A 56,314-nucleotide genomic window follows, 5' to 3' on the forward strand; every position below is an offset into this window, starting at 1 on the left:
CCCGGAGAGCTACGCGGCCGGACTGCACCTGTGCGGTGCCATGCTCTGGCTCCGCAGCATCACACCGCACAGATGATCCGAACTTCAGACAGGACCTAGGACCCCCTGACGGCGGAGCCCCTTCGCGACAGGGAGATAATCCGCGGGCGAGGACGTCCGAGCCGAACGGGGAGGCCATGACCGACTGCACCACGCCCGAGGCGTTCCTCGACGGCTTCCAGCGGATGCTCGCGGACGCCGCCGGCACCGGCCGCCGTCTGACCCGCGAGGAGATCCGGTCCCGGCGTGCGCACGGCGCCCGGGCCGCCGAAGCCGGACACGACTGGCGCAGCCTCGTCAGGGCCCACCTCGCCGCCGGCCGGGAGGGCTGGCCGCGCGGGGCCGACCCGGCCGGCGTCCTCACCGTCGTCGAACAGGCCCTGGACGCCTTCGCCGACGGCTACGAGAGCGCGCAGCGCCTCGTGATCCGCAAGGAGGAGGCCGCACGCCGCGAGTTCATCGACGACCTGCTGCACGGGCGCGGGGACCCGGGTCAACTCGCCGAGCGCTCCGAGCGGTTCGGCCTGCGCCCCTCCCGCGCCCATGCGGTCGCGGTGGCCGAGGGACCCGTCGAGTACGACGAGTCGGACCCCGTCCCCCGCCGGGTGGCGGACGAGCTGTTCGGCCGCTTCGAGAACCGCCGCATCCTGTTCACCACCAAGCACGGCCGGATGGTGTGCATCGCCCCCGGCGACCAGGACGAGGTTCTCACCCACTTCGCCAAGCAGGCCCACGCCGCGGCCATGGGGCAGGTCCAGGTCGCCGTCGGCAGACCCAGGCCGGGCCTGGGCGGCATCGGCCACAGCTACGAAGAGGCGCTGAACGCCCTGGACGTGGCCCAGCGCATGGCCCTCGACGAGCCGCTGCTGCGCGCCGCCGACCTGCTCGTCTTCCCCGTCCTGGCCCGGGACCGGCAGGCCCTGGTCGATCTGGTCCACAGCGTCCTCGGGCCGCTCGAACGGGCCCGCGGCGGCGCCCAGCCGCTGCTCGCGACCCTGACGGCGTACTTCGACTCCGGGTGCGTGGCGGCGGCCGCCCCCCGGCAGCTCTCGCTGAGCGTGCGCGCCCTCACCTACCGGCTGGCACGCGTCCACCACTTGACCGGCGCCGACCCCGCCGACCCCGGCCACCGCTACACGCTGCAGACCGCGGTCATCGGCGCCCGTCTGCTCGACTGGCCCGCCAAACCCCTGCATCCGACCGGCGTGTCGTCCTGACGTCCCCGCGCGGGGCAGGCCGGCCGGCTCACTCGCGTTCGAGGATCGCGGCGGCCGCGTCCACGCCCTCCCGGGTGCCGATCACGATCAACGTGTCCCCGCCGGCCAGCCGGAACTGCGGCGTCGGCGACGGGATGGCCTCGGCGCGGCGCAGCACGGCCACGATCGAGACACCGGTCTCGGTCCGCATCCGGGTCTCCCCGAGCAGCCGCCCGTTCCAGTGCGACGTCGCCGTCAGCTCGACGCGTTCCGCCACCAGACCCAGCTCGGTGGTCGACAGCAGGCTGGGACTGTGGTGCGTCGGCGTCATCGCGTCGATGAGCGCCGCAGCCTCCCCGGAGGTCAGGCGCACCGACAGCGCGCAGGCGTCCGGATCGTCCTCCCGGTAGGCGTTCAGCGTTCGTGCTCCGTCGCGATGCGCGACCACCGAGACACGGCGCTGCTCCCGTGTGGTCAGGTCATAGCGGACGCCGATGCCCGGCAACGGCGTACTGCTCAGGCGCGGAGCCCCCACGACTGCCCCCAGTCTGGATCGAGCGTGCTGCGAACGTTGTCGGTCCAGCCTAGGCCGTGCCGGGCCGGACGGCGGAAGCCGGGCTCGGCGCCCCGGCGACCGGGTGGGAGAATCCGTTCAGGTCCACGCTGCCGTGGGGCCGGCGCTGCGCCGGCCGGGGTCCCTTCGGTACAGGGGCCGGAAGGACGCGTGGAACATGATCGAGTGGGTGTCCCTCAGGCAGGGCACCAGGCCCGTGCCCCAGCCCCTCGCGACACCCCTGGTGTGGGCGACCGCCTGCGTCGGCGCGCTGACGCTGGTGACGGTGCAGCACATGCTCGTGGGCTCCGACCGCCCCGGGCTCGCCCTGGCCGCGCTGTCCCTGCTGGCCGGTCTGCTCGGTCTGTGCGCCCGCTTCACCGCGGCCCCCGGTACGGCCCTGCTGTGCTGGCTGACCCTCAACGGCTTCGCCGTTCCGCCCGTCGGCACCCTCACCTGGACCGGCCACCGGGACACGTTCTGGCTCACCTGCCTGTGTGCCGCGACCCTCGCCGGCACGGCGGCCGCCCGGATCGGCCATGCCCGGGCCGCCTACCGCCGTATCGCGTCCGCTGCCACGACGGCCGCGGACCCGGAGGACGAGCGGGACGTCGTCTGATCCGCTCTCCCAGCCGTCCGCACCGGCGGCGCCGTGGTCCGCTCGCACGTCGAGACGCCGGCGTCCAGGGTCGAGGCCGGCGCACCCCCGAGTGAGCGGCGCGGATCCGCGACGTGCCGGGCGCGTCGATGCGCGGGCCGCCGACCTCCTCGGCGCGGCCGACCGGCTCCTGTCCACCGTCCTGCACGGCGTCGAGGGATCCCCTCGGGCCACCGCCGCGGCGGGCGGGCGCCGGACCGACCCGTCCTCTTCGTGCCCGTCGGGCCGCGTCACGCGGCCTTCCTCGCACGTGCCGCCGTCCGCAGACCGCCGTCGGGTTTCCCGGGGTTTCGCTGCTCACACCCGCCGTCGGACCGGCCGCGAGGGGCGCGAGGGGCGTGTGTGGAGCAGCGGCGAGTGGGCACTCAGTGGGGCGGAGCGACGCGCCCCGCACGTGGAGCGCCCTGCCGAACGGAGAACGCGATGACGGCGGAAGCATGGGCGCCGCAGGCGCCTGCCCGGGCCTTCACCCCGCCGGGTGTGTACACCCCTCAGGGGGACACCCGGCTGCTGACGCGCGCCCTGTCCCGTGAGGACATCGGCTCCGCCACGGAGGTGCTGGACCTGGGCACCGGCTCCGGGGCCCTCGCCGTTCAGGCCGCACGGCTGGGCGCCCGGGTGACGGCGGTCGACATCTCGCGGCTGGCCGTGCTGACCGCGCGGTTCAACGCGCTGCTGGCCGGCCAGCGGGTCCGCTGCCTCCGGGGCGACCTGTCCGCGGCCGTGCCGGGGCGCTCGTACGACCTGGTCGTGAGCAACCCGCCCTATGTTCCGTCGCCCGCCACGGCGCTGCCGCACCGGGGTCCGGCGAGGGCCTGGGACGCGGGTCGGGACGGGCGCGTGTTCATCGACCGGATCTGCGCGGAGGCGCCCGCCGTCCTGAATCCCGGCGGCGTGCTGCTGCTCGTGCACTCGAGCCTGTGCGGCACCGGGGCCACTTTGAGGCGGCTGGCGGACGTCGGACTGCGCGCCGCGGTCACCGACCGGGCCACCGTGCCGCACGGACCGGTACTGCGCTCCCGCCACCGGTGGCTCGTCCAGCAGGGCCTGCTGGAGGACGGCGAGAGCCGCGAGGAGCTGGTGGTGGTCCGCGCCGAACGCGCGTGACGCCTGTCCCGCGCGGTACGGCGCGGCCATCCGGTGCACGGTCCCGGTGCGGTCGGCTGCGGTCTGCTGCTCGGGCACGGCGCGTTCCCGTTTCGCGCGAGACGAAGTCGCTCTACCAGCCCGTCAGCAGCAGGTGGTTGACGAGCAGCGCGAGCACGACCTGCGCGGCGAGCCACGGGCGGGGCCGGGGCAGCAGAGCGCACGCGGCGAGCAGCCACTGGGCGAACGGCAGCCAGATGCGCTCGGTCTCCGCCTTGCTCATCCCGGACAGATCGGCGATCAGCAGCGCGGCGAGCGCGGCGGCGACGAGCAGGGCGAGACGGGAGTCGGGGGAGGCGCCCCGCACGTCCACGAGCTGCGCTCGGGACCGGGGGAACGCGCCGCCGGCGCGTCGCAGAGCGGCCACCGTGGCCGGACCCACGATCAGGACCGTGCAGGCGAGGTTGGCCCACACCCAGTAGCCGTAGGGCCGGACGCCGCCGGCGCCCTGGTAGTAGCGGTCGACCAGCAGCCGGTACGCCTCCCACCAGTCGAAACCCTCCAGAGTGAACGCGAGCGGGACGACGGCGGCTCCGGCGACGACGTACGGCAGCAGCCGCAGTCGCCCGGGCCCGCCGAGCAGCAGGACGGCGGCCCCGATCACGGCGAACAGGGTGAGGCCGTAGGAGAGGTAGCAGGTGAGCCCGAAGAGAAGTCCCGCGGCGAAGCCGGCCCGGCGCGGCCGGTGTCCGGTGACCGCGAGGGCGAGGAAGGCGATCGTCCAGGCGGCGACCGCCGCGAAGTAGCCGTCGGCGGAGGTGCCCGTCCATACCGCGGCCGGCGCCGTCACCAGGAACGGCGCCGCCCTGCGGGCGTGGCCCTCGCCCACGAGAGCCCGTACGGCGACGAGGACCGCCGCGCCCGCCGACGCGCCGACGGTGATGCACCAGAGTCCGGCCCAGCCTCCGCCGCCGAGACCCACCCGGTCGAGCAGGACGAAGGTGATCGGCGCCGCGGGCGGGTGACCCGCCACGTGCGCGGGCCAGTTGTCGGGGGACTGGAGCAGGATGTGGTGGGTGAAGTCCCGCAGGGTGGCCGGGATGTCCTGGAAGCGGTCGATGACCCGCAGGTACTCGTGCCGGGTCGTGAGCCGGCCGGCGATCCCGCGCTGCCAGCCGTCGACGAGCGCCAGGGACCCGATCCAGGCCGTCGCGGCGCCCCACACCGACCAGAGCAGCGTCCGCCAGCGCAGCCGGGCCGCGACGGCCGGTCCGTAGGCGACGACGGCGACCGCGACGACGATCGCCGCCGGGGTGCCCGGCCCGACGTGCGGCTGCCAGGTGGCCAGCAGCGGGGGCCAGTTCACCCGTAGGGTCCCGTGGTCCCGCTCGATCGCGGTACCGACGAGCACGGCGGCCGCGACGAGCAGCGCAGCTGCCACCGTCGCACCCAGGTCACGGAGATGATCACGATTCACAGGGGAACGCTAGGCCGCCGCGGGCCCGCCGGCGCCGCCGAGCCCGCGGACGTCAGCGTTTCGTCATGTGTCGAAGGGCCCGTTGCCCGGCCCCCTCGGCCTACGGTCGGCGCATGTCACGGTTGCCCACCCTGCCGTCCCTGTCCGCCTCCCCCCGCCTGCCGACCTCTCCCCGGTTCTGGCGCAGTCCGCTGCGCGGTCCCTGGTTCACCTCCGTCCTCGGCGTCGTGCTGCTCGGCGGGATCACCGTGCTCTTCGTGACGGGGCTGCTGTCGTACGCGGCGTACAACCCGGATCTCTCGCCGGTGAACGACAAGACCCCGGACAAGGGGCTGCTCGGCTTCTACCTCTTCGCGTGGCCGACGGATCCGCCCTGGCTCTACCGGCTCAGCCAGGGCGTCCACGTCACCCTCGGGATCACTCTGATCCCCGTCCTGCTCGCGAAACTGTGGTCGGTGATCCCCCGGCTGTTCGCGCTGCCGCCCGCGCGGTCGCTCACCCATGCGCTGGAACGCCTGTCGCTCCTCCTGCTGGTCGGCGGCGCGCTGTTCGAGTTCGTCACCGGTGTGCTCAACGTCCAGCTGGACTACGTCTTCCCGGGCTCCTTCTACCCGTTGCACTTCTACGGTGCGTGGGTGTTCTTCGCCGCCTTCGCCGTTCACGCGGTGCTGCGCACACCGGCCGCCGTACGCAACCTGCGCCGGCTGCGGGACGAGCCGGAGCCTCCTCGCGACGGGCCGGAGCCTGCTGCGGAGGAGGCCGCCCGCGGAGCGGAGGTCTCGCTGGCCGCGCCGCGTCCCGCGGAACCCACGGTGACGCGGCGGGGCGCGCTGTGGCTGGTCGGAGGCGGCTCCCTGCTGCTGTTCCTCACGACGGCGGGGCGGAGCTTCGACGGGCTCGCCCGGCGGACGGCTCTCCTCGCGCCGCACGGGGGCGCGGAGCCGGGCAGCGGCCCCGGCGGCTTCCAGATCAACAAGACGGCGGCGTCCCGGGGGATCGTCGCGGCCGAGACGAGCGCGGACGCATGGCGGCTGACCGTCACCGGGCCCGCCGGAACCGTCCGGCTGAGCCGGGCCGAGCTGCTGGACCTCCCCCTGCACAGTGCGGCGCTGCCCATCGCGTGCGTGGAGGGCTGGTCCACCTCCGACCAGTGGTGGCGGGGCGTGCGGCTGCGCGATCTCGCCGCGCTGGTCGGCCACGACGCGGACGCGGCGCCCGACGTCCTGGTCGAGTCGCTCCAGCGGAGCGGGGCCTTCCGTCGGGCGGCGCTGCGCGCCAACCAGGTGCGCGATCCGCGCTCCCTGCTCGCCCTGGACGTCAACGGCGAGCCGCTGACCCCCGACCACGGATTCCCGGCCCGGATCATCGTGCCCGCCGCGCCCGGCGTGCTGAACACCAAATGGGTCGCCCGGCTGACGTTCGGCGAGCTGTGACGACGCCGGTGGAGCGAGCTGTCCGGCGAGCTGTGAACACCCCGGTGAGGAGACACCAGTGAGGCGACCTGCGAGGCGACACGACGCGACGGCGGGCAGCCGTCCGCCCGGTGCGAAGGCGAGCGGCGCCCTGCCCGGGGCGCACGCCGCCGGCCCGTTCCCCCTGCTGCTTCTGGCCTGCTCGTTCGCGCTGGCCGGCTATGCGGGTGTGCGGCTGCTGGCGGACGACTGGTTCGCGGTGGCCCTGTGGTTCGTGGGCGCGGCGCTCCTCCACGACCTGGTGCTGCTGCCGCTGTACGCGATGGCCGACCGTGCGGCCGTGAGGTCGCTCGAGGCGGCCGGCCACCGCACGTGGGCCCTGTAGGTGCGGGTGCCGGCCGCTCTGTCCGGGCTGCTCCTGCTGGTGTGGTTCCCGCTGATCAGCGGGCGGGTGGAGCAGCGCTACCGGTCGGCGACCGGGATGTCCGCGGACGGGTTCCTCGCCCGCTGGCTGCTGATCACGGCCGTGCTCTTCGGCGGTTCGGCGCTGCTGCTCGCGCTGCGCCGGCGGTCGGGGCTGCGCAGGGCGACGAAACAACGGCCGCCCGCCGACCACTGATCGGCGGCCCGCCAGCCCGACGCGCCGGTGTGCCGGAGCAGTGCCCGGGTGCCGAGCCGGGCCCAGGGGAACGGGGCGCCCGCGCCGCCCCGGACGTCGACGAGGCGGACGCTGATGCGCTCGTCGACGTCCACGGGGGCCGTCTCGGCGATCAGCAGGCCGCCGGGGAGGAGGGCTCCGGCGAGCCTGGCGAGCAGGGCGCCCGCGTCGCCGCCGATGCCGAGGTTGCCGTCGACGAGCAGGGCGGTGCCCCAACGGCCCTCTCCGGGGAGCGGCTCGAAGACCGAGCGTCGCAGCGCGGGGCCGCCGAGCCGGACGGTGTGCCGGACGGCGGCCTCGCTGACGTCGATGCCCAGCGCGGTCCGGCCCCGCGACGCGAGCTCGGCGACCAGCCGTCCGGGGCCGCAGCCGACGTCGAGGACGGCGCCCTCGCAGCGGTCCAGGACCTGCCGGTCCACGGCGTCGGCGCGCCCGCACCAGCGCTCCACGTCCAAGGGAAGCAGCCAGCCGTCCCCGCGGCGCAGGAAGAGCGGCCCGCGGCCGGACCGGAGGGCCTCGGCGTACGGGTCGGCGCGGGACCAACCGTGCTCCGCGCCCTCGCGCGACGCTGTCCCGTGGGCCGGTGTCTCGCGCGTGGCCGGCGCGTTCGTGACCGTCTCGTTCGTCATCACGTGGTTCGTCGTCGCCTCGTGGGTCGTGGTCATCGGCTGCCGACCGTGCGGAGCCGGGTCAGGGCGGCGGCGAAGCGGCCGTTCGGGGCGTCGGCGACGACGGCCTCCGCGTCGGCGGACGTGTCCACGTCCCGCAGGCGCGGCAGATCGCGCACGCGCAGTCCGGCGGCGACGAGCCGGGCGCGCTGCACCGCGCCGGTGGCGGCCGTCGACATCGGGACCCCGCGCAGCAGATCCGGGTCGGGGCGGACCAGCCCGAGCGCCCAGAAGCCGCCGTCCTCGGCGGGGCCGAAGCAGGCGTCGTACCCGTCGAAGTCCACGGTGAGCAGCTCCGGTGTCACCTGGGGGGTGTCCATCCCGATCAGCAGGGCCGGGCCGTCGCATCCGGCGAAGGCCGCGGCGAGCCGCTCGTCGAGACCGCCCGCGCACTGCGGTACGACGTCGAAGCCGGGCGGCAGCCACGGTCCGCTCTCCCCGTCGAGCACGAGCACGCGACGCTCGGCGGGTGTCGCGGCGACCGTGCGCAGGGTGTCCTCGAGGGCCGCCTCGGCGAGCGCGGCGGCCTCGGCGGGCGTGAACGGAGGGGTCAGGCGGGTCTTCACCCGGCCCGGCCGCGGTTCCTTGGCGACGACGAGCAGGGTGGTCATCGGCGGAGGCCTTCCTGCGCGGGCACGGCAGCCGGAGCGGGATCCGGGCTCGCCACGGGCGCCGATGCCGGCGTCGGGGGCTCGGCCAGCACGCGGCTCATGTCGCGCACCGCCTGCCAGGTGCCGCGCCAGGTGCCCGTCACCTTGGACGCGCCGGACCGCGGCAGATACGGGACGTCGTGCTCGGCGACGCGCCAGCCGGCGTCGGCGGCCCGCACGACCATCTGCAGGGGGTAACCGCTGCGTCGGTCGGTCAGACCGAGCCCGAGCAGCGCCTCACGGCGGGCGGCGCGCAGCGGACCGAGGTCGTGCAGCCGCAGACCGGTGCGGCGGCGCAGCATCCGCGCGAGCGCGATGTTGCCGGCCCGGGCGTGCGCGGGCCAGGCGCCACGGCCCTGCGGGCGTCTGCGCCCGAGGACCAGGTCGGCCTCGCCGCGTCGCACCTCGCGCACGAACGGCACGAGCAGCGCCGGGTCGAGTGAGGCGTCGCAGTCGCAGAAGCACACGATGCCGGCGGTCGCGGCGCTCAGCCCGGCATGGCAGGCGGCGCCGAAGCCACGGCGCGGCTCCTCGACGACGACGGCGCCGAGGCGCCGGGCGATGTCCGCCGAGCCGTCGGTGGAACCGTTGTCCACGACGAGCGCACGCCAGCCGGAGGGAATGCGGGCGAGCACCCAGGGGAGCGCCTCGGCCTCGTTCAGACAGGGGAGGACGACATCGACGTCCTCGAGCGGGGGAGGGGTCATCACGTCTCTCACCCTACGAACGTGAATCAGGCATTTCGGACTTCGGCTCCTTACGAAACACGGACGTCGACGCGGGACCGGGGCCGCGGGACGACGCGGGGCGGCCGACGGTGCGAGGCTGGCCGTATGGAACAGCAGCCGTACGAGCAGGCCGCGGACGCCCCCGCGAGCCGAGGGGCCCAGGGCGCCCGGGCCCGGGTCCTCGTCGTCGACGACGACCCGACCGTCGCCGAGGTCGTCGCGGGGTACCTGGACCGCGCCGGATACCTGGTGGACCGGGCGGGTGACGGGCCCTCCGCCCTCGCCGGCGCCACCGCCCACTGGCCCGACCTGGTGGTCCTCGATCTGATGCTGCCCGGCATGGACGGCCTCGAGGTGTGCCGGAGGCTGCGCGGCCGTGGCCCCGTCCCGGTCATCATGCTCACCGCCCGCGGCGACGAGGACGACCGCATCCTCGGCCTGGAGGTCGGCGCGGACGACTACGTCACCAAGCCGTTCAGCCCCCGGGAACTGGTGCTCAGGGTGGAGTCCGTGCTGCGCCGCAGCCGGCCCGAGGCGGGCGTCCGGTCCCTCGGCGCGGCCGGACTCACCCTCGACCCGGCGGCCCGCCGCGCCACCCGAGGCGGCGCCGAACTGGCGCTCACCCTGCGCGAGTTCGACCTCCTCGCGTTCTTCCTGCAGCATCCCGGCCGGGCGTTCAGCCGCGAGGACCTGATGCGGGAGGTGTGGGGCTGGGACTTCGGCGACCTGTCGACCGTCACGGTGCACGTCCGGCGGCTGCGCAACAAGGTCGAGGACGATCCGGCCCGGCCCCGTCTGATCCAGACGGTGTGGGGCGTCGGCTACCGCTTCGACCCGGCGGCCTCCGCCGGACCCGGTGAGGAGTGACCGTGCGCGACACCCTTCTCATCGCCCTGTACGCCCTGCTCGGCGCCGGCGCGGCCGGGCTGCTCGGCGCGGGCGCCCTGTGGCTGCTGCGCCGCCGGTCGCTGACCAGTTCGCTCACCGTGGTCGCGGCCGTCGCCGTGACCGCCATGCTCGCGGGCACCCTGGCGGTGGCGCAGGCGATGTTCCTGTCCCCGCACGACCTGAGCGTGGTCACCACGGTGGCCGCGATGGCAGCCGTCGTCTCCCTGGGCACGGCGTCGGCGCTCGGCCGCTGGGTGGTCGCCCGCAGCCGCGAACTCGCCCTCGCGGCCCGCTCCTTCGGTGACGGCGGCGACTTCACCGCACCCGACGGACCGGCCACCGCCGAACTCGCCGCACTGAGCCGGGAGCTGGAGGCCACCAGCGCCAAACTCGCCGAGTCCCGGGAGCGTGAGCGGGCTCTGGAGTCGTCCCGGCGGGAACTCGTCGCCTGGATCTCGCACGATCTGCGCACCCCGCTCGCGGGCCTGCGCGCGATGTCCGAGGCGCTGGAGGACGGCGTCGCCGCCGACCCCGGCCGTTATCTGCGCCAGATCCGCACCGAGGTCGAACGTCTCAACGGCATGGTCGGCGACCTCTTCGAGCTCTCCCGCATCCACGCCGGCGCCCTCGCCCTGTCTCCGGCCCGGATGTCCGTCTACGACCTGGTCGGCGACGCACTCGCCGGGGCGTACCCGCTGGCGTACGAGCACGGCGTGCGGCTGGTGGGGGACCGGGTGGAACCCCTGCCGGTGGAGGTGGACGGCAAGGAGATGAGCCGGGTCCTCGGCAACCTGCTGGTCAACGCGATCCGCCGGACTCCCGCCGACGGCACCGTCATGGTGGCCGCCGAACGCTCGCCCGACGGCGTGGTGCTGTCCGTCTCGGACAGCTGCGGCGGCATCCCCGAGGAGGACCTCGCCCGCGTCTTCGACACCGGCTGGCGCGGCACTCACGCCCGGACACCCCCGGCGGGCGCCGGACTGGGTCTGGCGATCGTCCGCGGCATTGTGGAGGCGCACCGGGGCCGGGCCACCGTGCACAACATTCCCGGCGGGTGCCGTTTCGAGGTGGTGCTGCCCGCGGCAGCTTCATGACACAGGCAGCACCACCGGCCTTGTGCGGTCCTACGCGTCGCGCATACCCGCCGACGCGAACTCCCGCATGCCTTCCGTGAAGCCGACCTGCGGCTTCCAGCCCAGCTCAGCCCGCAGCCGGGACGAGTCCGCGGTGACGTGCCGGACGTCCCCCAGCCGGTACTCGCCGGTCACGACCGGCTCGGGTCCGCCGTGGGCCGCGGCCAACGCCGCCGCCATCTCGCCGACGGTGTGCGGCTCACCGCTGCCGGCGTTGTACGCGGTCAGCGTGCCGGCGGCCGGATCCGCCTCCAGAGCGGCCGCGTTGGCCGCCGCCACGTCCCGTACGTGCACGAAGTCCCGTCGCTGCAGCCCGTCCTCGAACACGCGCGGCGCCTCGCCGCGGGCGAGCGCCGAACGGAAGAAGGAGGCGACGCCGGCGTACGGGGTGTCCCGGGGCATCCTGGGCCCGTAGACGTTGTGGTAGCGCAGCGACACCGCCGACCCGTCCGTCGATCGCGCCCACGCGGCGGTCAGATGCTCCTGGGCGAGCTTGGTGGCGGCGTACACGTTGCGCGGGTCGGCCGCCGTGTCCTCGCCGACCAGCCCGGGGGACAGTTCCCGGCCGCACTGCGGACACCGCGGCTCGAAGCGCCCGGCCGCCAGGTCGGCGACGACCCGGGGGCCCGGCCGCACCACGCCGTGCCGTGCGCACGCGTACCGCCCTTCCCCGTAGACGACCATCGACCCGGCCAGCACGAGCCGCCGCACGCCCTGCGCGGCCATGGCCGTCAGCAGGACGGCGGTGCCCAGGTCGTTGCGGGAGACGTACTCCACGGCATCGGCGAACCCGGTGCCCAGCCCGACCATGGCAGCCTGGTGGCACACCGCGTCCACCCCCGCCAGGGCGCGGGTCACGGCCTGTTCGTCGCGCACGTCCGCAGCGGGGTCGGCCCGCACATCGAACACGACGGGTTCGTGCCCGCGCGCCCGGAGCGCCTCGACCACATGGGACCCGATGAACCCGGCACCGCCGGTGACCAGTACACGCATGGCTCCACGTTAGGGCGCGGACCTGCCGAGACCCTGCTCCGCGCCCGCAACGTCATGACTCCGTAAGAGTCAGTCGAGGGCCTGCCCGACCCGTGGCGGACACCCCGCCTCGGCGAGCAGACACGGGGTGAGTGCCGCGATGCGGTCCTGCGGCCGGTCGTGGCTGTGGGCCGGCAGGCGGGTTGCGGCCGGCGCAGCAGCTCGTCTGGCGGCAGGCCCCCGACAGCGCAGTCGCCGGTGCAGGGGGTGGAACGCGCCGCCGAAATCGCCCGTCTCGGTGAACGCCGTCCGTGTACAGCAGGAGTCGGTCACCGGGCCGGAAGGCGTAGTCCTCGACGTCGTACGGGTCGCTCACCAGCATGCCGAGGTCGAGCGGCGGGGCCGACCGACCCCGGTCGAGTTCGCGCACCCCGTCCGGCTCGATCAGCAGAAGGACGACGACGTACAGCAGCGGCGGCCTGCGCACTCACGCCGCAGGCGCGGGCGGTCGGTTCCGCGCCGCCACGTCGGTCACCGGCCCCCTGCCGGGGTACGCGTGTGTCACCCTCGCTCCTGCGCGCCACCCGGTGGGCGTGGCGTGCAGGCGGGCGGCGAGTCGCACCGTCGGGGTTGCGCGGCCTTCGCACAGCGGACTCCTGTCACACGGCCCGGGCAGGAGGTCCAGCCTGCTGTGCGCAGCCGCGGCACACCGGCGATTGCTCCACCTCGCGGCAGGTTCACCGCGCGGGCCCACTCCGCCGCCGCCCCCGTCGGCAGGCTGAGCGGAGGTGAGCCGGACGAGTCAGACGGTCGCCGGCTCCTTCTCGTCGGCGGCGTCGGCGGGGACGGACTCCGTCGAGTAGAAGACGGACTTGCCCTGCTTGCTGCGACGGACCTGCCCCTTGGCCACCAGGGCCTCCAGCGTGCTGCGCACCACCGTGATCTTGACGCCGCGTTCCGGGTGGGCGCCGGTCAACGCCTCGGTGACTTCGAGGGCCGAGCGCGGCGCACCCTCACGGGTCAGGTGACCGACGACGAGATCACGCAGCGTCGGACCGTCGCCGGCCTTGGACGCCTGCTTGGCGGCGGGCGCCTTCTTGACCGCCGAAGTCGAAGCCGAAGCCGACTTCGACGCTGCCGAGGCCTTGGACGACGGCGCGGCCTTCGAAGACGACGCCGGCTTCGCCGACGACACGGCCTTCGCCGACGACGCGGCCTTCGGCGAGGAGGCGGCCTTGGCGGACGACGCCGCCTTCCTGGCGCGCACCTTCTTCTTCGACTCACCGCCCTGCGCGGCGGAGGGCGCGGCCTGACGGGGCACGGAAGCCGTGGGCGTGCTCGGGGAAGCCGCCTCGCCCGCCTCCTCGGCGCCGCCGAGCGCCTGCTGCATGTTGACCAGCAGAGCGTGGTCGTGCCGCAGTGACTCCAACTTCTCCTGCAGCGCGGTCACTTCGCTGCTGAGCCGGTCCTGCTCCTCGGTGTTGTGCTTCAGGTCGTCGGCCAACCGGGCGGCGTACAGCGGCCTGAGGCTGGTCTTCTCGTCATGGTTGTCGGCCACGAGGGCCTCCTTGGAGTGATGTGCTGTGGTTTTGCCGAATAGTACTCACCGCACTCATCACCGCGTCGCACATGCGCACAATCTCCCGCGACCCGACAACCCACGACCCCGCAACCCACATCCCGCGACCGCACTGCCCGCAGCCGCGGAAGCCGAGTGAACCCTCACCGCCGCACGGGCAGTTGCTGCTCGGTCCAGATGACTTTGCCCTCGGGTGTGTAGCGCGTGCCCCAGCGGTCGGCGAACTGGGCCACGAGGAAGAGTCCGCGGCCGCCCTCGTCCATGCCGGCGGCGCGGCGCAGATGCGGGGAGACGCTGCTCCCGTCGGACACTTCGCAGATCAGGCTGCGGTCACGGATCACGCGCACGGTGATGGGCCCGGTCGCGTACCGGATGGCGTTGGTGACCAGTTCGCTGAGAATCAGTTCCAGGGTGAACGCCTCCTCGTCGAGTCCCCAGCCGCGCAGCAGACCGCCGGCGCAGGCCCGCACCCCGGAGACGGCCGCGGGATCGGACTCCACCTGCCAGACCGCGGTCCGGTCGCCGTCGAGCAGTCGGGTGCGGGCGACGAGCAGCGCGACGTCGTCGCGCGGGGCGGTGGGCAGCAGGGCGTCCATCACGGCCTGGCACATCTGTTCAGGTGTGCGTCCGGCGTGTGCGACGACGCCGCGCAGCCGTTCGATCCCCTCGTCGATGTCCCGCTGCCGTTCCTCGAGCAGGCCGTCGGTGTACAGCACGATGCTGCTGCTCGGCGGCAGTTGGATCTCCGCCTTCTCGTAGGGCAGTCCGCCCAGTCCCAGCGGCGGTCCGGCAGGCACCCCGGCCAGCCGGGCCCGGCCGTCCGGGTGGACGACAAGGGGCTCCAGGTGACCGGCCCGGGCCATGGAGCACCGACCGGACACCGGGTCGTAGACCGCGTACAGGCAGGTGGCGCCGGTCAGTGTCGGGGTGTCGCCGTTCTCGTCGTCCCGGTCCTGGTCGATGCGGGTGACGAGCTCGTCCAGATGCCAGAGCAGTTCGTCGGGAGGCAGATCGAGCGTCGAGAAGTTGTGGACGGCGGTGCGCAGTTGCCCCATGGTGGCGGCGGCGTGCAGCCCGTGCCCCACGACGTCGCCCACCACGATGGCCACCCGCGCCCCCGGCAGGGGGATGACGTCGAACCAGTCACCGCCGACGCCGCCGCCGATGCCCGCCTCGGCCGGCATATAGCGGTGCGCCACCTCGACGGCGCTCTGCTCGGGGAGCGCGTGCGGGAGCAGGCTCCGCTGCAGGGCGACGGCCGTGGCGTGTTCGCGGGTGAAACGACGGGCGTTGTCGATGCTCACCGCCGCACGGGCCACGAGCTCCTCCGCGACCGAGAGGTCCTCCTGGTCGAACGGCGTGGGTTCCCGCGACCGCCAGAAGGTCGCCACCCCGAGGATCACTCCTCGCGCCCGCAGCGGAGCCGCGATCATCGAGTGGATGCCGGAGGCGACCAGCGCGCGAGCGCGGTCGGGGGCCTGCACCTGCCAGCCGGAGAACGCCGCCATGTCGGCCTCCAGCACCATCCGCCCCGAACCGAACCCGGCGGCCTGCGGCGTCGAAGGGTCGAAGTGGATGAGCTCACCGGTCGGGTACAGCGGTGTGCCCGTGCGCACGCCGTGCAGCGCCACCCGACGCAGCTCCGCGATGTCCGCCAGGTCGGGTTCCTCTCCGCGCAGCACGGCGTCCGCCAGGTCGACGGTGACGTAGTCGGCGAACCTGGGCACGGCCAGTTCGGCCAGTTCCTCCGCCGTGCGCGTCACGTTCAGGGTGGTGCCGATGCGCAGGCCGGCCTCGTACAGCAGGCTCAGCCGCTCCTGGACGACCTCCACGCGCCCGACCAGGGCACTGAGTTCCGTCGTGTCCCGCAAGGTGGTGACCGAGCCGCCGGGCCCGGGCAGCTGCTCCATGGGGCGCTGGCTGACCGCCAGCAGCCGGGTGCCGACCTTGATCACCCGGTCGGTGGCCGTCGTGCCCGACAGCAGGAGCCGCTCGGCCCTCGGCTCCAGTCCGAGGCTGCCGACGGGCCGCCCCTCCACATCGGCGTCGAGTCCCAGCAGGCGCCGTGCCTCGTCGTTGGCCAGGAGCAGCCGGCCCTGCTGGTCGATGATGAGGACCCCCTCGCGCACCGCGTGCAGGACGGCGTCGTGGTGCTCGTACATGCGGGTCATCTGCGCCGGACCGAGGCCGTGGGTCTGACGGCGCAGCCGCCGGCTGATCAGCGCGCTCCCCGCGGTGGCCGCCGCGAGCACCAGCGCCGTCGCCCCCAGGACGAGCGGTACCTGCCGGTCGGCCGCCACACTCACCCGTTCGACGGTGATCCCCGCGGAGACCAGCCCGACGATCTTCCCGCTCGGGTCCTTGACGGCGACGACGGTCCGCACCGACCGGCCCAGCGTCCCGGTGGTCGTCTCGGTGACGACTCCGCCGTGCTGGGCCTTGGTGATGCTGCCGATGTAGTGCCGGCCGATCTGCGCGGGGTTGGGATGGGTGTAGCGGATGCCGTCGACGCTCATCACCACGACGAAGTCCACGCCGGAACGTGCGCGGGTCTGCTCGGCCTGCAGCTGCAGGGCGGCGGTGGGGTCGGGTCGGCTCAGGGCCTGGACGACCGAGGGGGAGGACGCGACGGCGGAGGCCACCGCGAGGGTGCGGTTGCGGGCCTCGCGCTCGGCGTCGGTCCGGGACTGCAGCAGCAGGGCGGCGACCGCGGCCGCCACCAGCACGAGGATGATGAAGACCTGCAGAACGAACACCTGGCCGGCGACGGTCCGTAGTCCCTGCCAGGACCGCAGACGACCGGGCCGTCGATCCATAGCCTCCATCTAACCGCGGCTGGTACCCGCCATCACCCCGGAACGCCGGGGTTCGGTGAACTCGTGACACACGGCGTCCTGCTGTGCACTCACGGCGCACCACCCGTTCCGTGGGGCGCGGCCGCGCCTCACGGGTCAGCCTCCGACGGGCCCCGAGCTCTCGCGGACGATCAGGTCGGTGCCGGCGAAGGTCGGCTCGGGGGGCCGGTGGCCGCTCTCCAACTGGCCGAGCAGCAGGCCGAAGGCGTCGCGGCCCAGCCCCTGGAAGTCCATCCGCACGGTGGTGAGGGAGGGCGTGAGGAACGCCGAGTGCGGGGCGTCGTCGAAGCCGATGACGCTGACGTCGTCCGGCACCTTCCGTCCGGCGTGGTGCAGGGCGCGCAGCACGCCCAGCGCCAGGTCGTCGTTGCCGCACAGGATCGCGGTGATCTCCGGGTCGTCCGCGAGTCCGCGCCCCTCGTCGTAGCCGACCTGTGCGTCCCAGCCCGCGCCGCCGTGCGGGTCGGGCGGGGTGACGCCGGCCGACTCCAGGGCGGCGCGCCAGCCCTGGGCGCGGGGGCCTTCGGGGCGCCGGGCGCCCACGGACGACGGGATGGCGAGGTAGTGGACGGTCCGGTGTCCGAGCTCCAACAGGTACGCGGTGGCGGCCCGGGCGGCCTCGCGGTCGTCGGCCCACACCGCGGGACGGGGAGGGGTCCGGCCGGGCGGCGGGGCTTCCACGACGGCGGCGCACGGCACGTCGGCCGGGGCCCGTTCCAGTGCCGCGGCGCCGAGCGGGTCGAAGCCGATGACCATCAGCCCGCCGCCCTCGGCCGCCGCCGAGGACATCGTGCGGTCGAGGTCGTCCTCGGGCGTCAGCACTTTCACCCCCAGCGCGTATCCCGCGGCGCGGGCCGCTTCCTCGAGGCCCTGGAGGGTGGCCGCGTAGCCGTGGAGGGTCGTGTTGGACGTCAGGACGGTGATGGACCGCGTCACGCCGCTGGCCAGGGCGAACGCGGTCGGGTTACGTCGGAATCCCAGGCTCTCGACGGCCGCCTCGACACGGCGGCGCGTCTCCTCGCGGACGTTCGGGTGATTGTTGATCACCCGGGAGACGGTCTGGTACGAGACGCCCGCGGCCCGTGCGACATCGCGAATGCTGGCGGCCTTCCGCGGCTCCCGTCCGGAGCCTGAGCGGTGGGCGGGGTTCGTGTGACCGGTCACATCCATCTCTTGAGTGTCAGCGGTCACAATGCCGCGCGTCAAGTGACGGGAAAGACCGGAGCCGACGTCCGTGCGAGGTATGTCGACGTCCGTGCGACAGGTATATCAGGGAAGAGGGCCGTGGGCCGCGCCTCGGCTCGGGCCGCCGGTCAGCCGGACGGCCGGCCGACCGGTGGGTCAGCCGGCCGGTCGACCGACGGGTCGTTCAGTCGTTCTCGGTCGGTGGGTGGGTCGGTGGGTCGGTCAGGAGGGCGTGGGCGCCGGGTTGCCGTAGTAGGCGTCGGGGCCGTGCTTGCGGGTGTAGTGGCGGTTGAGGAGGTGCTGGGGCGGCGGGGCCGTCGGGGACAGCGCGAAGGTGTGCAGGGCGATGTCGGCGACGGCTTCGCAGATGATGGCGTGCTCGAGTGACTTGCGCGCGGTCGGTCCCCAGGTGAACGGACCGTGGTTGGCCACCAGGGCCGCGGGCACCTCGACGGCCCGCTGGTCGTCCTCCTCGAGCAGGTCCACGATGACCCGCCCGGTGTTGTACTCGTAGTCCTTCGCGCACTGCTCGGCCGTGAGGTCCGGGGTGACCGGAATCGGCCCGTTGAAGGTGTCGGCGTGGGTGGTGCCGAGCACGGGGATGTCGCGGCGGGCCTGGGCGAAGGCGACGGCGCGGGTGGAGTGGGTGTGGGTGACGCCGCCGATGGAGGGGAAGGCGAGGTAGAGGCAGCGGTGGGTCTCGGTGTCGGTGGAGGGCCGCAGGTGCCCGTCGACGACCGCGCCGTCCGACAGGCGGACGGTCACCAGGTCGTCGAGACCGAGGTCCTCGTAGGGGACCCCGGAGGGCTTGATGACGAAGACGCCCGTCTCACGGTCGACGCCGCTGACGTTTCCCCAGGTCAGCGTCGCCAGGCCGACCTGAGGGATGGTCAGGTTGGCGTCCAGCACCTCTTGCCGCAGACCGTCGCGTACTCGTACGGTCATCGGCTGCCTCCTTGCATACGGATCAGAGCCATGACGTTCGCCCTCACAGCGCCTGGGCGAGACGGTGGTAGGCCGCGTTCCAGCGGACTTCCTTGGCGAACTGCCCGGTGTCGGTGTTCTCGTCGATGGTGAGGAGTTCGACGCCGGTCATGGCGGCGTAGTCGGTGAGCGTCTCCAGGCCCACGGCCGAGCTGAGCACGGTGTGGTGCGGGGCGCCGGCGAGCAGCCAGCTCTCCGCGGACTCGGCCAGCGAGGGGCGGGGCTCCCACACGGCGCGGGCCACCGGCAGGCGGCGCAGCGGCTCGCTCGGGGAGATGACGTCGACGACGTTGGCGGTCAGCCGGAACCGGTCGCCGAGGTCGGAGAGACCGACGACGACGGCAGGGCCCTCGGCGGCGTCGAAGACGAGGCGGACCGGGTCCTCGCGGCCGCCGATGGAGAGGGGGTGGATCTCGGCGCTGGGGCGGCCGGCGGCGATGGAGGGGCAGACCTCGAGCATGTGGGCGCCGAGGACGCACGGCTTGCCGGGGCCGAGGTGGTAGGTGTAGTCCTCCATGAAGCTGGTGCCGCCGGGGCTGCCGACGCCCATCACCTTCACCGTGCGCAGCAGGGCGGAGGTCTTCCAGTCGCCCTCGCCGCCGAAGCCGTAGCCGTCGGCCATCAGGCGCTGCACGGCGATGCCGGGGAGCTGGCGCAGGCCGCCGAGGTCCTCGAAGTTCGTGGTGAAGGCGGTGAATCCGCCCTCGGTGAGGAAGGTGCGCAGGCCGGCTTCGATGCGGGCCGCGTACAGCAGGGAGTCGTGCTGGTCGCCGCCGGGGCGCAGGGCCTCGGCGACGTCGTAGGAGTCGGTGTACTCGGCGGCGAGTTCGGCGACGTCCTTGTCCGCGACGGCGTCGACGACGGCGACGAGGTCGTTGACGCCGTAGGTGTTGACGGAGAACCCGAACCGCAGCTGGGCCTCGACCTTGTCGCCCTCGGTGACGGCGACGTCGCGCATGTTGTCGCCGAAGCGCGCCAGCCGCAGCGTGCGCGCGCTGTGGCGGCCGACGGCGGCGCGGGCCCAGGCGGCGACGCGGCGCACGACGCGGGGGTCGGTGGCGTGACCGGCGACGATCTTGCGGTCGACGCCGACGCGGGACTCGATGTGCCCGAACTCGCGGTCGCCGTGGGCGGCCTGGTTGAGGTTCATGAAGTCCATGTCGATGCTCGGCCAGGGCAGCGACAGGTTGTACTGGGTGTGCAGGTGCAGCAGCGGCCGGTCGAGGGCGCTGAGTCCGGCGATCCACATCTTGGCGGGGGAGAAGGTGTGCATCCACACGATCACGCCCACACAGGTGTCGGAGGCCGATGCCTCCTGGCACATCCGGCGGATCGCGTCGGCGTCGGTCAGCACCGGCTTCCACACGATCCGGACCGGGATCTCGCCCGGGTGACCCAGCGTCTCGGAGATGCTCCGGGACTGCTCGGCCACCTGCTGCAGCACGTCGTCGCCGTACAGGCCCTGGCTGCCGGTGAGAAACCAGACCTCGTGATCGGGGTAGGGCGTGGCGTTGGCTTCCATGTCGGACGTTTCCTTTCGGGAATGAAGACCACAGAGCAGAAGGCGGTGACGGCGGTCACCGCGCAGGGGGACTACGGAGTCAGGCGGAGGCTTCGGCGCGGATGGCACGCAGTCGGTGCATGACCTCGTTGGCGCCGCGGCCGAAGTAGTCGTGCAGCTCCCGGTACTCGGCGAACAGGCGGTCGTAGGCCGCCGCCCGCTCGGGGTCGGGCTGGTAGACCGCCGGACGGGCCTTGCCCATGGCGTGGGCGGCGGCCCTGATGTCCGGGTACGAACCGGCCGCGACCGCCGCGTGCATCGCCGCGCCGAGGGCCGGTCCCTGCGTGGAGTCGATGACGCCGAGGGGCAGGCGGGTGACGTCGGAGTAGATCTGCATCAGCAGCGCGTTCTTCGTCAGACCGCCCGCGATGATCAGCTCGCGCACCGGCACGCCGGAGTTCTCGAAGGCCTCGATGATGGTGCGGGTGCCGAAGGCGGTGGCCTCCAGCAGCGCCCGGTAGACGTCCTCGGGGCGGGTGGACAGCGTCAGGCCCACGATGATGCCGCTGAGGTCGTGGTCGACCAGGACGGAGCGGTTGCCGCTCTGCCAGTCCAGCGCGATCAGTCCGTGCTCGCCGATCTTCTGCTCGGCCGCGAGCGCGGTGAGGTGCTGGTGCGCGTCGCGTCCCAGCGCGGCTGCCTCCTCGGCGTACGACGCCGGGAAGCCGGTGCGCACGAACCAGCCGAAGATGTCGCCGACGCCGCTCTGCCCCGCCTCGTAGCCCCACAGGCCCGGCAGGATGCCGCCGTCGACGACGCCGCACATGCCCGGCACCTCGGCCCACTGGTCGGAGCTCATGACGTGGCAGGTGGAGGTGCCCATGATGGCCACCATCCGGCCCGGCTCGACCGCGGTCGCGGCGGGCGCCGTCACATGCGCGTCGACGTTGCCGACGCACACGGCGATGCCCTCGGGCAGGCCGGTCCAGGCCGCCGCCTCGGCGGTCAGCCGCCCCGCCAGGTCGCCGAGCTGCCCGATCGGGTGCTCCAGCTTGGTCGTCACGAAGTCGGCGAAGTCGGGGTTGAGCGCCGCGAGGTACTCCGGCGACGGGTAGACGCCGTCCTGGAGCTGGCCCTTGTAGCCGGCGGTGCAGGCGTTGCGGACGTAGGTGCCGGACAGCTGCCAGACGATCCAGTCCGCGGCCTCCACCCAGCGCTCGGTGCGGGCGTAGATCTCCGGGTCCTCCTCGAGGAGCTGCAGCGCCTTCGCGAACTCCCACTCCGAGGAGATCTTGCCGCCGTAGCGCTTGATCCACGGCTCCTTGCGCTCGGCGGCCAGCGCCGTGATGCGGTCGGCCTGGGCCTGGGCGGCGTGGTGACGCCACAGCTTGACGTAGGCGTGCGGACGGCCGGTGAGCTCGGGCAGCTCGCACAGGGGGGTGCCGTCTGCGAGCGTCGGCACCATCGTGCACGCGGTGAAGTCCGTGCCGATCCCCACCACCTGCTCGGGGCGGACTCCCGAGCGGGCCAGCGCCTCGGGCACCGCGATGCGCAGGACGTCGATGTAGTCGCTGGGCACCTGCAGCGCCCAGTCCGGCGGCAGAGCGGTCCCGTCGGGCAGCTGCCGGTCGAGCACGGCGTGCGTGTACGCGTGCTCGGCCGCGGCGAGCTCGGCGCCGTCGGAGACCCGGACGACCACGGCCCGCCCGGACAGCGTGCCGTAGTCGACTCCGATGACGTAGGTGTCGGGACGGGACTCTTCCCCGCGCTCGTCCTGGATCTCGGCGTTCACCACCGGACCGCCCTTCTGTTCGGTATGACAATCAACGTTCGGTATTGCGGATAGGGGAAAGGTAACTGGTGGTGTGGAGGATGGGGAAGGCCGGGGCCCGTGAAGACCCCGGCCGAGGTGACGTCAGCCGTTCGGCGGCGCGACGGTCACCCTGTCGATATCGGACGCATGCTTGGCGGAGTTTGCGAAGGCGACGGTGTTGACGCCGGCCTTGAGGGCGACCGGGACCGGCAGGTCCCAGAAGTTCGTCTGCACCGCCTTGTCGTTGAGGTTTCCGCGATGTTCCAGCAGGCCCGGTCGGCGTAGACCTTGTTCCGCTCGAGCATGGACGTCCACTGGATCATCTGTCCCGGCACGCACCGGTCGCGCCGGTTGCCGTACTCGTTGACGCTGGCCGGCGGCAGCTCGGGGATGCCCGCGGAGGCTTCCAGGGCCCGGTAGGCGGCCGGGGCGGACTCGAAGCTCGACAGCGAGCCGGGGTCGAGCTCGTGCCAGGTGGTGACGTCGGGCAGGACGCCGGCGGCCTTCGCCTCAGGGGAGAAGCCGCCCATGAGCCGGGCGTCGTAGTGCGTCTCGTCGGACCCGTCGATCCTGGCGTCCGGGATGATCGACCGGATTGACCGGTCACTGACATGCGAGGATTGTGAGCGGTCACAACGTGAGCGTCAAGAGACTGGAACCAGGGATTCACTCCTCGGTCACCCCGGCCGGCGCGGCGGACCCGTCACCCCCCGAGCGTGAACGGCCGGCTCGGCGTCCACGAGAACCACCGCAGGACCGAACCGTCCCGGAAGGGGAAACTGCCTTGACCACTGCCGTCGCGACAGACGAGAGGTCCCGTATCTGGTCCCGTCCGGAACTGGGACTGCACGCCGTGGTGGACGCCGAGGGATCGGTGCGACTGGGCAGACCCGGCCAGGACCGGGCCTGCCTGGTCCCCCTCGTCGAGGTGACCGCCACCGGCCACGGACGCCGGTGGTCGGGCGAACGCTTCATCGAGACGTCCGTCGGCGAACGCCTGGCCTACCGTGGCCATGAGACGGTCCACGAGGGCGGCCGGGAACGCACGACGATCCGGCTGGCGGACCCCGTGACCGGTCTCGCCGCCCACGTCACCCTCGAGGCGGGCGGGGGCGGGGCGGTTCCCGGCGCCGGTTTCCTGCGGGCCCGGGTGCGTCTGGTCAACGAGGGCGCCGCGCCGCTGCGGCTGGAGAGCGTGACCACGCTGACCCTCGGCGGCATCGCCGACGCGGACGGATCGCTCGACGGTCTCACCCTGCACTGGGCCGACAACGACTGGCTCGCCGAATGCCGCTGGCGGCAGGCCCCCTACCGCGAGCGGGTCGTCCCGCTGAGCCGGTCCGCCCACGGCCACGAGGGACGCGGCTGCTTCGAGCGGTACTCGCAGGGCAGCTGGTCCACCGGCCGCCACCTCCCCGTCGCGGGCCTCACCGACCGGGACGGACGGGCGTGGCTGTGGCAGATCGAGTCCAGCGCGGGCTGGCGCTTCGAGACCGGTGAGCGCGAAGGATCCGCCTACGTCGCCCTGTTCGGCCCCGACGAGGCCCACCACCAGTGGCACCACACCCTCGCGCCCGGCCAGGAGTTCCACACCGTGCCCGCCGTCCTCGTCAGAACGGAGAGCGGCGGGCTGGACGCAGCCTTCGGGATCCTCACGGACCACCGCCGCGGCATACGCCGAGACCACCCCGACCACCGCGCGCTCCCGGTGATCTACAACGACTACATGAACACCCTCATGGGCGACCCCACCACCGAGAGGCTGCTCCCGTTGATCGAGTCCGCGGCCGACGCCGGCGCGGAGGTCTTCGTCATCGACGCCGGCTGGTACGACGACGACGCCCAGGGCTGGTGGGACGCCGTCGGCGCCTGGGAAGCCGCCGCCGACCGCTTCCCCGGCGGCATCGGAGAGGTCCTGGACGCCATCCGGCAGCGCGGTATGACGCCGGGGCTGTGGCTGGAGCCCGAGGTCGTGGGCGTGCGCAGCCCGCTGGCCCGCACACTGCCGCCCGAGGCGTTCTTCCAACGGGGCGGGGTGCGCGTCACCGAACACGGACGGCACCACCTGGACCTGCGGCACCCCGCCGCCCGCGCCCATCTCGACCGGGTGGTCGACCGGATCGTCGGCGACTGGGGCGTCGGCTACCTGAAGCTCGACTACAACATCAACATCGGCCCCGGCACGGAGGGCGGCACCGGCGACGGCCCCGAGAGCGCGGGCGCGGGACTGCTCGGGCACCACCGCGCCCACCTCGACTGGATGGCCTCGCTGCTCGACCGGCACCCCCGTCTCGTCCTGGAGAACTGCGGATCGGGCGGCCTGCGCATGGACTACGCGCAGCTGACGGTGACGCAGCTGCAGTCCACCAGCGACCAGCAGGACTTCCTGCGCTACCCGCCGATCGCCGCCGCGGCCGCCACCGCCGTCACACCCGAGCAGGCGGCGGTCTGGGCCTACCCCCAGCCGGAGCACAGCCTCGACGAGATCGCCTTCACCCTCACCGGCGCGCTCCTCGGCCGGGTCCACCTCTCGGGATTCCTCGACCGCATGGACGACGACCGGTTCGCCCTCGTGCGCTCGGCGATCGGCGTGTACAAGGGCATCCGGGGGCAGATCGCCGGCGCCCACCCCTTCTGGCCGCTCGGGCTGCCCTCCTGGGAGGACGCCTGGCTCGCGCACGGGCTTCGGGGCCGGGAGTCCACCTTCCTGACGGTGTGGCGCCGGGGCCCCGGCGGGGAGCGGCGCGCACTGTCCCTGCCCCACCTGCGGGGCGTCCGCCTGGCGCCGGAGGCGCTGTACCCGGCCCCCTCCGACGCCACCGCCCGATGGGACGCCGACGCGGGCGTCCTCACCGTCCGCCTGCCCCGCCCCGACACCGCCGTGCTGCTGCGATGGGACGCCGCGCACTGAGGCGTCCCCCGGGGAAGGGGCGGGCCGGCGCCACGCACCTGCCCGCCCCCGCCGAACGGCCGCCGCTGCGCCGCCGCCCCGACCGTGGAGCGGTGACGGCGTCGTGCGGCGGGGGCGACCTCGTCACACGTCAGGACCTGGCGCGCGCCGCGCGGGCCTGACGGAAGTCGAGGTACGACAGCGCCGTCACCAGCAGCGGAACGACGACGCACAGCAGGACGACGCGGAGCCGGCCCTCCGTCAGCGCGGCGAGGGCGACGACGGCGAGGACGCTGCCGACGAAGCCGAAGAACTGACGGTAGGAGCGGAACCCGCCCGTCACCGCCGGCCGGGGATCGTCCTCGGCCCACGCGGCGCGCGCGGGGTGGCTGTCCCCGTCCCGCCGGGCCTGCCGCCAGGCGAAGCACCAGCGGGCGACCGCGTAGAGGACGAACGTGCCCAGGTAGATCCACCACCCGATCGGGTCGTCGGGCAGTGCACGCGCGAGAGTCACCTGTGTCATGGACCCCGCGTGCCCCGCCTGCCGGGGAGCAGACGGTTCCGGATTCCGGCCGGACGGGTCCCGGCCCGGCCCGGCGTCGGCGCCGGTGGGGTCGCACGGTCCAGGGTCGGTCGATGGGCTGCGGTCGCGGCTGCTACGTTGCGGACGCATGAGCGACAACGTGTACGTGGGCAACGCCGGCAAGGACGCGGCGCTGGACCACGGCTGGCTGCTGGGCCACTTCAAGGACGCCGACGACCCCCGGCACAGCGCGGACGTGGAGATCAAGTGGGGCGTGCACCCACAGGGCGACGAGCGGGTGCAGTGGGTGAGCGGTGAAGTGCGCACCGCCCTGCTGGTGCTCATCAGCGGCCGCTTCCGGGTCGAGCTGCCCGGGCGCAGCGTCGTGCTGGCGGAGCAGGGCGACTACATCGTGTGGGGCAAGGGGGTCGACCACTCCTGGTACGCGGAGGAGGAGTCGGTCGTCCTGACGGTTCGCTGGCCGTCGGTCGCGGGCTACAAGGCCACGGCCGACGCCGGCCCGCGGCGCCGGGACTGAACTCAGCCGCTCCCCGCCCCGCCGCCCGGGCCGTCCCCGTCCGCGAACGTCGCGAGGATGCGCTCGGCGGCCAGCGTCGCCGTCAGCTCGCCGTCCCTGACCCGCTGTTCGAGGAGCGGGGCGAGGGCGCGCACCGCCGGGTCGGCGTGCAGCCGGCCGAGGAGTTCGTCGCGGACCATGGTCCACGTCCAGTCGACCTGCTGGTCGCGCCGCTTGGCCGCCAGGCGCCCGGTGGAGTCCAGCACCGTGCGGTGCTGTTCCAGGCGTTCCCAGACGGTGTCCAGTCCCGACGACTCCCGGGCGCTGCAGCTCAGCACGGGCGGCGCCCACGCGGCGTCCTTGCCGTGCATCAGACGCAGCGCGCCCGCCAGCTCGCGGGCGGCGGCGCGGGCGTCGCGCTCGTGCGGGCCGTCGGCCTTGTTGACGGCGATGACGTCGGCCAGCTCCAGGACGCCCTTCTTGATGCCCTGCAGTTGATCGCCGGTGCGGGCGAGGGTGAGCAGCAGGAAGGAGTCGACCATGTTGGCGACCGCTGTCTCGGACTGGCCGACCCCGACCGTCTCGACGAGGACGACGTCGTAGCCGGCCGCCTCCATGACCACGATCGACTCCCGCGTGGCCTTCGCGACGCCGCCGAGGGTGCCCGCGGTGGGGGAGGGGCGGATGAACGCCGCCGGATCCACCGCGAGACGTTCCATACGGGTCTTGTCGCCCAGGATCGAGCCTCCGGTGCGGCTGGACGACGGGTCGACGGCGAGCACCGCCACCCGGTGGCCCAGCGAGGTCAGCAGCGTTCCGAACGCGTCGATGAACGTCGACTTGCCCACGCCGGGCACTCCGCTGACGCCGATCCTGCGCGCCCTGCCGCTGTGCGGGAGCAGCTCGGTCAGCAGCTCCTGCGCCAGCGCCCGGTGCTGGGGCCGGGTGGACTCGACCAGGGTGATGGCGCGCGCGACGATCGCGCGCTTCCCGTCGAGTACACCCTTCACATACGTGTCGAGGTCGATGGCCATGGGCGTCAGAGGCCGTGCCCGAGATCGTCCGACAGCCGCTTCACCAGGTCGTACGCGGCGTCGGGGATCACTGTGCCGGGCGGGAAGACGGCGGCCGCGCCCATCTCCAGGAGCGTGGGCACGTCCTGCGGCGGGATGACACCGCCGACGACGATCATGATGTCCTCGCGTCCTTCCTCGGCGAGCTGCTCGCGCAGCGCCGGCACCAGGGTGAGGTGTCCGGCGGCCAGCGACGACACCCCGACGATGTGCACGTCGGCCTCGACGGCCTGCCGTGCCACCTCGCCCGGGGTCTGGAACAGCGGGCCGACGTCGACGTCGAAGCCGAGGTCGGCGAAGGCGGTGGCGATCACCTTCTGGCCGCGGTCGTGGCCGTCCTGGCCCATCTTGGCGACCAGGATGCGCGGCCGCCGGCCCTCGGCCTCCTCGAACGCGGTGACGAGGCCGCGGGTGCGGTCCACGGACGGCGACTCCCCTGCTTCGTTGCGGTACACGCCGGAGATCGTACGGATCTGGCTCGCGTGCCGGCCGTACACCTTCTCCAGGGCGTCGGAGATCTCGCCGACGGTGGCCTTCGCGCGGGCCGCGTGCACGGCCAGCTCCAGGAGGTTGCCCTCGCCGCCGGCGGCCCGGGTCAGCGCGTCCAGGGCAGCCCGGCACGCGACGTCGTCCCGCTCCTCGCGCAGCCGGCGCAGCTTCTCGATCTGCTGGGCGCGCACGGAGGAGTTGTCGACCTTGAGGACGTCGATCTGCTCGTCGCTGTCGACGCGGTACTTGTTGACGCCGATCACCGGCTGGCGCCCGGAGTCGATGCGGGCCTGCGTGCGGGCGGCGGCCTCCTCGATGCGCAGCTTGGGGATTCCGGCGTCGATGGCCTTGGCCATGCCGCCCGCGGCCTCGACCTCCTCGATGTGCTGCCAGGCGCGGCGCGCGAGGTCGTACGTCAGCCGCTCCACGTAGGCGCTGCCGCCCCACGGGTCGATCACCCGCGTGGTGCCCGACTCCTGCTGGATCAGCAGCTGCGTGTTGCGGGCGATGCGCGCGGAGAAGTCGGTCGGCAGCGCGAGCGCCTCGTCGAGGGCGTTGGTGTGCAGCGACTGCGTGTGGCCCTGGGTCGCCGCCATCGCCTCGACGCAGGTGCGCGTGACGTTGTTGAAGACGTCCTGCGCGGTCAGAGACCAGCCCGAGGTCTGCGAATGGGTGCGCAGCGACAGCGACTTGCTGTTCTGCGGATCGAACTGCTTCACCAGTTTCGCCCACAGCAGGCGCGCCGCCCGCAGCTTGGCTACCTCCATGAAGAAGTTCATGCCGATCGCCCAGAAGAAGGACAGCCGCGGCGCGAACGCGTCGACGTCCAGGCCCGCTTCACGGCCCGCCCGGATGTACTCCACGCCGTCCGCGAGCGTGTACGCCAGCTCCAGGTCGGCCGTCGCGCCCGCTTCCTGGATGTGGTATCCGGAGATGGAGATGGAGTTGTAGCGGGGCATCCGCTGCGAGGTGTAGGCGAAGATGTCGGAGATGATCCGCATCGACGGCTTCGGCGGATAGATGTAGGTGTTGCGGACCATGAACTCCTTGAGGATGTCGTTCTGGATGGTCCCGGCCAGCTTCTCGGGCGGCACGCCCTGTTCCTCCGCCGCCACGATGTACAGCGCGAGCACGGGCAGCACCGCGCCGTTCATCGTCATCGACACGGTCATCTTGTCCAGCGGAATGCCGTCGAACAGCTGCCGCATGTCGTAGATCGAGTCGATCGCCACACCGGCCATGCCGACGTCACCCGTCACCCGCGGGTGATCGCTGTCGTACCCGCGGTGGGTCGGCAGGTCGAAGGCGACCGACAGGCCCTTCTGGCCGGCCGCGAGGTTGCGGCGGTAGAAGGCGTTGGACTCCTCCGCGGTGGAGAAGCCGGCGTACTGACGGATCGTCCACGGCTGGTTGACGTACATCGTCGGGTACGGGCCGCGCAGGTACGGCGCGACGCCCGGGTAGGTGCCCAGGAAGTCCAGGCCCTCCAGGTCCTGACCGGTGTAGAGCGGCTTGACGTTGATGCCCTCGGGGGTCTCCCACAGCAGGTCGTCCCCGCCCGCCGCCCTCTTCACGGCCGTGCGCCACTCGTCGGCGCCGGCGTCGGCGGCCGGGGTCCCCAGCTCGATCCCGGAGAAGTCGGGGATTGCCATCAGGACACAGCTCCCATGCGGTCAAGGGTGGCGGACAGCACGGCGACGGCGTCGCAGCCCGCGAAGACGTAGGCGTCGACCCCGGGGTACTGCCCGGGGCGTCCGGCGAGGAACACGTGCGAGGCGCCGGCGGTCCGCAGCCGGGCCGCCTCCGTCTCCGCCTGCTCTTCGTACAGGGCGTCACTCGAGCACAGGCAGACCTCCGTGGCGCCGCTGTCCTCGAACGAGCCCTCGGTGACCGGTTCGACGCCGCCGGCCTGGAACAGGTTCGCGGCGAAGGTCAGCCGGGCGGTGTGCGCGGCGGCCGGACCGAGCGCCGCCAGATAGATCCGCGGCCGGGAGCCGGTCGCCGCGAGGTGGGCGTCCGAGCGCGCCCGCAGCGCCTCGTACGCCTCGTCACGGCGCACCCGCGGCAGACCGCCGGAGCGGGGTTCGGGCGCGCTCTCGCGCACCACCGGCTTCTCCGCGAGGAACGGGAACTCGCTGACCCCGGTGATGGGTTCGCGGCGCTTGGCGAGCAGGCCGCTGCGCGCCTGCCAGGTGTCGGCGAGGTCCTTCGCGAGGCGTCCCGAGCGCAGGGCGGCCGCCTGGCCGCCGCTCCGCTCGATCCCCTGGAAGAACTCCCAGCCCGCGTGGGCCAGTTCGTCCGTCAGCCGTTCCACGTACCAGGATCCGCCCGCCGGGTCGATGACCCGGGACAGGTGCGACTCCTCGATGAGGATCGTGGACGTGTTGCGGGCGATGCGCCGTGCGAACGCGTCGGGCAGACCGAGCGCGTCGTCGAAGGACAGCACGGTGACGGAGTCCGCTCCGCCCGCCCCCGCGGCGAGCGTGGCGATGGTGGTGCGCAGCATGTTCACCCACGGGTCGCGGCGCGACATCATCACCGGCGAGGTCACCACGTGCTGGATCTGCGCGCCGGCGCCGGCCGCCCCGGACACCTCGGCGACCCGGGCCCACAGTCGGCGGGCGGCCCGCAGCTTGGCGATCGTCAGGAACTGGTCGGCGGTCGCCGCGTAGCGGAACTCCAGCTGCCCGCAGGCCTGTTCGACGCTCAGGCCGGCCTCGGTCAGCTCCCGCAGACAGGCGACGCCGGTGGCCAGCGAGGCGCCCAGTTCCTGAGCGGCCGAACCGCCGGCCTCGTGGTACGGCAGCGCGTCCACGGTCATCGCCCGCAGCTGCGGATACTCCCGCGCGCACAGCAGCGCGAGCTCGGCCACCGGTGCGAACGCGACCGGCCGGCCGGTGCGGGCCTCGTGACCGAGGGGATCCGCGCCCAGACCGCCGCGCGCGGCGTCCTTCGTGACACCCCGTTCCTCGAACAGCCGCAGCAACTCCCGTGCGGCGGGCTCGACCTGATCGCCCGCGTCGAGCACGACCGGTGCCAGGTCGAGGAGCACGCCGTCCAGGACCCGGCCGAGGGAGGACACCGGAATGCCGCCGTCGCCGGCCACCAGCCACAGGGAGGTGACGCCGTTCTCCAGGTCCGCGAGCACGGCGCGGTTGTCGTCGGCGGTGTGCCGCTGCCGCACGTCCCAGCCCCCGACGGCGTTCCCCTCGGGCCGGCTGCCGCGCACGAAGGGCGCGAAACCGGGGTGACCGTGCTCGGGCGCGGCGTCGCGCGCGGTGTAGAGGGGGCGGGTGCGCAACCCGTCCTCGAGAGCGGTGGACAGGGCTTCCTCGGCCTGAGCGCCCTCGACATCCTTACCCGACTTGCGCAGCACGCCTGCGATGAGGCGCTGCCACTGCTCGTGGGTGGCGTCAGGGAACTCGCCGGCCAGCTGGAGCCCGTCGTCAGGCAGGACCGTCATGCTCGGATGCTAGGCCCAAGATACGAAGGAGCAGCAGAGGGCGCCGCTGTGACCTTTCCCTCGCCGTGGCTGTGACCTGCTCCTCTCCACCGGGACTCGATGCCGCCGACAGGCTGAGAACTGGCTGGAAACAGGCCGTGACCAGGCGGGACGGCCGAAACCGGCCGGTGGCGCTGAGACGCTCCGCGGGCCGGGCGACGGGTCGGCGACGACGGCGTGCCACCGGGGCTTTAGCGGCGGCCCACCGCCGCACTGGCGGAGCCGCCCGTTCCGCCCCTCGGCGGCGTTCGGCCCGGCCGCGCGGCAGCAGGATTTCGTGCGCCCCGGCCGGTTCCGGTCGCTCAACTCCCGCTGAGGACAGGCGCTCCGGATCGGCCGGGGAACCCGTCACCGCACCCGGCGCGGCACCACCGGCACAGGTCGCCCGTTCCCCACGGAGAGCCCTGCCCCTCCGGGGGCGCCGGACACGCCCCGCACACTCGCCCAGGCACGCACGCCCGAACGCACGCACCCCCGAACGCAAGCACCCCCGAACGTACGTGTGCGCAGTCGATCGTCAGCAGCTCGCAACCCCCTTCGCGGGAAGAGAGGCGCTCCACGTGACAAAACGCAGGCCGACCCCGCCCCCAGCCCCCGAGCCCGGTTCCGGGCCCGCGTCCGGGGCCGGAGCCATGGCGCCGCATCCGTTGCTCGCGTACTTCCTCGACGCCGCCGACGGCAGGTTCCCGCCGGCCGACGGCGCCGTCACCGTGTTGCCCGCACTGCCCGCACTGCCCGTACCGTCCGGCCCGCTGGAGGCATCGGTCGCCTTCACCGGTCACGCCGTCGTCGCCACCGCGCTGGCCGCGCCTGCGGTTCACGCCCTGCGCCCCGACGGTTTCGGCGGCTCGATGGGTCCGGACTTCCTGCGCGCCCTCGCCGGACCCACGGGCTGGATCGGGTCGGTCGACGCCGTCCTCGTCCGCCGTGGCGCCGGCGGGACCGCCCTGCTCCAGCCGCTCTCCGGGGCGGACGGCCATCCGCGGGTGCGGTACGCCCGCCGACTGCGCGCCGGCGTCCGGGTCTTCGGCGACGACCGGGGGCTGGTCACCCTGGCGGCGGGGCTCGCCGGCCGGACGGAACTGAGCGTCGAACTCCACGCACCGGACGACGGCGGTCATGGTGGACGCGGCAGGTCACTGCTCGGCGACGCGCTCACGCTGGTCCAGGAAGGCGAACCGGTCTTCGCCGCCGTCGCCCCGGGCAACGCGCGCTCGCTGCGGGCGTTCCTCGCCGCCGGCTTCACCCCGGTGGGCTCCGAGGTGCTCGTCAGGCCGGACCGGGGCCCGGCACGGCAGCGCCGCGGCGGCCACGAGTCGCCGCTGCCCTGACCCCGTGTCACCGTCGTGATGAGCCGGTGAAGCCCCGACGGTGAGCCTGTGTGAATTCGGGTACCCGGTGGCGCAGCGCGTTCCGTCGCGTCGTGGCGCGAGGGTGCGGAAGGGGCGCTCGCGGGCCCGGAACCGGTCAGCCCATGGCGGCCTGTGGATTCCTCCTCCTGCGTCGCTATGCTCATCTGAGTATAATATGCACCAAATGTGCGCTGCTGGGCTTATGTGCCGGTCTGCGGGGAACTTGGTCTCCGCGATCAGCCGCCGGCAACCACCCGGAGGATCAGCCCTCCGCCTGGGCGTCCGGGCATACCCCGAGGAGTGAACGTGAGTATGCGTATCGGAGTGGAGGAAGAGTTCCACGTCCTGGAGGTGGAGAGCGGGCTCCTGGTGCCACGCGCCGAGGCCGTCCTGGAGCACCTGCCCAAACGGACCTTCACGACCGAGCTGCATCAGTCGACGGTCGAGTCGAACAGCGGTGTGCACACGTCGCTGGACGACCTCTACGCCGATCTCACCGAGACGAGACGGCGACTCGACAAGGCTGCCGCCTCGTCGGGGCTGGCGGTGATGGCCGCGGGCACCGCGCCTCTCGCGCCAGCCGTCTCCGCCCGCCCCACCGCCGACGCCCGCTATCTGCACATGGCGGACGAGTACCGCAAGATCGCCGACGAGCAGCTCATCTGCGGCGCCCAGGTCCACGTGGACGTGCCCGACCGTGACACGGCCGTACGCGCCATGTGCGTGGTGTCGCCCTGGCTGCCCGTGCTCCTGGCGCTCTCCGCGAGCTCCCCGTTCTGGCAGGGGGCCGACACGGGGTACGCGAGCTGGCGCACCCTGGTGTGGCAGCGCTGGCCCACCGCGGGTCCCGCCGGATGCTTCTCCGGCGCGGCCGAGTACGACGCCGCGGTGGAGGACTTCGTCCGCGCCGGCGTCATCAGCGACCCGGGGATGATCTATTACGACGTCCGCCCCTCCTCCCACCTGCGCACGCTCGAACTGCGGGTCTGCGACGCCTGCCCGCGCGCGGAGACCGTCGTGCTCATCGCCGGCCTCTTCCGCGCCCTGGTGACCGAGGCCCGCGAGCGGCTGCGCACGCACGGCGAACCGGGCTGCACCGGACGGCACGAGTGGCTGCGCGGCGCCACCTGGCGCGCCGCCCGCTCCGGCCTCGAAGGCACGCTCGTGGACCCCGAGACGCACCGGGAGGCGCCGGCGCCGCAGGTCCTGCGCAAGCTGCTCGTCCGGCTCCGTCCCGCGCTCGAGGCGCACGGCGACTGGGACACCGTCCGCTCGCTGGCGCGCTCGGCGCTCGCCGAGGGCAGCGCGGCCCGTCGCATGCGCCGTACGGCACAGGACGAGGACCTGCTGGCCTGCGTCGACATGCTCATCGCCGAGACCCGTGGCGATGAGCATGTCGACGGACCGCGCGACGCGACCCGGCCCTCCGCCGTGGGCGGCTCGCGTTCCTCCGTGCTGCGCCGGGCACTGCCGGAGGCCATCGGCGGCTGACGTGCGCCTGAACGTCATGGACACCGGTTGCTCCGGCTCGGCAGCACCGTCGGTCGCCTCGCACCGTCGGGCGGCGGCCCCGCAGGCGGCCGCGGCTCGCGCGCAGGAGCGAGCGTCCCCGAGGGCGCCCCGTTCCGACGGTCCGTCGCAGAAAGCGATCCGTTCAGAAAGGTTTTGTCATGTCCAGCAGCACGGCTGAGGTCGTGATCGGCGAGGGCGGTCCGGTTCTCCGGCACCGGTCCGCGGACGCCGGCGAGCGGAACGGAGGCGGTGCGCCATGTGCGGTCTGAGCGGAGAGATCCGCTTCGACGGACGGCGGCCCGATCTGGCGGCCGTCGGGCGCATGAGCGAGCGGCTCGCCGCCCGCGGACCCGACGGCCAGGGCCTCTGGACTCGAGGCGCGGTGGCGCTGGGACACCGGCGCCTGAAGATCATCGACCTGTCGGACCTCGGGGCCCAGCCCATGACGGACGCCCCCGGCGAGCTCACCGGCGTCTTCAACGGCTGCGTGTACAACTACCGGGAGCTGCGCGACGAACTGCGCGGGCTCGGCCACCGCTTCACGTCGACGTCCGACACCGAGGTGGTGCTCAAGGCCTACCGCCAGTGGGGGACCGCCTGCGTCGAGCACTTCCACGGCATGTTCGCCTTCGCCCTCGTCGAGCACCGCACCGGCCGCGTGGTGCTGGCCCGCGACCGGCTCGGGATCAAGCCCCTCTACCTGTCCCGGACGCCCAGAAGGCTGCGCTTCGCCTCGTCGCTGCCCGCCCTTCTCGCCGCCGGAGACGTGGACACCTCGCTCGACCCGACGGCCGTCCACCAGTACCTCAGCTGGCACGCCACGGTGGCGGCGCCCCGCACCGTCCTCAACGGCGTGCGCAAGCTTCCCCCGGCCACCGTGCGGGTCGTCGAGCCGGACGGCACGCACCGCGACCACCGCTACTGGCAGCCGTCCTACACACGCCGGCCCGAGTACGCCGGGATGGGCGCGAACGAGTGGCGTGACGCGGTGCTGGAGGCGCTGCGCACCGCCGTACGACGCCGGATGGTGTCCGACGTCCAGGTCGGCGTGCTGCTCTCCGGCGGCCTCGACTCCAGCCTCATCGTCGCTCTGCTGGCCGACGAGGGGCAGCGGGACCTGATGACGTTCAGCGTCGGCTTCGAGTCGGAGGGCGGTGAGGAGGGCGACGAGTTCCGGTACTCGGATCTGGTGTCCCGGGAGTTCGCCACCGACCACCGCCGCCTGATGGTGCCGTCCGACCGGGTGTCCACGGCCCTGGACGGCGCGATCGCCGCCATGAGCGAGCCCATGGTCAGCCACGACGTGGTCGCCTTCTACCTGCTGTCCGAGCAGGTGTCGAAGGAGGTGAAGGTCGTGCAGAGCGGGCAGGGCGCCGACGAGGTGTTCGCCGGCTACCACTGGTACCCGCAGCTGGCCGAGGTCGCGCGGGAGGACGAACCCGAGCAGTACGCGCAGACGTACTTCGACCGGCCGCACGCCGACCTCGCCCGGATCCTCCAGCCGCAGATGCTGCCGCCCCGCGACGTGTCGGGCGACTTCGTCCGCGAGCACATGGCGGCGCCGGGGGCGCACAGCGCCCTGGACGCGGCGCTCCGCCTCGACACGCACGTCATGCTCGTCGACGACCCCGTCAAGCGGGTCGACAACATGACGATGGCCTGGGGGCTGGAGGCCCGGGTGCCGTTCCTCGACCACGAGCTCGTGGAGCTGGCCGCGGCCTGCCCGCCGGAGCTCAAACTCGCCGACGGCGGAAAAGGCGTCCTGAAGGAGGCCGGCCGCAAGCTCCTGCCGCGCGAGGTCGTCGACCGTCCCAAGGGCTACTTCCCCGTCCCCGCGATCCGCCATATGGCGGGCCCCGTCCTGCAGCGTGTCCAGGAGGCGCTGAAGGCGCCCGAGGCGACGGAGCGCGGCCTGTTCCGCGAGTCGTACGTGACCGAGCTCCTCGCGGCGCCCGACGAGTGCCGGACCAGGCGCGGAGCGAACGCCCTGTGGCAGGTAGCTTTGCTGGAGATATGGCTGCAGACGCACGGAATCACGTGACGGACGGCGACCGGAACGGGTGGGCCGCGCACGGCCCGGCGCCCGCCCTGCGACGGGTCGACGCCCGCCTCGCGTCGTTCGGCGCGCCCGCCCGGCCTGCGGGGGACGGGGACGCGCCCGGCGCGGTGTGCGAGGCGGCCCCGGCCATGGTGCTGCTGCCCGAGGCGGCCGGACCGCGCGAGGCCGTGAGCCGGCTGCGCGCGCACGGCTGCTGGTACCCCTCCGCGGGCGCGGACGGCGCCGAGGTGGCCTTCATCTGCGACCGCGGCGGGGTGCCCCAGCTCTGGGCCGGGCCCGTGAACAGCGCCGAGGTGCGACTGCTGGACTCCTCGCCCGATCCCGTCACCGAGGTGTCCTGGTCGCCGGACGGCCGCTGGATCGCGTACACCACCGCGCCGGGCGGCGGTGAGCACTCCCGGGTGCTGTGCGTGCGCCCCGACGGCACCGGCCGGCGTGTGCTGGCCGGCGCCGACCCGGGCAGCACCGCCTATCTGGGCTGCTGGTCGCACGACGGTTCCTGTCTCGCCGTCACCGTTACCGCACCGCCCGCCCGCACTCCGGGCGACGCCGCCCGGGGCCGCGTCCCGGCGGACCGCGCCCCGGCCGACAGCCCTCTCGACGGCGCCCTCCCGCCCGCCGGCTGGGCCGACCGAGGCGGACACGCCACGCTCCTCGGCGCCTCCTCGTACGACGCCGCGACCTGGAACGGCCCGGCGACCGCCACGGCGACCGCGAGCGGGACGACGAGCGGCAGCCCGGCCGACGTCACCGCGCCGACGGCGGCGACCGTGCGCCCCGACGGAGGCCTGTCGGTCTACCTGATCGACCCCGACGGTGTGGCGTCGCCCGAGCTGCTGACCACGGAAACCCACGCGGCCACCCTGCGGGCCTGCGACCTCAGCCGGGACGGCTCGCTCGTGCTGCTGCGCCGGGGACCGCGCGGCCGGCGGGAGGCGGTCGTGCGGCGGACGGACGACGCGACGGCCACCTTCGCCCTGCCGGTCGCCGACGGAGACCCGTGGATCGGCAGGTTCTCACCCGACGCCCGGACACTGTGGCTGCGCAGCAACGCGGACCGGGAGTACGCGGCGCTCCTCGCCGTGGTCCTCGACGCGGACGGCCGACCCGACGCCGCGTCCCACGCCCCCCTCGAAGCGCCGCACCACATGCGCGTCGTCGCGGAACGGGAAAACTGCGACCTCGAGCTGCTGGCGATGGCCCACGACGGCCGCACCGCCGCCCTGGCCTGGAACACTCGGGGGGCGAGCGAACTCCAACTGGTCGAGACCTTCCCCGCCTTCTGGGGCGTCCCCGCACGGCAGACCCCCGACGCCACAGGACCGGCACGGCCCGTCCCCCTGCCCCACGAGGTCGTCACCCGCGTCACGGCGGCCGGCGCGGGCCGTCTGCTGCTCGCGCTGTCGGGCTCGCAACGCCGCCCCGGCGTGTGGTGGGCCCACGAGGGCGTCTCCCTGCTGCGCACCCCCTGGTCCTCGAAGGACGAGGACGCCGTTCCGCCGGGCCGCCCGCCCGTGCGCCCCGCCCCGCTGCGGCTGACCGCGCGCGACGGGCTGCCGCTGAGCGGCTGGTACTACCGCGCGCCGGGCCGTCCCTCGAGCGTGCCCGCGCCCTGCGTGATCCACCTGCACGGCGGCCCCGAGGAACAGGAACGCCCGATCCTCCACCCGCTGTACCACGAACTGACCGGGCGCGGCCTGGACGTCTTCGCCCCGGACGTGCGCGGATCCTCCGGCCACGGCCGCTCGTTCGTCGACGCCGACCTCGGCGCGGGCCGCTTCGCCGCCCTGGACGACGTCGCCGACTGCGCGGCCCACGTCGTCACGACGGGGCTCGCCGACCCGACACGGCTCGCCGTCATGGGCCGCTCCTACGGCGGCTACCTGACGTTCGCCTCCCTGGTGTGGCACCCCGAGCTGTTCCGCACCGGAGTGGCCGTCTGCGGCATGTCGGACTTCCTGACCTTCTTCGCCGCGACGGAACCCTGGCTCGCGGAGTCCGCGGCGCACAAGTACGGTCACCCCGACCGCGACCGGGAGCTGCTGCGGTCCCTGTCGCCGATGGCCCGCGTCGACGCGCTGCGCGTCCCGGTGCTCGCCGTCCACGGCGAACACGACACCAACGTGCCGCCGGAGGAGTCGCGCCAGTTCGTGCGGGCCGCCCGTGAACGGGGACTCGCCGCCGAGATGCTGACGCTGCGCGACGAGGGCCACGACTTCCTGCGCGCGGACAACCGGCGACTGTTCCGCCGGGCCGCCGCCGACTGGATGGAGCGCCACCTGCTCCTGTGAACGCCGTCCGACGTGTGTGAATGTTCCCCGGATCCGGTGTGCGTAGAGCGACGGACGCGGGGTAGTCGAAGCGAGTCGGCAGGAAGCGGCGCGATGCCTGGGGAGGTCGAGCGCCGCTTCCTGCCCTTGCCGTCGCAGTGTGGGCCCGCCCCTCCTGTCGAGGTCGGGGGCCCGCGGCCGCGTTCCGGCCGTGCGGACCGGGACGTACGGGAGCCGTCGACGGTGATGGCAGGATGGTTGGTATGGACATTCGTCGCAGGAACAACGTCGTGACCACCGGTCGGCCGGACGGACCGGTGGTCGTCCTGGCCCACGGGTTCGGCTGCGACCAGAACATGTGGCGACTGACGGTCCCCGCCCTCGCCGAGCACTGCCGGGTCGTCCTGTTCGACTACGTCGGCTCGGGCCGCTCGGACCTGTCCGCCTGGGACGAGACGCGGTACTCGAGCCTTCAGGGCTACGCACAGGACGTCGTCGACGTCTGCGAGGAACTGGATCTGCGGAACGCCGCCTTCGTCGGGCACTCGGTCAGCGCGATGGTGGGGGTGCTCGCCGCGCGGGCGGCGCCGGAGCGGATCGGATCCCTGGTGATGGTGGCCCCCTCGCCCCGCTACATCGACACCGACGGCTACCGCGGCGGTTTCAGCGCCGAGGACATCGACGAGCTGCTGGCGTCCCTGGAGTCGAACTACCTGGGCTGGTCGGCGACCATGGCCCCCGTCATCATGGGCAACCCGGAGCGGCCGGAGCTGGGCGAGGAGCTGACGCACAGCTTCTGCGCCACCGACCCCGACATCGCCCGCGTCTTCGCCCGGACCACGTTCCTGTCCGACTCCCGCGACGATCTCAAGGGCGTGGAGGTGCCGACCCTGGTCCTCGAATGCGTCCAGGACGTCATCGCCCCCCGCGAGGTCGGCGCCTACGTGCACGCCGAGATCCCCGGCTCCACCCTGGTGACGCTTCCGGCCACCGGCCACTGCCCGCAGCTGTCCGCCCCGCAGGCCACCAACGAGGCAGTCCTCGACTTCCTGCGCAGCCTGCGGTGATGTGCCCCGCCGGAGAGAGCCCGGAGCCCTACGGGGCGGACGCCCCGTCGACCGACGCCGCGTTCACCGCGCTCCTCGAGGACAGCGCCGAGGACCTGTACGAGTCGGCGCCCTGCGGATACCTGTCGACGCTGATGGACGGCACCATCGCCAAGATCAACACGACGCTGCTGAACTGGCTCGGCCTGGAGCGCACGGCGGTGGTGGGCCGCCTGCGGTTCGCCGACCTGCTCACCGTGGGCGGCAAGCTGTACCACGAGACCCACTTCGCGCCGCTGCTGCAGATGAAGGGCGAGATCAGCGGCATCGCGCTGGAGATGAAGAAGGCCGGCGGCGGGCGCATACCGGTCCTGGTCTCCTCCGTCGTCAAGCACGGCAGCGAGGGCGAGCCGCTGCTGATCCGCACGACCGTCTTCGACGCCTCCGACCGCCGCTCCTACGAAGAGGAACTGCTGCGCCGCAAGCGGGAGGCCGAGCAGGCGCACCGGCAGGCGGAGGCCGACCGGGCCCGGCTCAAGGAGGCCCTGGCCGTGCTGCAGCAGTCCCTGCTCCCCGCGACCCTGCCCGAGGTGCCGGGCGTGGAGACGGCCGTGTACTACCACACGGCGGCGCCGGACCGGCTCGGCGGCGACTTCTACGACCTCTTCGCCCTGGACGGCACCCGCTGGGCGTTCTTCCTCGGCGACGTGTGCGGCAAGGGCCCCAAAGCCGCCGCGGTCACCTCGCTGACCCGCTACACCCTGCGCGCGGCGGCCCTGCACGACCCCGACCCGGTCACCGCGCTCACCACCTTGAACACCGTGCTGCACGAGCGCTACACCGGCGGCGACCCGCGCTACTGCACGGCGATCTTCGGCATCCTCACCCGCGACCCGGACACCGGTCAGGTCACCGTCGGTCTGGCCTCCGGCGGCCATCCGCCCGCCCTCGTGGTCCGCGGCGACGGGAAGACGGACTTCCTGCCCACTCCCGGAGGGCTCCTGGTCGGCGTGCTGCCCCAGGCCACCTTCACGCCCGCCACGACCACGCTCGGCCCCGGCGACACGCTCCTGCTGTACACCGACGGCCTGACCGAGGCGCGCACCGGACCCGACCGCGCCGACCTGTACGGCGATCACGCCCTGCGTGACTTCGTCGAGGCCCACGCCGACGAGTCGCCGCGCGGGCTCGTCCAGGCCCTGAGCGGCCTGCTGGAGGGCCTCGGCGACGGAGTCGACGACGACACCGCGCTGCTCGCCATCGGCGTCCCCGGCACCCGCCCGGAACTCCTCCCGGCAAGGGACCACTCGAGATGAACACAGTGAAGATCGCCGCTCGCCACGCGGCCACCGGCCCCGTGGTCGAGATCGTCGGCGACCTCGACCACGCCACCGCGCACGAGTTGCGCGACTTCGTCGCCCGCACCGGCCTGCGTCCCGGCCAGCGCCTGGTCCTCGACCTGGCGCGACTGGAGTTCTGCGACTCCAGTGGCATCACCGCCCTGATCGCGGCCCGCAACCACGCGGTCGCCGCCGGGGCCGACGTCGCCCTCGCCGCCGTGCCCGCCAACACGCTGCGCGTCCTGCGGATCGTCGGACTCGACCAGGTCTTCCCCCTGCACCCCGACGCGCACTCGGCCATCGGCGACCACCCCACCGCCGCGCCGCCCGGATAGCACCCCGCACGGCCGGTGCAGACGGCGACTGCCCTGCGCCACCGGCGACGGACCGGCGTCTGCTCTCGCGGGACCGGCACGTCGACGAGCCGCCTCCCGACGTCTCATCCGCGCTCGCGCAGATATGCCTCCAGCTCGGCCGCCCCGCTCAGCAGGGCCCGCCCGCGCGCGGACAGCCGATGGTGCCAGTCGCCCAGCGCTCCCTCCAGCGGCTCCAGTCCGCCGGCCGCCCGCACCTGGGTGATCAGCGGGGCGATCTGCTCCAACAGGTAGCCGCCCCGCCTGAGTTGGTGCGCAAGTCGCACATCCCGCACATCGGCCTCGTCGTAGACGCGGTATCCCGTCGCCGGGTCGCGACGCGGACGCACCAGACCGGCGCGCTCCCATGCGCGCAGGGTCGCGGGCCGGACGCCGAGCCGGCCGGCCAGCGCCCCGATGAACAAGCCGGCCGGCCGCCGCCGGAGCGAAGTGCCAGGTGGGGGTGCGGGTGGGGGTGCGGATGCCGTGGCGGGCGTCAGGTCGTGCAGGGCGCGTTCCACGGCGTGGAGGGTCCTTCGGTCCTCCAGCAGGCGGGCGTGACTCTCGTCCACGCAGCGGAAGGCCTCGTCGAGCGCGCCCGCGTTCACGGCCCGCATGATCGCCGTCGCCGTCGGGTGGCCGTGACCGGGCACGAGGGCCAGGAACGCGGCCAGAGCCCGTGCGTGCAACGGCGTGTAGGTGCGGTAGCCGTGAGCGGTGCGATCGGCGGCCGGAAGGATGCCGGCCTCCTCGTAGTTCCTGACGGCCTGCGTCGACAGGCCGTGCCCGCGTGCCAGGTCGATCGGCCTGAGCTGTCCACCGCTTTGAAGGTTACGTCCCACAGCGTCCATGCTATCCGGCGTCGACACGGAAGAAGTCTCCACCGAAGCTTCAACGATAGCGTTGAAGGCATGGCAACCGACCTCATGGACACCGCCCGCCCCGTCGACGCAGCCGCCGTCATGAAGCTGCTCGCCCGGCGGCCCCGGCTGCTCGCCCTGGGCGAGCCCACGCACGGCGAGGACACGCTGCTCGACGTCCGCAACGAACTGTTCCGGCAGTTGGTCGAGGAGGAGGGCTACCGCACGATCGCGATCGAGAGCGACTGTCTGGCGGGCCTCGTCGTGGACGACCACGTCGTCTCGGGCACCGGGACCCACGACGACGTCATGGAGCGCGGGTTCAGCCACGGATTCGGCGCCTCCGCGGCCAACCGCGAACTCGTGCGCTGGATGCGCGCCTTCAACGAGGGCCGGCCCGCCGCCGACCGGCTGCGCTTCGCCGGCTTCGACGGCCCGCTGGAGATCACCGGCGGCGCGAGCCCCCGGCAGGCCCTCACCGCGCTGCACGCCCACCTCGCCTCCCGGGTCGGCACGGACCTGCTGCCCTGCACCGCAAGGACGCTGGACCGTCTCCTGGGCGCCGACGACCGGTGGCCCGACCCGGCCGCGATGACGGACCCGTCGCGGTCCGTCGGGCAGTCGCCCGAAGCCGGGGAACTGCGGCTGATCGCCGACGACCTGGTGGCGCTGCTCGACGCGCAGGCCCCGCACCTGATCGCGACGACCTCGCGGGCCGAGCAGGACCGCGCCCGGCTGTACGGACGCACCGCCGTAGGTCTGCTGCGCTACCACCACTGGACGGCCGACGGCTCACCGGGCCGCATGACCCGGCTGGTCGGCCTGCGGGGCGCGATGATGGCCGACAACCTGCTCGCCCTCGCCGAGCGGGGGCCGGTCCTGGCGCACGCCCACAACGCGCATCTGCAGCGGGACCAGAGCTCGATGCGGATGGGCGGACGGGAGGTGCGGTGGTGGAGCGCCGGCGCGCTCGTGAACGCCCGCCTGGGCGAGGAGTACGCCTTCCTGGCCACCGCCGTCGGCACGATCCGGCGCCGCGGAGTGGGCGTCCCGGAGCCGGACACCGCGGAGGGAGTCCTGTACGCGCTCCCGCACGACAGCTGCGTCGTCGACGCCGTCAGCCTCGCCGCCGCACTCGGCGACCCGGGTCCCGCCCCGCGCGTGTCCCCCTGGTTCGGCTACGCGCCTCTCGACCCGGCCCACCTCGCCGACGGCGACGGGATCGTCTACGTCAAGGACCTTCCGGCGGGACAGCGCACAGGACTCGCAATCCGCGGGGCGAAACGGCGGGGGTGACGGCGCGGCGGCCCGGGAATCGGGTGTGAGAGAGCCCCGAGAGGGGACTTGGAGTGCAGGCGGAGCCCAGCGGCGTTCCCATGGGGCTGGCACCGCCCAGGCTTCTTCGGTTCAGACTGCGTGCCGGGGGAGCCGCCCCGAGGGGTCACGAGAGCCCGCCCTTCTCGCAGACCAGGCGCGCGACCTCGCGAAGCTTGACGTTGTTCTCCTGCGAGTAGCGACGCAGCACGTCGAAGGCCTGCTCCTCGCTGAGGCGGTGGCTCCCCATGAGGATTCCCATGGCCTCGCCGATGGCGTGCCGGGTGGCCACGGCCTGCTCCATCTGGGCGTGGGTCCGGGCGCTGGAGAAGGCGACCGCGGCGTGCGAGGCGAGCAGCCAGCCCGCCGTCTCACTGGCTTCGCCGAACGCGCCGGGCTTGCGCGAGTAGAGGTTCAGCGCGCCGAGATCCTCGTCCTCGGTGAAGAGCAGGAAGCCCATCATGCTGCCCAGGCCGAGCGCGTGGGCCTGGGGGGCGTAGGCGGGCCAGCGCTGCTGCCCGACGCTGAGGTCGGCGATGCGGTAGACCCGTTCTCCGGTCCCGCTGCGGGCGGCGTCGAAGCAGGGTCCCTCGCCGAGCCGAGCCTGCAGACGGTCGCTGTCGACGACCAGGCGATCGGTGGGGGCGAGCGACTCCGCCTGCGAGTCGCGCAGCACGAGGATGCCGGCTGCGTCACAGCCGGACACCAGCTCGGTGGCCGATGCGGTGATCCGCTCGAGTGTGGCACCGACCGAATCCTGCGCGAGGAGATCCCGCGCCATCGACGCCATCTGCTCCGCAAACCGGCCCCAGTCCACGCCGTCCTCCACTCTTCACGCCTGCCTGAAACCACCCGCATACCCAGCATGGCAAGCGAGCAGCACACGGTGAAGGCGGCGGGCCCGCGACCCCACGCGCCCGCCGCCCCACGCACCCCGCTCCGTGGCCGCCTCCCGGTCCACCCCGTCCGGCGCCGGGCAGCCGCACCTCGGGGTCGACAGCCCAGGTGGTGCCTGCACCCCCTGGGACGAGGTGGCTTCCCGCCGTGGGACATGTGCCCGAGCGACCCACGTCACGGACCTGTGCCGGAGGTGTGGGCGGCCTTGGGACGCGGCCCCGGCGGGCGACCGCCGACGAGGCCGTGCATTGCGCTACTCGGTGATCGTGGCGGCCCGGTCGGCGCGGCCGCCGGCGCCCAGCAGGCCCGTCGGGCGCAACGGCTCCTCGGCCTCGAGCCGGGGGAGGGTGCGCCGCGCGGCGCGCAGCACGAGGGGAGGGATCGCCGCCCGGCCCACCTGGGCCAGACGCAGCCACGAGGGGATGTAGACAGCGGTGCGCCGCTGTTCCACGGCACGGACGAGGCGATCCGCGACGGCCTCCGCGGGGTGCACACGCCGGGCCGGGAACGGCATGTGGGCCCGCAACTCCCGCAGGGCGGCGTACCGGTCGCCGTCACGGATCATGTCGGTGTCGATCCAGTTGAGGTAGGCGAGGCCGACGGCCACGTCCCGGTGCGCGACCTCGGCCCGCAGGGCGTGGGCGAAGGCCTCCACCCCGGATTTCGACGCGCAGTACGCGCTCATCAGCGGGGCGGCGCCGAGGGACGCCAGCGAGGCGATCTGCAGGTGATAGCCGGCGGTCCGCATGAGGTCGGGCAGGAAGGCCCGGGCCGTCTGAGCGCTGCCGACCAGGTTGACCTCGATCACGCGTCGCCACGTCCCGGCGTCGGAACGGGCGAAGAGCCCGGCTTCGGCGACGCCCGCGTTCGCCACGACCGCCGACGGCGGGCCCAGGCGCCCGCGGACGACGTCGGCGGCGCCGTGGAGGGCCTCGCCGTCGGTGACGTCGACCCGCAGGGCCAGCGTGGTGCCCGGCAGCGCTGCGGCCGTCGCCCGCAGCGCCGCCCCATCGTGGTCGAGCAGGGCCAGCCGGGCCCCCCGCCCGGCGAGCGCGGCCGCGAGCGCCGCTCCCACGCCGCGCGCTGCTCCGGTGATCACGACGGTGCGGTCCTTGAGAGGGCTGTCGTCCACGGCGGGTTCCCTTCTGGTTCTGCGGCCAGGGCCGGGCGGGGTGCGGCGGCCGGCTCGAACCGGCGGACATCGCCCGCGCCGGGCCGGGCTCATCCCGGGCGGTCGCCGCCGGCGGCCGGACGGGCGGTGTGGGCGGGGTGACCGGCGGTGCGCCGTGCCTCCTTCATCTCGGCCTCGTACAGGTGGTCGCGGCCCTGGGCCAGCTGCTGCACGGCCTCACGCGCGAGGTGTGTGAACGGCTGGTGGTAGGTCGCGTCGTACGCCTCGACGATCTGGAAGGTCCAGTGCCCGGGGATGACGTTGCGGCCCAGGATCTCCGTGTGCACCTTGTCGGCCCACTCGGGGTGCCCGGCTTTGCGCAGGAGGTCGACGGCGTCGTCCAGTTGGAGGTCCGCCGTGCCGGTCAGCTGATGGAAGCTGTACAGGTGGCCTCGTGCGCGTTCGGTGGTCTCCAGGGCCTTGGACAGCGCCCCGAGCGCCTCCACGGTCTCGTCGCTGACGCCTGCCGGACGCCGGTGGGCGCGGTCGGGGCCGTCCTGCGGAAGGGCGTGATCGGCGGGACCGGTGCCGTCCTGCGGGATGTCCATGGTGATGTCCGTTCCTTGTGCGAAGCGTCCGGTCCTCGGCGGGGAAGCCACAGTCACGGGGAAGGGGGAGAGGGGAGGAGCCCGGGCGGCGCGTCACGGGGGGTGTGGTGACTTCCGGCCGGTGCGGTCCCGGCGGGTGAGGACGCGCTGGGCGCGGGTGAGCCCCGAGAGCCGCTGCCGGTGCAGTGCGGCGCGGGCGGCGTTGGCTCCCGGAGCGCCGTGGACGCCGCCGCCCGGGTGCGCGGAGGCCGAGGCGAGGTAGAGCCCCCTGACGGGCGTCTCCGGGCGGCCGGTTCCGGGCACGGGGCGGAAGACCAGCTGCTGGTGCATGGCCGCGGTGCCGCCGTTGATCGCGCCTGCGCGCAGATTGCCGTCCAGCGCCTGGAGCGTGGGCGGGGCGAGGATGCGCCGGGCCCGGACGACCGAGCGGAATCCCGGAGCGAACCGTTCGACCTGGCGTTCGATCCGGTCGGCCATGATCTCCTGCTCCCGGGGAGTCCAGGCGCCCGTCAGCCCCTCGTCGCCCGCGTCCGACTTGATCACCTGCGGAAGATGGGTGTACGCCCAGGCGGCCTCGGTGCCCCGGGGCGAGCGTGAGGCGTCCGCCGTGGTCATCTGACCGAACAGGGCGAACGGCCGGTCGGGCACCTGGCCCATGGCGATCTGGGCCGCGAAGCGGGTGAGTTCGTCCACGCCGTCCGCCAGATGGACCGTGCCGGCCTGCGCCGCCGACGCGGCCCGCCAGGGCACGGGACCGTCGCACGCCCAGTCCACCTTGAAGGTCGCGAAGTCCCACTCGAAGCGCCTGAGGTCGTCGAGCACCTGGGACGGCAGGTGCTCGGCCTCGACGAGTTCCCCGTACAGCGCCGACGCCGACACGTCCGCGAGGACGGCCCGCCGCGCGCCCACCGTCTCGCCCTCGGCGGTGCGCACGCCGACGGCTCGCCCGTCCCGCACGATCACCCGGCGCACGCTCTGACCGCAGCGCAGGACGCCGCCACGCGACCGCAGCCGGCGCACCAGGGCCTCGGTCAGCGCCCCCGCGCCGCCGACCGGAACGGGAAAGCCGAAGCTCTGCCCGAGCATGGACATCAGCCAGCCGAAGCCCCCGCTCCCCGCGGCCTCCGGAGCGAGGTCGGCGTGCAGCGCGTTCCCGGCCAGCAGCAGCCTGCCGCCCTCACCCCCGAACTCCTCCTTCCCCATGCGGCGCACCGGCAGGATCAGCGTCCGGGCCATCCGCAGGCCGCCGGCCCCCCGGAGCCTCGCGGCGAGTCCGGCGGTGGCGCGCACCGGCGGGAACGGGGTGAACAGGGCGTCGAGAATGTCCGGGGCGAGGTGGTCCCACGTGTCGTGCAGACGCCTCCACGCGTCGCCGTCACCGGGGTGGAAGGCGTCGAGGGAGTCGGCGGTGGTGTCGAGGTCCCGGGCGAGGACCGCGCACCTGCCGTCGGTGAGGGGATGGGCCAGCACGCGGGGCGCATGGCTCCAGCGCAGCCCGTGATCGCCGAGGCGCAGCCGGCGCAGCACGGGTGACGCGGCGGCCAGCGGATAGAACGAGCTGAAGAGGTCGTTCACGAACTCCGGGTCGACCTCCCGGTCGTGACGCACCGCGCCGCCGGGCGCCGGCTGCTCCTCCAGGACCTCCACGCTCCAGCCCTCGTCGGCGAGGAGGTTGGCCGCCACCAGCCCGTTGGGGCCTGCGCCGATCACCACCACGTCAGGCATGACCGCCGCCGACGCCGTGGGCTGCTGCCTCCTTGCGCCCTCGCAGGCCCGAGGGCCGTTCGGACCGGCCCTGCTCCTCGCACACCCGGGCGAGCCGGGCCAGCATCGCGCGGTGCCGCAGCTGGATGAGTCCTTCGAACCCCACGTTGTGCAGCCGCCCGCTCGCTCCCTGCAGCGGATGCTCGTCGACGATCACCAGGCAGTGCTCACCCCAGGGGCGCAGCTCGATGGCGATCCGGGCCGACCCCAGCATGCCCGCGTGCGCCTCGAGCTCCAGCTCGGAGCCCTCCTCGCAATGCCGGACGACCGTCTCGTTGCTGAGCCGGAGCGGGCCGATGCGCACCTCGTAGCCGATCGCGGAGCCGACCTGCGGCCACTGTCCCCGCACCGGTTCGGAGGACGCCGTTCCCACCACCCACTCCGCATAGCGACCGCCGTCGGCGAGGACGGCCCACACGGTCTGCGGACTCACCTTGATCAGACGATGCCGTACCGCCACGCCACACCTCCAGAGCCACAGGACAGGTCGCCCGCCGAGTGCCCAGCCCGAGAAACCCCAACCGGGTCCTGCCCCCCGGGTGGCGTCCCCCGGAGGGGTTCCCCGCGCAGCGTGACGCGGCGCCGGTGCGGCAGACCGAGCACGTCACGTGAGCGAAGGGCGGCCGCCGGTGTGCGGCCGACCGGCGAGTGGCGGTCAGAGCAGGCCCAGGTCGCCGAGTTCCTTGTGGAGTGCGGCGCGGGGGCTCTCGGCGTCGCTGCGACCGGCGTCCGCCGTGTCGTCGGTTCTGGCGCGGCGGTCGGTTCTCGTGCGGCGACCCGGGGTGCGGTCGCGGCCACGCGTGCGGTCGCGGTCGCGGAAGAGCCATGCGCCCACCAGGCCGCCGACCAGCCCTCCCAGGTGCGCGAGCCAGCTCACGCCGGGCGTGCCGGGGACCGCGACGGTGAGCATGTAGGCGAAGGAGGCCGCCATGACGACGCCGACGAGCGTGTCGAGCAGGTGCCGGTCGAAGAGGCCGCGGACGACGACGTAGCCGAAGTAGCCGAAGATCAGTCCGCTGGCGCCGACCGTCTCGACGTGTCCGTCCTCGAAGAACCAGACCGCGAGCCCGCTGGTCACCGCCACCAGCAGACTCAGTCCGAGGAAGCGCACCACACCCCGGTAGGCGGCGAGGAAGCCGAACACGAACAGCGGGCCGGAGTTGCTCTCGATGTGGGCCCAACTCCAGTGCAGGAAAGGCGCGGTGAGCACGTGCGGGAGGCTGCCGGTCTCGCCGGGCACCAGGCCGTACTCGCGTGCCGTGGCGTAGTCGTCGGCGTAGTCGACGATCTGCGCCAGCCAGACCAACGCGAGGAACCCGAACATCACGAAGAACGCCTTCCGCGCCTCCGCGATCATCTGCTCCGGACTGCCCGGCGTCGTGCCGGACCGCCGCGCCGCCTCCGACTGCTCGCCGCCCATGGGCGCCCCCTCCCGTGATGACGTAGATGATGCCGCTCCCTCGCCGCGCACGCCACGCCGGGTCGGTCGTCGGCGTCCGACGCCGCACCGCCCTCGGCCGCACGGACGTCCGGACCGGATTGCGGCACGCACACCCCGGTTCGGCGTGTCACGCACGCCGCCCGACGGCGACGATCGGCTCGCGGGAGTCGTGGTCGAGGTCGCCGACCCGGTCTGCGGGACGCGCGCGGACGCGCCGGCTCGGTCGGGGGCGACGGTAATCGCGCGGCGGCGGGGTAGAGGGACGTCGACCGGCCGCCCCGACGCGGCCGGCGTCTCCCCGGAGAGAAGGAGTCGAGGATGACCGACGAGGCCTACCTGTTCCTGTTGGACGACGCGACCGCGGCGCTCGGCGTCGCGCCGTCCGCCGTCGGCGACCTCGCGTGCATGGACACTCCCGCCGTACAGGCGTGGCTGGACGCGCAGGGGGCCTCGGCGACGTCCCCGCGGCTGCGCCTGCTGCCTCCGGAGGAGCGTGGGGCCGTCCCGGAGGGAGCCGAACGGCTGCCGGTCCCGCTGAGCGACGACGAGCTGAGCCGGGTGCGTCATGGGCTGGCGCCGGCGTCGATCGCGCAGGTGGAGGAGGAGCTCCTCGCCTACCGCGAGCGCACCGACGACCGGGACGGTCTGATCGGACGGGCCCTCGCCGCCGGCGTGCCGCCGCACCGCGTCGTGGAACTGACCGGGGTGGATCCCGCGGCGGTGACGGCGGCGGGCGGGCGATGACGCACCGGCCGCGCCGGACTCGCCCTGGGAGGCGTCGGACGCGGCGGCCGGCGCTCGGAGCGGGCGAGCGCGGCGAGTACGGCGTCCCGCCGGCGCTGGAGCCGCAGGTAGACGGCCAGGGTCTCCTGCTCCGCCGGCTGCCGCTCCGGATGGGAAGGATCACCCGCGGCCGGGACGGGTAGGGCGGCGGCTGGGACATGACGCGCCTCACCTCCGCCCGGGGTGACTCCCATGGCCGCGCCCTCCTCCTCGTCCCGCGCTGAAGAGCGCCGCCCGGGCCGCCGCGCTGCGGCCGCCGTCCCAGTACGGGTGGGAGAGCACGTCGCACGACAACCGGATGAGTCTTCGCCGCAGCGCGCTGCACGGCCGGGCGGCGAGCAGGCGGTAGGTGGTGTGCCAGTCCTCCAGGGCCTCGGTGAGATCGGCGGGAATCGGTCGCATGGCTGAATTCAATCATGTGTTCGATTTTCGAGGCCAGTCGACAGCGACGCCCCCGGCTCGTGTGCCTCACGGTGTAGCGGCCCTCCGCCTGGCGATCGCACGCGCCGGACGCCGCGCGCCCGGCTCTTCGGACAGACGGCGCCGCTTTGCGGACACGCCCTCTAGGCTCGTGTCCCGTGATCGTATGGCTCAACGGAACCCACGGCGCCGGTAAGACGACCACCGCTGCCCTCGTGCGGCAACTGCTCCCCGATTCCCGCGTGCTGGACGCCGAGAAGGTCGGCGAGACGCTCATGGACATCACGCCGGGGCTGCCAGGCACGGACAACTTCCAGCACTGGCCGCCATGGCGGCCCCTCGTCGTCGAGACCGCCCGCCATGTACTCGACTACACCGGCGGCACCCTGGTGATGCCCATGACCGTCCTGGTCGAGCGGTACTGGCGCGAGATCAGCGCGGGCCTCGCCCGGCACGCCATCCCGGTGAGGCACTTCGTCCTCCACGCCGACCAGGACACCCTTCGCGGGCGCATCGAGGGGGACGCCGTTCTCGGCCCCTCCTCGTTCCGCCTCAGGTATCTGGAGCCGTACGCCGAAGCGGCCCGCACATGGCTGCACCGCGAGGGCGAGGTCGTCGACACCACCCGGCTCACGCCTGGCGAGGTCGCCGTGCGGATCGCGGAGGCCGTCAAGAGCTGAGCTCCGGGGGATGGGAGGGTGGGGCGTCGCATCCGTTCACGGAGGGGAAGCCTCGGCATGGCCGTCATCCACCACACCGTCCTGAAGCCGACCAAGCTGGAACTGCTCACTTCCTGGCTGCCTGCCCGGCCGTGGTACGTCGGCGGCGCGGGCCGGCCGGAGCCGGCCAAGGCCGGCGGTTTCCGGCTGGACGACCCGCAGGGCGAGGTCGGGATCGAGTTCATGGTCGTCACCGACACCGCCGGCCCGCATCCGGCCGCGTACCTGGTCCCGCTCACCTACCGCGGCGCCCCTCTCGAGGGGGCGGAACACGCCCTGGTCGGCACGATGGAGCACGGGGTGCTGGGCCGGCGCTGGGTCTACGACGGCTGTCAGGACCCGGTGCTGGTCGCCCAGCTGCTCGCGCTGATCGACGGCCGGGTCCAGGCGCAGGCGCAGAGCGCCAGTGACACGCCCGACCGGGAGGTCACCCGCTCCTGCACCGGCGGCGACGCGCCCCTCGTCGCGCGCCCCGCAGCCTCCGCCGCCGACGACCGGGACGGCACCGAACTGCCCGCACCGCACGGCTCGACGCTCCGCCTGCAGCGGGTGCTGACCCCCGTCCCGGACGGAGCGCCCCTCCTCCCGCCCGGTGCGACGGGCCACGTCGCCGGCCCCTGGCTCACGCCCGCCGGGACACGCGCGCGAGGCCTGTTCGCCGTCCTGCGCCCCGACCCTCGCGCCCAGGGTCTCTGAGTTCGCCGCTGTCCCAGTTCCGGCCGCGGCGTCGAAGCCGACGTGGCAGGAGGCCCTCGCCCTTCCGGCAGTCGCGACGGGCGCCACCGCGCTCAGGCCACCGGAGACGGCGCCGAGCAGGACGCCGCTCACCGTTCGCGGGGCACCGCGCTCGCCGCGTGGTCGGCGACGTAGGTGCGGAGATCGCGTGGCGGGCGCTGGTAGCCCGTCGAGGCCGGCCGTTCGGGGAGCTCCAGCACGGGCGGCGGCACCTCGTGGTAGGGCACGGACGACAGCAGGTGGGCGATCATGTTCAGCCGTGCGCGGCGCTTGTCGTCGCTCTCGACGACGTACCAGGGCGCCTCGGTGATGTCGGTGTGCACCATCATCTCGTCCTTGGCCCGGGAGTAAGCCTCCCAGCGGGTGATCGACTCCAGGTCCATCGGGGAGAGCTTCCAGCGCCGCAGCGGGTCCTCCAGCCGGCGCCGGAAGCGCTCCTGCTGCTCGGTGTCGCTCACCGAGAACCAGTACTTGCGCAGCAGCACGCCGTCCTCGGCCAGCATGCGTTCGAAGATCGGGCACTGGCGGAGGAAGAGCTGGTGCTCCTCCGGCGTGCAGAAGCCCATCACGTGCTCCACGCCGGCGCGGTTGTACCAGGACCGGTCGAACAGCACGATCTCCCCGGCCGCCGGCAGGTGCTCCACATACCGCTGGAAGTACCACTGGGTGCGTTCCCGCTCGGTGGGCTTCGGGAGTGCCGCGATGCGCGCCACGCGCGGGTTGAGGTGCTCGGCGACCCGCTTGATCGTGCCGCCCTTGCCCGCCGCGTCCCGCCCCTCGAAGACGATCACCAGCCGGGTGCCCGACGCCCGCACCCACTCCTGCAGCTTGACCAACTCCGTCTGCAGCCGCAGCAGTTCCTTCTCGTACGCCTTGCGCGGCAGTGCCGCCGCCTTCTTGCCCGACATGCCGCCTCCACCGCCCGTGACCCCTGCGCCGACGGCCCGGGGTTCTCACCCGGGCCGAGGTCGAACACCAGGACGCCACCGTACTGACCACCGGCGCGCCGCGCACCCTGGACGCGCACGGCCGGTCCGGCGGCCGCTCGCCCGGCGGTCCGCCCGTCACGCGCCGACCGGCGCCCGTTCGTCGAGGAGCCCCGCCTCGCGCAGGTCGGACCAGAGCCGGTCGGGGATGCGGACGGCGAACCCCGCGGCGTCGAGGCGCACTTCCTCCGGGGAGCGCATGCCGAGCACGATGCCCGCGACCGCCGGGTGCCGCAGCGGGAACGCCATCGCCACCTGGGGAAGCCGCACGCCGTGCGCCTCGCAGACGGCGGCGAGTTCGCGCGCCCGTCGCAGGACGTCGGGCGGGGCGGGCGCGTAGTCGTAGGCCGCTCCTCGCGCGGGCCGCGGCGTGGCGAGCAGCCCGGAGTTGAAGACCGAGGCGGCGAGGACGGACACCCCTCGCTCGGTGCACGCCGGCAGCAGGTCTTGCAGCGCGCTGTGGTCGAGAAGCGTGTACCGCCCGGAGAGCATCACCACGTCGGCGTCGGTCTCCCGCACCAGCCGGGTGAGCATCCCGGGGTCGTGCATGCCCGCGCCGACCGCCCCGACCACGCCCTGGGAACGCAGTTCCGCGAGTGCGGGGAATCCTTCGCGCAGCGCCGGGCCGAAGTGCTCCTCGGCGTCGTGGAGAAGGAGCACGTCGACACGGTCGACGCCCATGCGGGTGAGGGAGTCCTCCACGCTGCGCAGCACACCGTCCCGGGAGAAGTCCCACACCCGGCGGTGTGTGGCGGGCACGCGGAACCTCTCGTCGGTGCGGCCCTGCGGATCCTGCGGGACGAGGAGGCGGCCCACCTTGGTGGAGAGGGTGAACGTGTCGCGCGGCATCTCCCGCAGGAACTCACCCGTGCGGCGCTCGGACTGGCCGATGCCGTAGTGCGGCGACGTGTCGAAGTACCGGATGCCGCACTCCCACGCGGCGTTCAGCGTCGCGGTCGCGGTCTCGTCGTCGAGCGGGGCGAAGAGCCCGCCGATCGGTCCGCCGCCGAAGCCCAGCTCCGTGACCTCCACCGCGCTGCGCCCGAGACGGTTGGTCCTCATCAGGTGGTCCTCATCCGGTGTTCCCGTCGTGCGTCGTGCGTCGTGCATCGTGCGCCCGGCATCCCGTGTCTCCGTCGGAGGTCGGCCTGCCGTGCCCGCGGCGCGCTCCCCCGGCTGGACGGGAGGGGCGCGGCTGTCAGGGGGTGATGCGTTCAGCGGACGCTGCGGTCAGCGGACGATGCGGTGCTTTCGTCCACCGCGGCGGAACCGGGCGGCGGCGTAGGCGAGATCGGCGAGCAGCACGACGGCGCCGATGACGAGCAGGTAGAACAACCCGTGGGCCGCGAATCCGATGATGCCCAGGACGAGGGCCACGAGGATCAGGAACAGGAACAGGGTCATCGTCTCTCCCCATGGCGGGCTTCGGCGCTTCGCGGCTGCGCCGCTCAGCGGCGGGCGAGCCGGCGTTCGCCGCCGGCGCCCGGCAGGTAGTCCAGCTCGTAGTGGGCGAAGACCTTCGGCTCGTCCGGTGCGAGCAGCTCGCCGTCGACGTCGATCGACGGGGCCTTCTTCACCGCGTTCTTGCCGTAGGCCACCTTCAGGTGCCCGGGGCCGACCGTCGCCCCGGCGAGCGGGACGAACACCAGGCGGCGACGGGTGGGAAGACCGACGGTCACGGTGGCGAAACTGGGTGTGTCGGTCCCGGTGTCCACGTACACCGACTCCAGGACGCCGATCCTGTGCCCCTGCGGATCGACCACGTCGTGACCGCGCCAGTCACGGATATCGCTGGCTTCGAACATGAGCAACCTCCGCAGGTGCGGGTACCCGGCTTCGCGCCGTGGATGTCACCGCCGGCCCGGCGGTGGGGGAGAGGTGACGGGCGGCGCCGGTCCCGGCGGTTCGCGGCCGGTCACTGCGGGCGCGCCATCAGTATCGCGACGTCGTCCTGGGCGGGGTGCGGGAGCATCTGCCCGAGGACGCCGTCGCAGAGCTCCGGCAGGGGCCGTCCGGGTCGCCGCAGCGCCCGGGCAAGCCGGTCGAGCCCCTGATCGAGGTCGCGGTCCCTGGCTTCGATGAGGCCGTCGGTGTACAGGACGAGCAGACTGCCGGGCGGCAGCGGGACCTCCTCGGTCTCGAACTGCTGCCCACCGGTGCCCAGCGGCGTGCCCGGCGAGCCGTCGAGGAAGGCGACCGCGCCGTCGGCCGTCACCACGGCGGGCGGGGGGTGCCCGGCCCGGGCGACGAGGCATCCGCCGGCACGGGGGTCATGGACGGCGTAGACGCAGGTCGCCATCTGGTCGTCGCCCATGTCGGCCACGACGTCGTCCAGCGAGCGGAGCATGCGGGCCGGGTCGACGTCGTGCCGGGCGAGCGTGCGCACCGCCGTGCGGAGCTGGCCCATCACCGCCGCGGCATGGATGCCGTGCCCCATGACGTCGCCGATGACGAGCCCCGTCCGGCCGTCGGGCAGCGCGATGACGTCGTACCAGTCGCCGCCGACGTCGTGCTCGCTCGCCGGCCGGTACCGTCCCGTGAGTTCGAGGCCGGGGACCACGGGCAGCGCGCTGTTGGTGAGACTGCGCTGCAGGGTCAGGGCCGCCGCCCGCTGGCGGGTGTACATGAGGGCGTTGTCGATGTTGAGGGCGGCGCGCGCCGCCAGTTCGTCGACGAGCACGCAGTCCTGGTCGTCGAAGGGCTCGCGACTGCGCAGCCGCGTCACCACGATCGCACCGAGGACCTTGCCACGGGCGACCAGCGGGATCAGCCGCGCGGACCCGAGGCCCTTGAGGTAGGCGCGCAGCTCGTCGGCGCGGGGGTCGGTGACCAGGGCGGGAACGTCGGACCGGTAGAGGTTGGTGGGGCGGCCGTCGGCGATGACCCGCTCGTAGAGGGAGCCGGCCGAGATCCGGGAGGTCATGCCCGCACGGAGCTTCGCGGTCGGGGCGGCGGGATCGGGGAAGAGCGCGGCCATCCGACGGACCACGCCGCGGGTGACGGCGGTGGACTCGTCGGGCGCCAGGACCTCTTCGAGGAGCTGCACGTCGGCGGAGTCGGCGAGCTGTGGCACCAGCATCTGCACGATCTCCTCGGCGGTCTGCCGCAGGTCCAGGGTGGTGCCGATGCGGGCGCCCACCTCCGCCAGCAGCGCGAAGCGATGACGGGCGCGTTCGGCGTCGCGTTCCGCCTGCTGGCTCTCGGTGATGTCGATGAGGGAGGCGATCACGCCCAGGGTGCGGCCGCCGCCGTCGAGCAGCGGGGCGTAGGAGCACGACCACGTGCGGTCGCGGCCGGGGTCCGCGGGGGTCCGCCCGGTGCGGCGGACGTCGACGACGGCCGTGCCCCGCTCCAGCACCTCCTGCATCGTCGCCTCCAGCGCCACGGCGTTGACACCGGGCACGACCTCGGTCAGCCGTCTGCCGAGGTGCTCCGCGGCGGAGGCGCCGTTCATCCGGGCGAGGGCGTCGTTGACACGGAGGAAGCGCAGGTCGGCGCCGAGGGTCGCCAGCCCGATGGGCGACTGGCTGAAGAGGCTCTCCAGGGCCGCGAGGGAATCGCGCATGCGCAGGACCTGCGAGGTCTCCACGGCGATCAGCAGAGCTCCGGGCCGGCCACGCGCATCGGCGGCCGGGACGATCCACATCTCCATGGTGACCTGGTGGCCGTCCCGGTGGCGCACCGACAGGGTGCCGACCACGGTCTCCCCGCCCTG

At 73.5% G+C, this 56,314-nt stretch carries 51 protein-coding genes (1 of these 51 cut by a window edge); 20 read left to right on the forward strand and 31 right to left on the reverse strand.

The genetic code is table 11. The annotated features are described in order from the left end of the window. Window positions 1–176 precede the first annotated feature (176 nt). Window positions 177–1,256 (forward strand): PucR family transcriptional regulator, encoded by a 1,080-nt coding sequence (locus ACN6LD_RS20595; RefSeq protein WP_445043941.1) that lies wholly within the window; start codon window positions 177–179, stop codon window positions 1,254–1,256. Window positions 1,257–1,284: 28 nt separating this feature from the next. Here ACN6LD_RS20595 and ACN6LD_RS20600 read toward each other — a convergent pair whose 3' ends face one another. After that, window positions 1,285–1,770: a cation:proton antiporter regulatory subunit gene (locus ACN6LD_RS20600; RefSeq protein ID WP_445043942.1), complete on the reverse strand. Its 486-nt coding sequence runs from the start codon at window positions 1,768–1,770 to the stop codon at window positions 1,285–1,287. Window positions 1,771–1,966: 196 nt separating this feature from the next. On the opposite strand from ACN6LD_RS20600, the gene ACN6LD_RS20605 reads away from it, so the two are divergent. Together ACN6LD_RS20605 and ACN6LD_RS20610 are read left to right on the forward strand one after the other, a co-directional pair. Further along, on the forward strand, window positions 1,967–2,407 hold the full coding sequence (locus ACN6LD_RS20605; protein ID WP_319197379.1) for a hypothetical protein: 441 nt from the start codon (window positions 1,967–1,969) through the stop codon (window positions 2,405–2,407). A gap of 462 nt (window positions 2,408–2,869) precedes the next feature. After that, the gene (locus ACN6LD_RS20610) at window positions 2,870–3,553 is read left to right on the forward strand and encodes a HemK2/MTQ2 family protein methyltransferase (protein WP_319197381.1); all 684 of its coding nucleotides are present in this window, start codon (window positions 2,870–2,872) and stop codon (window positions 3,551–3,553) included. A gap of 112 nt (window positions 3,554–3,665) precedes the next feature. Here ACN6LD_RS20610 and ACN6LD_RS20615 read toward each other — a convergent pair whose 3' ends face one another. Then, window positions 3,666–5,009: a hypothetical protein gene (locus tag ACN6LD_RS20615; protein ID WP_445043943.1), complete on the reverse strand. Its 1,344-nt coding sequence runs from the start codon at window positions 5,007–5,009 to the stop codon at window positions 3,666–3,668. Window positions 5,010–5,122: 113 nt separating this feature from the next. Here ACN6LD_RS20615 and ACN6LD_RS20620 point away from each other — a divergent pair, with 113 nt between their 5' ends. Both ACN6LD_RS20620 and ACN6LD_RS20625 read left to right on the forward strand, forming a co-directional pair. After that, a complete protein-coding gene (locus ACN6LD_RS20620; RefSeq protein WP_445043944.1) occupies window positions 5,123–6,442 on the forward strand; it encodes a molybdopterin-dependent oxidoreductase in 1,320 nt (439 codons plus the stop codon). Window positions 6,443–6,500: 58 nt separating this feature from the next. Beyond that, window positions 6,501–6,806, forward strand: a complete 306-nt coding sequence (locus tag ACN6LD_RS20625; RefSeq protein WP_445043945.1) for a hypothetical protein — start codon at window positions 6,501–6,503, stop codon at window positions 6,804–6,806. 77 nt (window positions 6,807–6,883) lie between these two features. Here the strand turns inward: ACN6LD_RS20625 and ACN6LD_RS20630 are convergent, their stop codons facing one another. Genes ACN6LD_RS20630 through ACN6LD_RS20640 form a run of 3 tightly spaced genes read right to left on the reverse strand, consistent with a single transcriptional unit; the run spans window position 6,884 to window position 9,104 of the window. Further along, entirely contained in the window at window positions 6,884–7,744 is an 861-nt protein-coding gene (locus tag ACN6LD_RS20630; protein WP_319189421.1) for a class I SAM-dependent methyltransferase, read from the reverse strand. Beyond that, window positions 7,741–8,358 (reverse strand): TIGR04282 family arsenosugar biosynthesis glycosyltransferase, encoded by a 618-nt coding sequence (locus ACN6LD_RS20635; RefSeq protein ID WP_445043946.1) that lies wholly within the window; start codon window positions 8,356–8,358, stop codon window positions 7,741–7,743. The genes ACN6LD_RS20630 and ACN6LD_RS20635 overlap by 4 nt, the downstream gene beginning before the upstream one ends. Further along, window positions 8,355–9,104 carry a glycosyltransferase family 2 protein gene (locus tag ACN6LD_RS20640; protein ID WP_319189461.1) on the reverse strand — a complete coding sequence of 250 codons (750 nt, stop codon included), beginning with the start codon at window positions 9,102–9,104 and terminating at the stop codon, window positions 8,355–8,357. The genes ACN6LD_RS20635 and ACN6LD_RS20640 overlap by 4 nt, the downstream gene beginning before the upstream one ends. Window positions 9,105–9,230: 126 nt before the next feature. Between ACN6LD_RS20640 and ACN6LD_RS20645 the strand changes: the two genes are divergently transcribed. Together ACN6LD_RS20645 and ACN6LD_RS20650 are read left to right on the forward strand one after the other, a co-directional pair. After that, the gene (locus ACN6LD_RS20645; protein WP_319189424.1) at window positions 9,231–9,992 is read left to right on the forward strand and encodes a response regulator transcription factor; all 762 of its coding nucleotides are present in this window, start codon (window positions 9,231–9,233) and stop codon (window positions 9,990–9,992) included. Window positions 9,993–9,994: 2 nt separating this feature from the next. Further along, on the forward strand, window positions 9,995–11,107 hold the full coding sequence (locus ACN6LD_RS20650) for a sensor histidine kinase (protein WP_319189426.1): 1,113 nt from the start codon (window positions 9,995–9,997) through the stop codon (window positions 11,105–11,107). 30 nt (window positions 11,108–11,137) lie between these two features. On the opposite strand, the gene ACN6LD_RS20655 is transcribed toward ACN6LD_RS20650, so the two are convergent. From ACN6LD_RS20655 to ACN6LD_RS20695, 9 genes are all read right to left on the reverse strand, one after another. Continuing rightward, a complete protein-coding gene (locus tag ACN6LD_RS20655; protein WP_319189427.1) occupies window positions 11,138–12,139 on the reverse strand; it encodes an NAD-dependent epimerase/dehydratase family protein in 1,002 nt (333 codons plus the stop codon). Window positions 12,140–12,191: 52 nt separating this feature from the next. Further along, entirely contained in the window at window positions 12,192–12,605 is a 414-nt protein-coding gene (locus tag ACN6LD_RS20660) for a SpoIIE family protein phosphatase (protein ID WP_445043947.1), read from the reverse strand. Window positions 12,606–12,920: 315 nt separating this feature from the next. Continuing rightward, on the reverse strand, window positions 12,921–13,676 hold the full coding sequence (locus ACN6LD_RS20665; protein WP_319189430.1) for a hypothetical protein: 756 nt from the start codon (window positions 13,674–13,676) through the stop codon (window positions 12,921–12,923). A 164-nt stretch (window positions 13,677–13,840) separates the two neighbouring features. Beyond that, window positions 13,841–16,513 (reverse strand): SpoIIE family protein phosphatase, encoded by a 2,673-nt coding sequence (locus tag ACN6LD_RS20670; RefSeq protein WP_319189432.1) that lies wholly within the window; start codon window positions 16,511–16,513, stop codon window positions 13,841–13,843. Window positions 16,514–16,648: 135 nt separating this feature from the next. Further along, window positions 16,649–17,722: a LacI family DNA-binding transcriptional regulator gene (locus tag ACN6LD_RS20675; protein WP_445043948.1), complete on the reverse strand. Its 1,074-nt coding sequence runs from the start codon at window positions 17,720–17,722 to the stop codon at window positions 16,649–16,651. A 237-nt stretch (window positions 17,723–17,959) separates the two neighbouring features. Beyond that, the gene (araD, locus tag ACN6LD_RS20680; RefSeq protein ID WP_445043949.1) at window positions 17,960–18,682 is read right to left on the reverse strand and encodes an L-ribulose-5-phosphate 4-epimerase AraD; all 723 of its coding nucleotides are present in this window, start codon (window positions 18,680–18,682) and stop codon (window positions 17,960–17,962) included. Between the two features lie 43 nt (window positions 18,683–18,725). Then, on the reverse strand, window positions 18,726–20,243 hold the full coding sequence (araA, locus tag ACN6LD_RS20685) for an L-arabinose isomerase (protein WP_319189437.1): 1,518 nt from the start codon (window positions 20,241–20,243) through the stop codon (window positions 18,726–18,728). A gap of 79 nt (window positions 20,244–20,322) precedes the next feature. Continuing rightward, a complete protein-coding gene (araB, locus tag ACN6LD_RS20690) occupies window positions 20,323–22,014 on the reverse strand; it encodes a ribulokinase (RefSeq protein WP_445043950.1) in 1,692 nt (563 codons plus the stop codon). 123 nt (window positions 22,015–22,137) lie between these two features. Beyond that, the gene (locus ACN6LD_RS20695; protein ID WP_319189441.1) at window positions 22,138–22,350 is read right to left on the reverse strand and encodes a carbohydrate-binding protein; all 213 of its coding nucleotides are present in this window, start codon (window positions 22,348–22,350) and stop codon (window positions 22,138–22,140) included. Window positions 22,351–22,819: 469 nt separating this feature from the next. Between ACN6LD_RS20695 and ACN6LD_RS20700 the strand changes: the two genes are divergently transcribed. Next, window positions 22,820–24,946 (forward strand): glycoside hydrolase family 36 protein, encoded by a 2,127-nt coding sequence (locus ACN6LD_RS20700; protein WP_445043951.1) that lies wholly within the window; start codon window positions 22,820–22,822, stop codon window positions 24,944–24,946. Window positions 24,947–25,076: 130 nt separating this feature from the next. Here the strand turns inward: ACN6LD_RS20700 and ACN6LD_RS20705 are convergent, their stop codons facing one another. Continuing rightward, window positions 25,077–25,448, reverse strand: a complete 372-nt coding sequence (locus ACN6LD_RS20705) for a hypothetical protein (RefSeq protein ID WP_445043952.1) — start codon at window positions 25,446–25,448, stop codon at window positions 25,077–25,079. A 148-nt stretch (window positions 25,449–25,596) separates the two neighbouring features. Here ACN6LD_RS20705 and ACN6LD_RS20710 point away from each other — a divergent pair, with 148 nt between their 5' ends. Next, window positions 25,597–25,986, forward strand: coding sequence for a cupin domain-containing protein (locus tag ACN6LD_RS20710; protein ID WP_319189445.1), 390 nt, complete (start codon window positions 25,597–25,599; stop codon window positions 25,984–25,986). A gap of 2 nt (window positions 25,987–25,988) precedes the next feature. Here the strand turns inward: ACN6LD_RS20710 and meaB are convergent, their stop codons facing one another. The 3 genes from meaB to ACN6LD_RS20725 are packed head-to-tail and all read right to left on the reverse strand — an operon-like array spanning window position 25,989 to window position 30,990. Beyond that, window positions 25,989–26,999 carry a methylmalonyl Co-A mutase-associated GTPase MeaB gene (gene meaB, locus ACN6LD_RS20715; RefSeq protein WP_319189446.1) on the reverse strand — a complete coding sequence of 337 codons (1,011 nt, stop codon included), beginning with the start codon at window positions 26,997–26,999 and terminating at the stop codon, window positions 25,989–25,991. A 5-nt stretch (window positions 27,000–27,004) separates the two neighbouring features. Beyond that, complete coding sequence (scpA, locus tag ACN6LD_RS20720; RefSeq protein WP_319189447.1) at window positions 27,005–29,179, reverse strand: methylmalonyl-CoA mutase; 2,175 nt, start codon at window positions 29,177–29,179, stop codon at window positions 27,005–27,007. Beyond that, window positions 29,179–30,990: a methylmalonyl-CoA mutase subunit beta gene (locus ACN6LD_RS20725; protein ID WP_445043953.1), complete on the reverse strand. Its 1,812-nt coding sequence runs from the start codon at window positions 30,988–30,990 to the stop codon at window positions 29,179–29,181. Before ACN6LD_RS20725 ends, scpA begins: the two co-directional genes overlap by 1 nt. A gap of 671 nt (window positions 30,991–31,661) precedes the next feature. On the opposite strand from ACN6LD_RS20725, the gene ACN6LD_RS20730 reads away from it, so the two are divergent. The 7 genes from ACN6LD_RS20730 to ACN6LD_RS20760 all read left to right on the forward strand — a co-directional run bounded on the left by ACN6LD_RS20730 (window position 31,662) and on the right by ACN6LD_RS20760 (window position 40,943). Next, window positions 31,662–32,360 carry a hypothetical protein gene (locus ACN6LD_RS20730; RefSeq protein ID WP_445043954.1) on the forward strand — a complete coding sequence of 233 codons (699 nt, stop codon included), beginning with the start codon at window positions 31,662–31,664 and terminating at the stop codon, window positions 32,358–32,360. Between the two features lie 333 nt (window positions 32,361–32,693). Beyond that, entirely contained in the window at window positions 32,694–33,872 is a 1,179-nt protein-coding gene (locus tag ACN6LD_RS20735) for a carboxylate-amine ligase (protein ID WP_319189463.1), read from the forward strand. A 277-nt stretch (window positions 33,873–34,149) separates the two neighbouring features. Further along, window positions 34,150–35,934: an N-acetylglutaminylglutamine amidotransferase gene (locus tag ACN6LD_RS20740; RefSeq protein WP_445043955.1), complete on the forward strand. Its 1,785-nt coding sequence runs from the start codon at window positions 34,150–34,152 to the stop codon at window positions 35,932–35,934. Further along, window positions 35,907–38,243: a S9 family peptidase gene (locus ACN6LD_RS20745; protein WP_445043956.1), complete on the forward strand. Its 2,337-nt coding sequence runs from the start codon at window positions 35,907–35,909 to the stop codon at window positions 38,241–38,243. Before ACN6LD_RS20740 ends, ACN6LD_RS20745 begins: the two co-directional genes overlap by 28 nt. Window positions 38,244–38,485: 242 nt before the next feature. After that, a complete protein-coding gene (locus tag ACN6LD_RS20750) occupies window positions 38,486–39,289 on the forward strand; it encodes an alpha/beta fold hydrolase (RefSeq protein WP_445043957.1) in 804 nt (267 codons plus the stop codon). Continuing rightward, the gene (locus ACN6LD_RS20755; protein WP_445043958.1) at window positions 39,289–40,584 is read left to right on the forward strand and encodes a PP2C family protein-serine/threonine phosphatase; all 1,296 of its coding nucleotides are present in this window, start codon (window positions 39,289–39,291) and stop codon (window positions 40,582–40,584) included. The genes ACN6LD_RS20750 and ACN6LD_RS20755 overlap by 1 nt, the downstream gene beginning before the upstream one ends. Further along, complete coding sequence (locus ACN6LD_RS20760) at window positions 40,581–40,943, forward strand: STAS domain-containing protein (protein WP_445043959.1); 363 nt, start codon at window positions 40,581–40,583, stop codon at window positions 40,941–40,943. Before ACN6LD_RS20755 ends, ACN6LD_RS20760 begins: the two co-directional genes overlap by 4 nt. Before the next feature lie 104 nt (window positions 40,944–41,047). On the opposite strand, the gene ACN6LD_RS20765 is transcribed toward ACN6LD_RS20760, so the two are convergent. Further along, complete coding sequence (locus tag ACN6LD_RS20765) at window positions 41,048–41,803, reverse strand: TioE family transcriptional regulator (protein ID WP_445043960.1); 756 nt, start codon at window positions 41,801–41,803, stop codon at window positions 41,048–41,050. A 69-nt stretch (window positions 41,804–41,872) separates the two neighbouring features. Between ACN6LD_RS20765 and ACN6LD_RS20770 the strand changes: the two genes are divergently transcribed. Further along, window positions 41,873–43,117, forward strand: a complete 1,245-nt coding sequence (locus ACN6LD_RS20770; protein WP_445043961.1) for an erythromycin esterase family protein — start codon at window positions 41,873–41,875, stop codon at window positions 43,115–43,117. A gap of 145 nt (window positions 43,118–43,262) precedes the next feature. Here the strand turns inward: ACN6LD_RS20770 and ACN6LD_RS20775 are convergent, their stop codons facing one another. The 6 genes from ACN6LD_RS20775 to ACN6LD_RS20800 form a co-directional block, all read right to left on the reverse strand. Next, entirely contained in the window at window positions 43,263–43,925 is a 663-nt protein-coding gene (locus ACN6LD_RS20775) for a GAF and ANTAR domain-containing protein (protein WP_319189465.1), read from the reverse strand. Window positions 43,926–44,285: 360 nt separating this feature from the next. Then, window positions 44,286–45,164 carry a short-chain dehydrogenase/reductase gene (locus ACN6LD_RS20780; RefSeq protein ID WP_445043962.1) on the reverse strand — a complete coding sequence of 293 codons (879 nt, stop codon included), beginning with the start codon at window positions 45,162–45,164 and terminating at the stop codon, window positions 44,286–44,288. Between the two features lie 89 nt (window positions 45,165–45,253). Beyond that, a complete protein-coding gene (locus tag ACN6LD_RS20785; RefSeq protein ID WP_319198451.1) occupies window positions 45,254–45,751 on the reverse strand; it encodes a hypothetical protein in 498 nt (165 codons plus the stop codon). A 93-nt stretch (window positions 45,752–45,844) separates the two neighbouring features. Then, complete coding sequence (locus ACN6LD_RS20790; RefSeq protein ID WP_445043963.1) at window positions 45,845–47,476, reverse strand: phytoene desaturase family protein; 1,632 nt, start codon at window positions 47,474–47,476, stop codon at window positions 45,845–45,847. After that, window positions 47,469–47,975: an SRPBCC family protein gene (locus ACN6LD_RS20795; protein WP_319195139.1), complete on the reverse strand. Its 507-nt coding sequence runs from the start codon at window positions 47,973–47,975 to the stop codon at window positions 47,469–47,471. Before ACN6LD_RS20795 ends, ACN6LD_RS20790 begins: the two co-directional genes overlap by 8 nt. A gap of 195 nt (window positions 47,976–48,170) precedes the next feature. Continuing rightward, on the reverse strand, window positions 48,171–48,935 hold the full coding sequence (locus tag ACN6LD_RS20800) for a rhomboid family intramembrane serine protease (protein WP_319195141.1): 765 nt from the start codon (window positions 48,933–48,935) through the stop codon (window positions 48,171–48,173). Window positions 48,936–49,274: 339 nt separating this feature from the next. Between ACN6LD_RS20800 and ACN6LD_RS20805 the strand changes: the two genes are divergently transcribed. Next, a complete protein-coding gene (locus tag ACN6LD_RS20805; protein ID WP_319195143.1) occupies window positions 49,275–49,700 on the forward strand; it encodes a DUF6003 family protein in 426 nt (141 codons plus the stop codon). A 207-nt stretch (window positions 49,701–49,907) separates the two neighbouring features. Here ACN6LD_RS20805 and ACN6LD_RS20810 read toward each other — a convergent pair whose 3' ends face one another. Next, window positions 49,908–50,141, reverse strand: a complete 234-nt coding sequence (locus ACN6LD_RS20810; protein ID WP_319195144.1) for a hypothetical protein — start codon at window positions 50,139–50,141, stop codon at window positions 49,908–49,910. A gap of 176 nt (window positions 50,142–50,317) precedes the next feature. On the opposite strand from ACN6LD_RS20810, the gene ACN6LD_RS20815 reads away from it, so the two are divergent. Together ACN6LD_RS20815 and ACN6LD_RS20820 are read left to right on the forward strand one after the other, a co-directional pair. After that, complete coding sequence (locus ACN6LD_RS20815) at window positions 50,318–50,839, forward strand: AAA family ATPase (protein ID WP_445043964.1); 522 nt, start codon at window positions 50,318–50,320, stop codon at window positions 50,837–50,839. 57 nt (window positions 50,840–50,896) lie between these two features. Then, complete coding sequence (locus ACN6LD_RS20820) at window positions 50,897–51,574, forward strand: maltokinase N-terminal cap-like domain-containing protein (RefSeq protein ID WP_445043965.1); 678 nt, start codon at window positions 50,897–50,899, stop codon at window positions 51,572–51,574. Between the two features lie 128 nt (window positions 51,575–51,702). Here the strand turns inward: ACN6LD_RS20820 and ppk2 are convergent, their stop codons facing one another. The 5 genes from ppk2 to ACN6LD_RS20845 all read right to left on the reverse strand — a co-directional run. Then, window positions 51,703–52,521 (reverse strand): polyphosphate kinase 2, encoded by an 819-nt coding sequence (ppk2, locus tag ACN6LD_RS20825; RefSeq protein ID WP_319195149.1) that lies wholly within the window; start codon window positions 52,519–52,521, stop codon window positions 51,703–51,705. 156 nt (window positions 52,522–52,677) lie between these two features. Next, entirely contained in the window at window positions 52,678–53,661 is a 984-nt protein-coding gene (locus ACN6LD_RS20830) for an aldo/keto reductase (RefSeq protein WP_445043966.1), read from the reverse strand. A 168-nt stretch (window positions 53,662–53,829) separates the two neighbouring features. Continuing rightward, window positions 53,830–54,003, reverse strand: a complete 174-nt coding sequence (locus ACN6LD_RS20835; protein WP_319195152.1) for a hypothetical protein — start codon at window positions 54,001–54,003, stop codon at window positions 53,830–53,832. Between the two features lie 44 nt (window positions 54,004–54,047). Next, on the reverse strand, window positions 54,048–54,404 hold the full coding sequence (locus ACN6LD_RS20840) for a PRC-barrel domain-containing protein (RefSeq protein WP_319195154.1): 357 nt from the start codon (window positions 54,402–54,404) through the stop codon (window positions 54,048–54,050). A 110-nt stretch (window positions 54,405–54,514) separates the two neighbouring features. Continuing rightward, on the reverse strand, window positions 54,515–56,314 hold the 3' portion of the coding sequence (locus tag ACN6LD_RS20845; protein WP_445043967.1) for a SpoIIE family protein phosphatase. The gene runs 252 nt beyond the window's last position; only the last 1,800 of its 2,052 coding nucleotides appear in the window; its start codon lies beyond the right edge, outside the window; its stop codon occupies window positions 54,515–54,517.

Source organism: Streptomyces sp. SAS_272 (assembly GCF_052543235.1).

Coding starts and splice junctions, on each gene's coding strand:
- ACN6LD_RS20595 (WP_445043941.1), top strand. CDS start 177: ATGACCGACTGCACCACGCCCGAGGCGTTCCTCGACGGCTTCCAGCGG.
- ACN6LD_RS20605 (WP_319197379.1), top strand. CDS start 1,967: ATGATCGAGTGGGTGTCCCTCAGGCAGGGCACCAGGCCCGTGCCCCAG.
- ACN6LD_RS20610 (WP_319197381.1), top strand. CDS start 2,870: ATGACGGCGGAAGCATGGGCGCCGCAGGCGCCTGCCCGGGCCTTCACC.
- ACN6LD_RS20620 (WP_445043944.1), top strand. CDS start 5,123: ATGTCACGGTTGCCCACCCTGCCGTCCCTGTCCGCCTCCCCCCGCCTG.
- ACN6LD_RS20630 (WP_319189421.1), bottom strand. CDS start 7,744: ATGACCACGACCCACGAGGCGACGACGAACCACGTGATGACGAACGAG.
- ACN6LD_RS20635 (WP_445043946.1), bottom strand. CDS start 8,358: ATGACCACCCTGCTCGTCGTCGCCAAGGAACCGCGGCCGGGCCGGGTG.
- ACN6LD_RS20640 (WP_319189461.1), bottom strand. CDS start 9,104: ATGACCCCTCCCCCGCTCGAGGACGTCGATGTCGTCCTCCCCTGTCTG.
- ACN6LD_RS20645 (WP_319189424.1), top strand. CDS start 9,231: ATGGAACAGCAGCCGTACGAGCAGGCCGCGGACGCCCCCGCGAGCCGA.
- ACN6LD_RS20655 (WP_319189427.1), bottom strand. CDS start 12,139: ATGCGTGTACTGGTCACCGGCGGTGCCGGGTTCATCGGGTCCCATGTG.
- ACN6LD_RS20670 (WP_319189432.1), bottom strand. CDS start 16,513: ATGGATCGACGGCCCGGTCGTCTGCGGTCCTGGCAGGGACTACGGACC.
- ACN6LD_RS20675 (WP_445043948.1), bottom strand. CDS start 17,722: ATGGATGTGACCGGTCACACGAACCCCGCCCACCGCTCAGGCTCCGGA.
- araD (WP_445043949.1), bottom strand. CDS start 18,682: ATGACCGTACGAGTACGCGACGGTCTGCGGCAAGAGGTGCTGGACGCC.
- araA (WP_319189437.1), bottom strand. CDS start 20,243: ATGGAAGCCAACGCCACGCCCTACCCCGATCACGAGGTCTGGTTTCTC.
- ACN6LD_RS20705 (WP_445043952.1), bottom strand. CDS start 25,448: ATGACACAGGTGACTCTCGCGCGTGCACTGCCCGACGACCCGATCGGG.
- ACN6LD_RS20710 (WP_319189445.1), top strand. CDS start 25,597: ATGAGCGACAACGTGTACGTGGGCAACGCCGGCAAGGACGCGGCGCTG.
- meaB (WP_319189446.1), bottom strand. CDS start 26,999: ATGGCCATCGACCTCGACACGTATGTGAAGGGTGTACTCGACGGGAAG.
- scpA (WP_319189447.1), bottom strand. CDS start 29,179: ATGGCAATCCCCGACTTCTCCGGGATCGAGCTGGGGACCCCGGCCGCC.
- ACN6LD_RS20725 (WP_445043953.1), bottom strand. CDS start 30,990: ATGACGGTCCTGCCTGACGACGGGCTCCAGCTGGCCGGCGAGTTCCCT.
- ACN6LD_RS20730 (WP_445043954.1), top strand. CDS start 31,662: ATGGCGCCGCATCCGTTGCTCGCGTACTTCCTCGACGCCGCCGACGGC.
- ACN6LD_RS20735 (WP_319189463.1), top strand. CDS start 32,694: ATGCGTATCGGAGTGGAGGAAGAGTTCCACGTCCTGGAGGTGGAGAGC.
- ACN6LD_RS20740 (WP_445043955.1), top strand. CDS start 34,150: ATGTGCGGTCTGAGCGGAGAGATCCGCTTCGACGGACGGCGGCCCGAT.
- ACN6LD_RS20745 (WP_445043956.1), top strand. CDS start 35,907: ATGGCTGCAGACGCACGGAATCACGTGACGGACGGCGACCGGAACGGG.
- ACN6LD_RS20750 (WP_445043957.1), top strand. CDS start 38,486: ATGGACATTCGTCGCAGGAACAACGTCGTGACCACCGGTCGGCCGGAC.
- ACN6LD_RS20755 (WP_445043958.1), top strand. CDS start 39,289: ATGTGCCCCGCCGGAGAGAGCCCGGAGCCCTACGGGGCGGACGCCCCG.
- ACN6LD_RS20760 (WP_445043959.1), top strand. CDS start 40,581: ATGAACACAGTGAAGATCGCCGCTCGCCACGCGGCCACCGGCCCCGTG.
- ACN6LD_RS20770 (WP_445043961.1), top strand. CDS start 41,873: ATGGCAACCGACCTCATGGACACCGCCCGCCCCGTCGACGCAGCCGCC.
- ACN6LD_RS20775 (WP_319189465.1), bottom strand. CDS start 43,925: ATGGCGTCGATGGCGCGGGATCTCCTCGCGCAGGATTCGGTCGGTGCC.
- ACN6LD_RS20785 (WP_319198451.1), bottom strand. CDS start 45,751: ATGGACATCCCGCAGGACGGCACCGGTCCCGCCGATCACGCCCTTCCG.
- ACN6LD_RS20790 (WP_445043963.1), bottom strand. CDS start 47,476: ATGCCTGACGTGGTGGTGATCGGCGCAGGCCCCAACGGGCTGGTGGCG.
- ACN6LD_RS20800 (WP_319195141.1), bottom strand. CDS start 48,935: ATGGGCGGCGAGCAGTCGGAGGCGGCGCGGCGGTCCGGCACGACGCCG.
- ACN6LD_RS20805 (WP_319195143.1), top strand. CDS start 49,275: ATGACCGACGAGGCCTACCTGTTCCTGTTGGACGACGCGACCGCGGCG.
- ACN6LD_RS20810 (WP_319195144.1), bottom strand. CDS start 50,141: ATGCGACCGATTCCCGCCGATCTCACCGAGGCCCTGGAGGACTGGCAC.
- ACN6LD_RS20820 (WP_445043965.1), top strand. CDS start 50,897: ATGGCCGTCATCCACCACACCGTCCTGAAGCCGACCAAGCTGGAACTG.
- ppk2 (WP_319195149.1), bottom strand. CDS start 52,521: ATGTCGGGCAAGAAGGCGGCGGCACTGCCGCGCAAGGCGTACGAGAAG.
- ACN6LD_RS20830 (WP_445043966.1), bottom strand. CDS start 53,661: ATGAGGACCAACCGTCTCGGGCGCAGCGCGGTGGAGGTCACGGAGCTG.
- ACN6LD_RS20835 (WP_319195152.1), bottom strand. CDS start 54,003: ATGACCCTGTTCCTGTTCCTGATCCTCGTGGCCCTCGTCCTGGGCATC.
- ACN6LD_RS20840 (WP_319195154.1), bottom strand. CDS start 54,404: ATGTTCGAAGCCAGCGATATCCGTGACTGGCGCGGTCACGACGTGGTC.